This window comes from Mycobacterium sp. 4D054 (assembly GCF_052245755.1).
Classification (GTDB): Bacteria; Actinomycetota; Actinomycetes; order Mycobacteriales; family Mycobacteriaceae; genus Mycobacterium.
The window spans coordinates 1-57671 of record NZ_JBQQCF010000013.1 but is presented as its reverse complement, the minus strand read 5'-3'; the positions used below and the strand labels follow the sequence as shown (position 1 = coordinate 57671).

Sequence of the window (57671 nt, the reverse complement as noted above, 5' to 3'; positions counted from 1 at the left end):
CGAGAGCGCACGGCACACACCGCGCCAGCCGAGGCCGTGGCAGGCTGACCCCATGGTCTCCTCGACAATCTGGTCCGCCGGACGCTACGACGCGGTGGGTGACCGCATAGCCTCGATCGCCGAGCAGGTCGTCGACGCAGCGCACCGACGCCGTTCCCTGCGCGACTGCGCGGTGGTCGACCTCGCCTGCGGCACCGGCAGTGCCGCGCTGGCTGCGGCCGCCCGCGGTGCACAGGTCACCGGTGTCGACTACACCCCGGAACTGCTGACCATCGCCGGGCGACGCGACGGCGCCGAATCGGTCACCTGGCGCACCGGCGACGCGTCCGACACGGGGCTGCCGGCCGGGGCGTTCGACGCGGCGGTGTCGAACATGGGCATCATCTTCGTCGACCCCGCCGCGCAGGTCACCGAGATCATCCGCCTTCTCAAACCCAGGGGCGTTCTTGCCTTTTCGGCGTGGGTGCGCGCCACCAGCAATCCGTTCTTCGACCCCGTCGTCGCGGTGCTGGGCCCGCCGGCGTCGTCCGGCTTCTCCCCCGATCAATGGGGCGACACCGACCTGTTGACCGCCCGACTGGCGCCGCATTTCGATGACATCGACATTCTGCGCGGCCGGCACCGGTGGGAGTTCGAGTCGCTGGACGCGGCAATGCACTTCCTGCGCGCGGAGTCTCCGGTGCACGTGGAGACCTTCCGCCGCGCCGACCCCGCCCAGCAGGACAGGCTGGCGACGGAGTTCGAGAACACCTTGCAGCGGCACGTCGAGGCGTCCGGCGCGGTGGCCTTCGAAGCCCCCTATGTGGTGGTCACCGCGACGGTGCGTGCGTGAGTTCTCACTGCGCCTGATAGAGGATGCCGCGTCCGATCGCCTCGCGGACCACCGGCAGTGCCGCTGTGGCCAGCGCGTCGGCGTCCACGCCGTGAAAACGGGCCAGCAGATCGATCAGCGTGCCCAGCGGGACCTCGCCGCGGCAGCCGGCGAACAGCGCGCGCGAAACCTCGTCGACGCCGATCACCGCGCCCGGACCGCCCGGGCGGCGTACCGCGGCGCCGACCACCTGCCAGCCGTCGGGCCCGGGCAGGGACTGCTCTTCAAGGAACACCGGCGCGGTGGACAGCCGGGCGGCGAGCAGTTGCTCGTCACCGGTGTCGTGCAGGTACTCGCGGCGGGCCAGGAACGCCTCGACCTCGGGGCCCGTCAGCGCCTCGTCGGCGCCGGTGATCTCTTCGAAAACCTGGTCGGGACTTCGGGTTTCGCCGACGCGGGGAGCGCGGAGGGTGATCATGCCCATGCCGACCCCGGCGACGCCCTCGGCGTCGAACCAGTCCAGCCACTGCCCGCCCCGGCGCGCCGCGTCCTCGGGCGGCTCACCGGCATCCGACGTCCACAGCGAGACGTAGCTGATGGGATCCGCGAACTCGCGCTGCACCACCCAGGCGTGCAACCCGGTCCCGGCCAGCCAGGAACCCACGCGGTCGCGCCAGGCTCCCTCCTCCTGGCCGCGGCGCACGATCCAGTTCGCCATGATCTGGGCGGTGCCGCCAGGCTCCAGAACCTCAGCGACCTGCTCGATGAGGTTCTGGCACAGCGCATCTCCGGCCATCCCCGAGTCGCGGTAGATGTAGTCGAGCGTTCCGGCGCCGACCACGAACGGCGGGTTGGACACGATCAGGTCGAAACGTTCACCGGCCACCGGCTCGAACATGCTGCCGCACCGCAGATCCCAGGACATGCCGTTGAGGCGTGCGGTGGCCGCCGCGAGCGCCAGCGCCCGCGGGTTGGTGTCGGTGGCGACGATGTCTTCGCAGTGCGCGTCGAGGTGCAGCGCCTGGATCCCGCATCCGGTGCCCAGATCCAGCGCGCGACGTACCGGAGAGCGCACGACGGCGTGGGCCAGCGACACCGACGCCCCGCCGATGCCCAGGACGTGGTCGTGACGGACAGGACCCGACCGCAGCGCGGAATCCTGGTCGGAGACCACCAGGAAGTCGCGCGCGCCGTCGCTGTGCGGCCGGATGTCGAGCACGGCGCGCACCGTGTCCGGGCCGGCGGGTTCGACGACGCCGTTGTCGATGAGCGCGTCGACGCCCGCGCCGGGCAGCGCCTGCCCGACCCGGTCCCTGGACTCGGCGGTGCCCAGCAGGAACAGCCGGACCAACGTGGCCAGCGGACGGTCGCCCGGTTCGGCGCGGTCGGTCGCGCGCAGCGCCGACCACCACAGTCCGCGGCTGAACGCCGCCGAGGCGTCGGCTCCGAGCAGTTCGGCCACCCCGTCGGTGGTGTACTCGGCGGCCCGCAGATCGGCGGCCAGCGTGTCGACCACGCCGGAGGCGTGCAGCGGGTGGCTCAAAGCAGCGTGCCCTGCTCGGCCTGCGGCTCGACCGGCGCGATGAGTTCCGGGCCGTTGTTGCGCACGCTGTTCACCAGCTTCGACACCTCACGGATCTCGATACGGTCGAGGTCGCCGTGGCCGCGCAGCAGGCCCTCGTCTATCGGGGCGTCCGGGTCCAGCCAGCGGTCCCAATCGCGCTCGCTGACGGTCAGCGGCATCCGGTCATGGATGTCGGCCAGCGGCCCGGCGGCGTCGGTGGTGATGATCGTGCAGCTCAGCAAAGGTTTGGTGTCCTTGCCGGCGTCCTTGGGGCGCCACGTCGACCACAACCCCGCCATGAACAGCGGTTCACCGTCGCCGGCGTACATGAAAAACGGTGTCTTGGCGCCCTTGTCGCCGCGCCATTCGTACCAGCCGTCCATCGGCACCAGGCACCGCTTGGCCTTGGCCGAGCTGCGGAACGCCGGCGAGGAGGTCACCTTGTCGGAGCGGGCGTTGATCAGCAGGGGTCCGCTCTTGGTGTCCGGGCCGCCGTCGTCGGTGGCCTTCGCCCACGGCGGCACCAGGCCCCAGCGCATCAGCCGCACCCGCCGGGTCGCCTCGTCGTCGGGGTCGGTGTGGCGTTTGACGACGGTCGCGACCGTGGTCGTCGGCGCCACGTTGTAGTTGGGGCCCGGCGCGTCCTTGCGCTCTGCCGTCGCCTCGTCGATGGCCTTGATCTTCTCGGCCAGCAGCGCCGGATCGGTCGTCACCGCGAATCGTCCGCACATGGTCTCCATGGTTCCAGACCCGGAGAATCCGGCGCGACGGGCGACGTCCAGGGTGCTTTCACGCCCCGGGTCCGCGACAGGGAACAATGAACCCGTGACTACCTGGCCGGCACCGTCGACAGCTACGCCCATCCATGCGACCGTCACCGTGCCGGGCTCGAAATCACAGACCAACCGGGCGCTGGTGCTGGCCGCGCTGGCGGTGCCCCAGGGGGTGTCGACGGTCAGCGGAGCGCTACGCAGCCGGGACACCGACCTGATGATCGCGGCCCTGCAGGGGCTCGGGGTGTCCGTTGAGTCCGACGACAGCGACGCCACCGAGCTGACCCTCGGCGGGGCGTTGGCTCCCGAGGCCGAGGCACGCATCGACTGCGGTCTGGCCGGGACGGTGCTGCGGTTCGTCCCGCCGGTCGCGGCGCTGACCACCGAGGACGTCACGTTCGACGGCGACGAGCAGGCCCGCTCGCGCCCGATCGCCCCGTTGCTGGACGGGTTGCGCGGGCTGGGGGTGTCCGTCGACGGTGACGGTCTGCCGTTCACGGTGCGCGGCCAGGGATCGGTACGCGGCGGCACAGTCGAGATCGACGCGTCGGGATCGTCGCAGTTCGTGTCGGGGCTGCTGTTGTCCGGCGCCGCGTTCACCGAGGGTCTGACCGTCGTGCACACCGGCGGCGCGGTGCCGTCCGCTCCGCACATCGCGATGACGGTGGCGATGCTGCGCGACGCCGGCGTCGAGGTCGACGACAGCGCCACCAACCGCTGGCAGGTGGCGCCGGGCCCGATCGCGGCCCGGCACTGGGTCGTCGAACCCGACCTGTCCAACGCGGTCCCCTTCCTGGCTGCCGCCGTGATCAGCGGGGGCACAGTGCGGATCATGGGCTGGCCGACGGCCAGCACACAGCCCGCCGATACCATCCTGTCGCTGCTTACCGGCCTGGGAGCCCATGTGCGGCAAGGTGATTCCTACCTGGAGGTGCAGGGCGCGACGGCTTATGACGGCATCGACGTCGACCTGCGCGACGTCGGTGAGCTCGCCCCGTCGGTTGCGGCGATGGCGGCGCTGGCCACCCCCGGCTCGGTGTCACGGCTGCGCGGCATCGCGCATCTGCGCGGGCACGAAACCGACCGATTGGCAGCGCTGAGCGCCGAGCTGAACCGCGTCGGCGGGCAATGTGAGGAGACCGAGGACGGCCTCGTGATCACCGCCCGGCAGATGCACGGCGGCGTGTGGCGGTCCTATGCCGACCATCGGATGGCGACCGCCGGAGCGATCGTGGGCCTGCGGGTGCCGGGCATCGAGGTCGAGGACATCGGCACCACCGCCAAGACGCTGCCGGACTTTCCGCAGCTGTGGGCCGACATGCTGGCCGGTCAGACCGACCTTCAGACCGGCGCCGCGCACGCGCGGAGGAAATAAAAGCCTTTGAGCAAGCGCGAATACGACGAGTCCGATGTCCGGATCCGACCCGGACGCGGCACTCGCCCGCGCACCAAGACCCGCCCCGAACACGCCGACGCCGAGCGGGCCATGGTGGTGACCGTCGACCGGGGCCGCTGGGGCTGCGTCCTCGACGGCGACCCTGCGCGCCGGGTGACGGCGATGCGGGCCCGCGAGCTGGGCCGCACACCGATCGTGGTCGGCGACGATGTCGACGTGGTGGGCGACCTGTCAGGCCGCGCCGACACCCTGGCCCGCATCGTGCGTCGCGGTGAACGCCGAACAGTGTTGCGGCGCACCGCAGATGACACCGATCCGACCGAGCGGGTGGTGGTCGCCAACGCCGATCAGCTGCTGATCGTGGTGGCGCTGGCCGATCCGCCGCCCCGCACGGGTCTGGTCGAACGCACGCTGATCGCCGCGTACGCCGGCGGACTGACGCCGATCCTGTGTCTGACCAAGACCGACCTCGCACCGGCAGCGCCGTTCGCCGAACAGTTCCGCGACCTCGATCTGACCATCACCACCGCCGGGCGCGACGACCCTTTGGATGCGGTCGGCGCCCTGCTGGCCGGCAAGGTCACCGCGCTGCTGGGCCATTCCGGGGTCGGTAAGTCGACGCTGGTGAATCGCCTTGTGCCCGAAGCGGAACGGGCGATCGGCACGGTCACCGACGTGGGCAAGGGCCGGCACACCTCGACGCAGTCGGTGGCGTTGCCGCTGAAGGCGGGCGGATGGGTGATCGACACCCCGGGCATCCGGTCGTTCGGTTTGGCCCACATCGCGCCCGACGACGTCGTGCTGGCGTTCTCCGATCTGGCCGACGCGATCGACGACTGTCCGCGGGGCTGCGGGCACATGGGGCCGCCCGCAGACCCTGAGTGCGCGCTGGACGGGCTGACCGGCGCGGCCGAGGCCCGGGTGCACGCAGCCCGCCGGCTGCTGGCTGCGCTGCGGGAAGGGTGAAGGCGGCCGGGATGTTGGTTCCCGTGGATGGTTTGCAGGGCCTGCCCGCCGGGCACGCTTTCGGCGAATGAGGAGGAGTGACTTTGAGCAACGTACCTACGATTGAATTGAACGACGGTGCCACGATTCCGCAGCTCGGCTTCGGCGTCTACCAGGTGCCGCCGGACGAGACGGCCGCCGCGGTGCGGTCGGCCCTCGAGGTCGGTTACCGCCATATCGACACCGCCGAGATGTATCAGAACGAGCAGGGCGTCGGCCAGGGCATCCGTGACGCCGGCATCGACCGCTCCGAGGTGTTCGTCACCAGCAAGCTGAACAACGGCTTCCACAGGCCCGACGACGCCCGCCGCGCGTTCGACGGCACGCTGGAGGCACTCGGCTCCGACTATGTCGACCTGTTCCTGATCCACTGGCCGCTGCCCACCCTGTACGACGGTGACTACGTGTCGACGTGGAAGACACTGGAGGAGTTCAAGAATGACGGCCGGGCGCGCAGTATCGGCGTGTCGAACTTCCAGGTCGCGCACCTGCAGCGGCTCGCCGACGAGACCGGCACCGTGCCGGCGGTGAACCAGATCGAGGTGCACCCGTACTTCGCCAACGACGAGGTGCGCGCCTACGGCCGGCAACACGGCATCGCGACCGAGGCATGGTCCCCGATCGCGCAGGGCAAGGTGCTCGACGATCCCGTCGTCACCCGCATCGCCGACGCGACAGGCAAGACGCCGGCCCAGGTGGTGCTGCGTTGGCACATCCAGCGCGGCGATATCGTGTTTCCGAAATCGGTCAAGCTACAACGCATCAAGGACAACTTCGCGCTGTTCGACTTCGAACTCGGCGACGACGACGTCGCCGCGATCTCCGCACTCGACCGGGGCGAGTCCGGCCGCATCGGACCGAACCCGGACACGTTCGACTACGTCCCCGACTGACAGCGTGGCACGACACAGAATCGCCCGCTGTCGGCTGACAGCGGGCGATTCTGTGTCTGCAAGCAGACTCAGGCAGCCAGGTCCCGCGGCTTGACCGCGGCCTTCACGGCGGCCTTCTCGCGCCGGCGCCGGCGCACCGCGGCGATCGCCGACTTCAGCCCCCGCCGCTCGGACGGATCCAGGTCGGCGAACATCCGCTCGCTGCGCGTCTCGGGGGCGTCGTCGGCGGTGTCGCGCAGGAACCGGTCCGGCAGCGACAGTTTCGCGATCGTGCGCCACGACTTGCCGTACTGCACCAGGAAAGAGCCGGTGGTGTAGGGCAGGTCGTACTTCTCGCAGAGCTCGCGCACCCGCAGCGAGATCTCGTGGAGCCGGTTGCTGGGCAGATCCGGGCACAGGTGATGCTCGATCTGGTAGCACAGGTTGCCGCTCATGAACCGCAGCACGGGGCCGTTGTCGAAGTTGGCGCTGCCGAGCATCTGCCGCAGGTACCACTGGCCGCGGCTCTCACCGATCATGTCGGTCTTGGTGAATTTCTCTGCGCCGTCGGGGAAATGGCCGCAGAAGATCACCGCGTTGGACCAGATGTTGCGGATCACGTTGGCGACCGCGTTGGCCGTCAGCGTCGACTTGAACGTCGCGCCGGGTGACAGCGACGTCACCGCGGGGAACGCCACGTAGTCCTTGAACACCTGCTGGCCGGCCTTGACCCCGAACTCACGGACCCGCACCAGCGTGGCCCGGCGATCGTCGCGGCCCTTGGAGATCTTGCCGAGCTCCAGGTGCTGCAGACCCACGCCCCACTCGAACCCGACGGCGAGCAGGGTGTTGAAGAACAGGTTGAGCATGTTCATCGGCCGCCACCGCTGATCGCGGGTCACGCGGATGACGCCGTAGCCCACGTCGTCGTCCATGCCGAGGATGTTCGTGTACTTGTGGTGCATGAAGTTGTGGGTGAAGCGCCAGTGCTTGGAGGCGCCGCTCATGTCCCATTCCCATGAGGAGGAATGGATCTCGGGATCGTTCATCCAATCCCACTGACCGTGCATGACGTTGTGGCCGATCTCCATGTTCTCGATGATCTTGGCCACGCCCAAGGTCGCGGTGCCGGCCCACCAGAACCGGCGCTTGGAGCTGCCCGCCAGCATCAGCCGGCCGGCCACCTCCAGCGCACGCTGGGCGGCGATGGTGCGGCGGATGTAACGCGCATCCCGCTCGCCTCGGGAGTCCTCGATGTCCTGGCGGATGGCGTCCAGTTCGCGTCCGAGATTCTCGATGTCGGTCTCGGTCAGGTGCGTGAACTCTGGTACGTCGGTGATGGCCATTATCAGCCCTCCTCTCGTCTACCTACGCTACCGTAACCTACGTCGTCGTAGGTTACTAGTCAGTAAATGTCAGACGTCGAGCACACAATCACCCGATGCGGCCGACACGCACGTCTGCACCCGGGTTCCCGGCTCGTGCTCCACCCCGGTGCGCAGGTCGCGCACATGGCCGTCCAGCAGACCCACCACGCACGACTGGCAGATGCCCATGCGGCAGCCGAACGGCATCTGGATCCCGGCGGCCTCACCCGCGTCCATCAGTGAGGTTGCACCGTCGACGGTGGCGGTCTTGCCCGACCGGGAGAATTCGACGGTGCCGCCGCTGCCGTGCGCGGCCCGGGTGACGGCGAAGCGCTCCAGGTGCAGACGGTCGGCGATCCCGGCCGCCCCCCAGGTCCGCTCGGCGGCTTCGAGCATGGCCTCGGGTCCGCACGCCCACGTCTGGCGTTCCCGCCAATCGGGCACCACCTCGTCCAGGCGGGCCAGGTCCAGCCGACCCACGGTGCGGGTGGGCCGCAGTTGCAGCCGGTAACCGTCGTGCCGGGCGGCCAGCGCGGACAGTTCGGCGCCGAACATCACGTCGTCCTCGGTGGGCGCCGAGTGCACGTGTGCCACGTCGGTGATCTGCTCACGCCGCGCGAGCGTGCGCAGCATCGACATCACCGGGGTGATGCCCGACCCTGCGGTCAGGAACAGCACCGAGTCGGGCGCCGGATTCGGCATGACGAAGTTGCCTTGCGGCGCAGCCAGTCTGACGATCGTTCCGGGCGCGACGCCGCCGACCAGGTGTGTCGACAGAAAGCCCTCGGGCATCGCCTTGACCGTGATGGTGATGGTGCGCGAGCCCTTGCTGGTGATGGGACTGCTGGTCAGAGAGTAGGACCGCCAGCGCCAACGGCCGTCGACCAGCAGTCCGATACCGATGTATTGACCCGCCTCGTAGTCGAACGAGAACCCCCATCCCGGCTTGATGACCAGGGTGGCCGAGTCGACGGTTTCGCGGCGCACCTCGAGCACGCGTCCGCGCAGTTCCCTGGCCGACCACAGCGGGTTGGCCAGTTGCAGGTAGTCGTCGGGCAGCAACGGTGTGGTGATCCGGCCTGCGATGGTGCGCAGCAGATGCCAGCCGGGCCGTTCCTTGGCGCCGGCGATCGTCGGCCGCACCGTGTCGGCGACCTTCGCGGTGTTCTTGATGGTGTTCTTGGCCATGGGCTCCTACCCGGCTTGCTGTGGCTGTCGATGGCGTACCCACCGGAGCGACGCGTGAACCTACGGTACCGTAACTTACGGCACCGTATCCAGCCTCAGAGCAGCTCGAGCAGGAACGGAAACTCCTGGGGCGCGTACCACGCCAGGTCGTGGTCCTGGGCGTCGCCGACGGTCAGCTCGGCGTCCTCGTCCCCGAGATCGGCGGCGTCGATGACCTCCGTCGCGGCCAGCACGGCGGCCTCGGCCGCCGCTGTGTCGACGTAGCCGGCGATCACCCGGTCGAGCGGGACGGCCCCGGAGATGCGGACCACGGCGTCGTCGAGGTCGGGCCGCGCGGTGACGGCGTCGTCGTCGAGGTCGGCTTCGACCACCACCCGCCGCGGCGGCAGACCACCGGTGCCCGCGTCGTCGAGGATGCGCAGCGACGCCAGCGCCGCCTCACGCAAGGCGACATCGGCCAGTTCGTCCTCGTCCCCCTCGGCATAGGCCTCCCGCAACGCCGGCGTCACCGCGAACGCGGTCCCGTTGACGGGCCGCAGGGATTCGTCGGCGACCAGGCGTTGCAGCATGGCCAGTGTTGCCGGGACGTAGACGCGCACGACCTGAAGGGTAGCCGCCCGGTCGCGCTCACCTGCTCAGCGCGACGCGCTCGGCTCGTCGTCGTCGGTGTCGGCGTGCGGGTCCTTCTGCACGGCGAGCACGAAGTCGTCGCCGTGCGCGGTGACCCCGGCGATCACCGCGCTGTTCACGGCCTCGACGGCGTATTCGCGCCGCACGATCATCGGGTCGCGACGCAGATCCTTGAGCAGCGACACCGCCAGCCCGACCATCACCAGCACAAACGGCAGCGCCGCGATGATCGTGATGGTCTGCAGGCCGGTCAGTGCGTCCTCGCCGCCGACGAGCAGCATCACCGCGGCGACGGCGCCGGTGGCCACACCCCAGAACACGACGGTGCCGCGGCTGGGTCTGATGGTGCCCTTCTGCGACAGCGAGCCCATCACGATCGACGCGGCGTCGGCGCCGGAGACGAAGAAGATCGCCACCAGGATCATGACCACCACGCTGGCGACCGTCGCGATCGGATACTGGTCGAGCAGTGTGAACAACTGCTCCTCCACGCCGCCCTCGCCGGCCAGATCGGTGCCGCTCTGTTGCACGTTGATCGCCGAACCGCCGAACACCACGAACCAGACCAGTGACACCAGGCTCGGCACCACCAGTACGCCGGCGACGAACTGACGGATGGTGCGGCCCCGCGAGATGCGGGCGATGAACATGCCGACGAACGGTGTCCACGACACCCACCACGCCCAGTAGAAGATCGTCCACGACTGCAGCCAGGCGTTGACGTCGGGACCCTCGGCGCCGGTGCGCGCCGACATCATGCTCAGGTCGGCGAAGTAGCTACCCAGCGTGGTCGGCAACAGGTTGAGAATGAAAACCGTAGGGCCGACCACGAACACGAAGAAGGCCAGCGCGATCGCCATCACCATGTTGATGTTGGACAGCCACTGGATGCCGCGCGCCACCCCGGAGACCGCCGACAGCACGAAACACAGTGTCAGCACCGTGATGATGACGACCAGGATCGTGTTTCCGGTCTCTCCGATGCCGCCGACGATCTGCAGACCGCTACGAATCTGCAGGGCACCCAAGCCCAGCGAGGCCGCCGAACCGAACAGCGTGGCGAAGATCGCCAGCATGTCGATGACCTTGCCCCACGCGCCGTTGGCCCGGGGGCCGAGCAGCGGTTCGAACGCGGCACTGATCAGCTGCAGACGCCCCTTGCGGTACACGCCGTAGGCAATCGCCAGACCCACCACGGCGTAGATCGCCCACGGGTGCAGACTCCAGTGGAACAGCGTGGTGGCCATCGCGTTCTGCACGGCCTCGGGGTTGCCTGCCGGACCGGTACCGGGCGGCGGGGTCGTGAAATGCGACAACGGTTCGGCGACCCCGAAGAACATCAACCCGATGCCCATGCCCGCGCTGAACATCATCGCGACCCACGAGATCCCCTTGAACTCCGGCGGTTCGTCGTCGCGGCCCAGCGGGATCGTGCCGTACCGGCCGAGCGCCAGGTACAGCACGAACACCACGAAGCCGGTGCTGGTGAGCACGAACAGCCAGCCGGTGTTGTTCATCACCCAGGTCAGCGCCGCGCTCGAGACGCCGGCCAGCGTCTCGGTGCTCAGGAAACCCCACGTCAGGAAGCTGAGCGCGATGACGGCGGTGACACCGAACACCACCCAGTCGATGCCGCGACTGCGGGTGATCCGCTCCTCCTCGACCGGGATGTCGAGCACCGGGTGACGGCCGGAGTCGGCGTCCCCCTCGGAAGAAGGAACAACGGTCGCCTGGTGCTCGGAAAAGTCAGCCATCGCCGACCATTCGACCCTTGTGGCGCTGCCCAGTCAATCCCGGGCCCGCTACGACATGGTCACCGCGCGGCTTCCACCAGCTCGTCGAGGCTCTCGCGGAGCAGGCTGGGCAGCATGTCGACGTCGCTCATCGCGTCGCGGTCGGCGTTGATGCCGAAGTACAGCATCCCGTTGTAGGACGTGACGCCGATCGCCAGTGTCTGGTTGTGCAGCAACGGCGGAACAGCGTAGGACTCCAGCAGTTTCGTGCCGGCGATGTACATCTGGTTCTGGGCGCCGGGAGCATTCGTGATGAGTAGATTGAACAGCCGCGCCGAGAAGCTCGTCGCGACACGAATGCCCATGGCGTGCAACGTCGGTGGCGCGAAGCCCGACAGCGTGATGATGGTGCGGGCGTCGACGAGGGCCGGCGCGGTCGGATGCGTTTCGGTGGCGTGCGCGATCTGGGACAGCCTGACCACCGGATTCCCTTCTCCCACAGGAAGATCCACCAGAAACGGCGCTACCTCGCCGATCGCCTGGCCGGGACCGGCGGAGTCGATCTCGGCGTCGGGGTACACCGGCATCGGCGCCATCGCGCGCACCGTGGTCGACGCGCGCACCGGTTCCCCGCGCGACAGCAGCCAGTTGCGCAGCGCGCCGGCGACCATCGCGAGCACCACGTCGTTGACGTCGCAGTCGTAGCGGGCCCTCACGGCGCGGAACTCGTCGAGGCTGCCCGAGGCCACTGAGAAGCGCCGGTTGCGGGACACGGTGGTGTTCAGCGGGCTGCTCGGCGCGGCGCCGCGGGCGACGGTGCGCGCCACGTCCGCGGCGCGACGCCCGAGGTCGACGAGATGGCTGGTGTTGGTGACGGCCTCGGTCATCATCGAGCGGACGGCGGCGGCCTGCGCAGTGGGTCGCATGATCCACTCACCGAGCGCGCCCATCAGCAGCTGCCGGTCACCGGGTTCGCGGCCGGGGATCCAGATGTCCTCACCGAACTCCGGCGGCTTCTGGGTGCGGTCGGCGATCACGTGCCCGATCTCCAGCGCGGTCATGCCGTTGACGAGCGCCTGATGCGACTTCGTGTAGATGGCCAGCCGGTTCTTGGCCAGGCCCTCGACCAGGTACATCTCCCACAGTGGCCGGGTCTTGTCCAGCGGGCGGGACCCGAGCCGGGCCACCAGTTCGTGCAGCTGGGCGTCGCTGCCCGGCGACGGCAGCGCCGAGCGCCGGACGTGGTAGGTGATGTCGAAGTCACGGTCGTCGATCCACACCGGCCGGGCCAGTCCGAGGGTTACCTCGCGCACCTTCTGCCGGTAGCGAGGGATCTGCGGTAGCCGCTGCTCGACGGTGGCCAGCAGTGTCTCGTAGCTCAGCCCGTTGCGGGGCCTGCGCAGGATCTGCAGCGACCCGACGTACATCGGCGTCGCCGAGTTCTCCAGGCGGAAGAAGGACGCGTCCGACGCCGACAACCTCGTCACCATGTGCGGCGCTGCCTCCCCATTCGCCTCGTCGCTGTACGGACCCTGCCACGGTATCGGCATTCCCCCGGGCAGCCCACCACATGTGCACATCAGGTGCTCGATGGGGTCCGGCAGCCGTGCGAACATGGAGCGGTCTGCAACTCTCCGGCAGATCGACCACCGCGATCACTGGAGAGCCCGCATGTCCGCACCCCGCAACCTGTCCGAACTCGCGCAGCCGCCGTCGGCGTGGAGAACCTCGCCGGTCGTCGATTACGAACCCCGCCCACGGCCGTTGGCCCGCCCGGCGCCGCCGTGCCCGGTCCCGTCCGGGGCAGCCCTGCACCGGGCGCCGCAACGACCGGTGCGCACCCGCCGTCCGCCGCCACTTTCCCACGAGCCGCCGCCGCCGCGGTCGGCCGTGCTGTTCGCCGAGACCGCGTTGCGCCGGGTCATCGAGGTCATCGACCGGCGCCGGCCCGTGGCGCAGCTGCGTCCGCTGATGCCGCCGGTGCTCGTCGACTGCGTCATCGCCCGCGCCGCGGCGCCGCGGACGGGCAGCGCGACGCTGCGACGGGTGCGGGTCCGCTCCGTCGGCAGCGACGGGGAGGTCACCGCCGCGGAGGTGTTCGCGTCGTTCACCCGCAGCGGCCGCGTACACGCCGTCGCGGGACGGATCATCCGCCACGACAACCGCTGGCGCCTGGTGGCGCTGCAGATCGGATGAGTCAGCGGCGCTTGGCGTGCCGGCCGCTCTTCTGCTGCTGGCGGGCGGCCTCGCGCCGTTCCTTGCGGCTGCCGCCGGTCGACGGAGCGCCGCCTGAGCGCTTGACCTCGACGCCGCCGTCCTCGGACGGACCCGAGTAGGTCAGCGGCTGGGCCTTCTCGTCGAGCCCCTTGGCGCGTAGGCCGGCCGCGGGGGCGGGCCGCTCCTTGGTGGCCACGCCGCCCTGCTGGGCCGCGGCGGCGGCGAACTCGGCGAGGCCGGACGGGGTGGGCTGGGCGGCCACCGCCGGCGCGGCTGGGGCCCGCTCGACCTGCACGTTGAACAGGAAGCCGACCGACTCCTCCTTCATGCCGTCGAGCATCGCGACGAACATGTCGTAGCCCTCACGGGCGTATTCGACCTCAGGCCGCTGCTGGGCCAGCCCGCGCAGGCCGATGCCCTCGCGCAGGTAGTCCATCTCGTAGAGATGCTCGCGCCATTTGCGGTCTAGCACGTTGAGCAGCACGTTGCGCTCCAGCTGACGCATCGCGCCTTCGCCGGCGATCTCCTCGATCTCACGCTCACGCTCGGCGTAGGCCCGCTCGGCGTCGGCGATCAGCGCGTCGAGAAGCTCCTCGCGGGTCAGCTCGCCGGGCTCGCCGACGGCGTCGGAGTCGATCAGGTCGTGGTGGTCGATGCTCACCGGGTAGAGCTGCTTGAGCCCTTCCCACAGCTTCTCCAGGTCCCAGTCCTCGGAGTAACCCTCGGCGGTGGCGCCGTCGACGTAGGCGGTGATCACGTCGACCAGGATCTTGTGGGCCTGCTCGGCGAGGTTCTCGCCTTCCAGGATGCGGCGGCGCTCGGCGTAGATCACCTTGCGCTGCTGGTTCATCACCTCGTCGTACTTCAGCACTTCCTTGCGGATGTCGAAGTTCTGCTGCTCGACCTGGGTCTGGGCGCTCTTGATCGCGCGCGAGACCATCTTGGCCTCGATCGGCACGTCGTCGGGCAGGTTCAGCCGGGTTAGCAACGTCTCCAGGGTGGCGCCATTGAAGCGGCGCATCAGCTCGTCGGCCAGCGACAGGTAGAAGCGGGACTCACCGGGGTCGCCCTGGCGGCCGGAGCGACCGCGCAGCTGGTTGTCGATGCGGCGCGACTCGTGCCGTTCGGTGCCGAGCACGTAGAGCCCGCCGACGGCGATGACGTCCTTGGCTTCTTCGGCCACCTCCTCCTTGACCGCGGGCAGCTCCTCGTGCCAGGCCTGCTCGTACTCGTCGGGCGTCTCGACCGGATCGAGGCCGCGCTGACGCAGCCGCCGGTCGAGCAGGTAGTCGACGTTGCCGCCGAGCACGATGTCGGTGCCGCGGCCGGCCATGTTGGTGGCGACCGTGATCGCGCCGAGCCGGCCGGCCTCGGCGATGATGCCGGCCTCCTGCTCGTGGTACTTCGCGTTGAGCACGTTGTGCGGGATGCGCCGCTTCTCGAACTGCCGGGACAGGAACTCGGAGCGTTCCACGCTGGTGGTGCCGATCAGGACCGGCTGGCCCTTCTCGTAGCGCTCGGTCACGTCGTCGACGACGGCGATGAACTTGGCTTCCTCGGTCTTGTAGATGAGGTCGGACTGGTCGGAGCGGATCATCGGCCGGTTGGTCGGGATCGGCACCACGCCGAGCTTGTAGATCTCGTGCAGCTCGGCGGCCTCGGTCTCGGCGGTGCCGGTCATGCCGGCCAGCTTGTCGTAGAGGCGGAAGTAGTTCTGCAGCGTGATGGTCGCGACGGTCTGGTTCTCGGCCTTGATCTCGACGTGTTCCTTGGCCTCGATCGCCTGGTGCAGGCCCTCGTTGTAGCGCCGGCCGATCAGCACGCGGCCGGTGAAGTCGTCGACGATGAGAACCTCGCCGTTGCGGACGATGTAGTGCTTGTCGCGCTCGAACAGCTCCTTGGCCTTGATGGCGTTGTTGAGGTAGCTGATCAGGGGCGAGTTGGCGGCCTCGTAGAGGTTCTCGATGCCCAGCTGGTCCTCAACGAACTCGACGCCGAGCTCGTTGATGCCGACCACCCGCTTCTTGATGTCCACCTCGTAGTGGACGTCCTTCTCCATCAGCGGGGCCAGCCGGGCGAACTCGGTGTACCAGTTCGAGCCGCCGTCGGCGGGGCCGGAGATGATCAGCGGGGTGCGGGCCTCGTCGATCAGGATGGAGTCGACCTCGTCGACGATCGCGAAGTTGTGGCCGCGCTGGACGCAGTCCTCGAGCCGCAGCGCCATGTTGTCGCGCAGGTAGTCGAAGCCGAACTCGTTGTTTGTGCCGTAGGTGATGTCGGCGTTGTAGGCCGCCCGGCGCTGATCCGGGGTCATCTGGGACAGGATCACGCCGACCTCGAGGCCGAGGAAGCGGTGCACGCGGCCCATCTGCTCGGCGTCGCGCTTGGCGAGGTAGTCGTTGACCGTGACGATGTGCATGCCCTTGCCGGACAGCGCGTTCAGATAGGCCGGCAGCACCGCGGTCAGCGTCTTGCCTTCACCGGTCTTCATCTCGGCGACGTTGCCGAAGTGCAGCGCGGCGCCGCCCATCACCTGGACGTCGAAGTGCCGCTGGTTGAGCACCCGCCAGGCCGCCTCGCGGGCCACGGCGAACGCCTCGGGCAGCAGGTCGTCGAGGTCCTCCTTGCCGTCGGCCAGCCGCCGGCGAAACTCGTCGGTCTTGGCCCGCAGCTCGGCGTCGGAGAGCTTCTCGATGTCGTCGGACAGGGTGTTGACATAGTCAGCCACCCCCTTGAGGCGCTTGACCATGCGGCCTTCGCCGATACGGAGCAACTTCGACAGCACGCTGAATACCTTTTTCCTCGCCGGATGCGTTACGCGAATAGACGGACACCATCGTAGGTGACGCGCCGAAAATGCTGGTCGCGCGTCTCCGCCGCGACGTGCCGGATCCTCGTGGCCGCCTCACAGCCGCGGTGGGGCGCACACGGAAATCCCCCGGGATCCGACACATCGGGCCCCGGGGGATTCCGGTTGCTCAGGAGGGTACGGCGAGCTTGATCAAGCCGTAGTCGAACGCGTGGCGCCGGTAGACCACGCAGGGCCGGTCGCTCTCCTTGTCATGGAAGAGGAAGAAGTCGTGGCCCACGAGTTCCATCTCGTAGAGCGCGTCGTCGACGGTCATCGGGGTGGCCGGATGTTCCTTGACACGCACGATCCGCCCGGGTTCGTGGTCGTCGGCGGTGTCGGCGAGTCCGGCATCGGGGGTCGCGCCATCTTGGGTGGGCGGCGCGAACACCTGCTCGAGGTGGTCAGGTGAACAGGCCTCGTGCAGCGACCGCGGGGTTTTGTCCCCGTAGTGGATCTTGCGACGGTCCTTGCTCTTGCGCAGCCTGCTCTCAAGTTTGCTCACCGCCGCTTCCAGGGCGGCGTAGAAGCTGTCTGCGCACGCTTCACCGCGCACCACCGGGCCGCGCCCCCGCGCGGTGATCTCCACGTGCTGACAGTTCTTGCGCTGCCGGCGGTTCTTCTCGTGATAAAGCTCGACTCCGAAGAGGTAAATGGTGCGGTCGAATCTCTCAAGACGGGCCAGTTTTTCGGCGACATAGGCGCGGAAATGATCGGGCACTTCGACGTTGCGCCCAGTCACCACCACCTCGGCGTTCGGAGTCGCGTCAGACGACCCCGCCGCGTCGTCGGGGTCCATCAAAATCGTGCTGTCGGCGTCCACGGAAATTCTTGACATACTTGGCAACTCGATTTCCTCTCGCGATCGCACGCCCCGTGCGTGCCCAACTGAACAGACGTGGCACCGACGGGGCTTTCTGGTCTCGCCACTCGCCGGTGCAAGGTGTCGACTACTCACCTCCTACCGCTGGCGCGATACCGGCGTCTCGCTACTGAGCGCCGCCGTGAAATGTTCACGGATGGTTGGTGCCGACGGTAGTCGCTGTTCACCGGACGTGCCACTAATTCGTCCTTCTGTTCTCAGTTCTTCACGCCGGATTGATCCTCGGGTAATCAGGCGCGGGAGGTCACGCGTTCGCCAGCGCGAGCACAGCAACGACATCGGCCCCGATGGTTTGCAGGACGCGGACCGATTCGGCGGCGGTGGCGCCCGTGGTGATCACGTCGTCGACCACCACCACGGGGTCGGCGACGGGCCCGCGCACACGCACCCGCCCGGCGACGTTGCGCTGCCGCGCCGCCGGCGACAGCCCGACGGAGTCGCGGGTGAACGCCCTGAAGCGCAGGACCGGAGCGACCGTCACCCCGGGCAGGCCCGCCGCGGCGTCGCGGGCGATGCGGGTCACGGGGTCACCGCCGCGGCGCCGGGCCGCCGTGCGGCGCGTGGGCGCCGGCACCAGGGTCAGCGGCACGTCGAGCAGCCCCCAAACCAGCAAATGCGCGAGCGCGTCGGACAGTGCCGCGGCGAGCGGGTGCCGCAGGTCGGCGCGGCCGCGCTCCTTGAGCGCGACGATGGCCTTGCGCCGCGGGCCGGCGTAGCGGCCCAGCGACAGCACCGGCACGCCGGGGTCGATCCGCGGGGTGACCAGGTGCGGTTCGTCGGACCGCACCGCGAGGTCGTCGGCGCAGTTTCGGCACCACGCGGTGCCATCGGTGTCGCATCCGCCGCACTGGAGCGGAAGCACCAGATCGAGCACGGGCCCAGTGTCGGCCCGACGTCCGACAACTCCAACCCCGTTTGTCGCGGAATAGCATTCCTGGCTGCGAAAAAGGCAGCTTTCACAACCACCACTTCTCACTCGCGCCGGGCCGGCCTCGCTCGCGGCGGGCCGGCCTTGCTACTCAGCGATGATCGAGTCTCCCTGCACCCGCAGGGCGACTGGCTGCAGCGGCTTCGCGGCCGGGCCGTTGACCACCGCGCCGTCCAGACCGAATTTGCTGCCGTGGCAGGGGCAGTTGATCGTCCCGTCAGCCACCTCGTCGACCAGGCATCCGTTGTGGGTGCACACCGCCGAGAACGCCTTGTACTCGCCGGCGGCCGGCTGGGTCACCACGATCTCACCGACGATCACGCCGGCGCCCACCGGCACATCGGCGGTCGAGGTCAGCCTCTTGCCCCCCGGTGCCGACGGCGACGCCCCCGACGCCGGGGCCGTCTCCGATACCGACTCCGGTGCGGATCCCGATTCCGATTTCGATCCACCCGAACACGCGGCCACTGCAGCCGCCGCCAAGCCGATCCCCGCACCGGCGAGCACTGTCTTGCGCGGAACTTCCATCGCCATACCGAACCTCTCCGTAGAGCTGGCCGCCGGAGGGCTGTTCCGGCAGCACGTTCAGTGTCAGCCCGGCAGCACCGGCACCGCACCCGCTGACATCAGCGGCCGCACCTCGTTCCATGCCGGGTCCTCGGCGGCCGAGCCCGACAGCAGCAGCACGCCGCGCCCGTCGGCGACATACACCGCCGACGGGCCGGCGGCGACCGTGCGGACCGGCATCAGCAGGTTGCGGCTCGGACCGTCGGAGTTGACCCCGTCGAGGTTGACGTAGGACACCGGGTTCTGCGGGACGGTGCGGGTGACGACGATGTCGTCACCGGTGCGCCAGGACAGCGACACCGCGGTCTCCCCCAGCCCGTAGCCGAGCCGTCGTGGGTAGGTCAGCGCGTAGTTCCCGCCGGCGGTCTGCTCGACCCCGGCCAGGACGATCTTGCCCTCGATCACCATGGCCGCGCGGGTGCCGTCGCGGGAGAGCTGCAGTTCGGCGATGGCGCCCGGGAACCGGGTGACGACAGCGCTGACGTCGACCGGGATCCGGGCGGGCTGTCCGGAGGCGTCCTGGATGACGCGGACGACGTTGTTGCCGTCCACGACGACCCAGACCGCGTCGTCGAGCGACCAGCTGGGCCGGCTCAGGCTGCGGCCGTCCATGGCCTGGGTGGCGTTGCCGCCCAGCGGGCCCACCCACAACGACGACGCCATGTCGGGTGCGCCGGGGCGCAGCGTGACGATGGAGGCGACCTCTTGGCCGGAGCGCGACAGCGCCGCGGCCGTCTGCCCCGGCATCTGTCCGAACGGACCGGGGACGCGCGGAGCACGCTGACCGTCGATCCGCACCAGCGACCCTCCGACGAGCCCGTGCAGGCCTGCCGCCGCGCCGTCGGCGGCGCCGGGGTCGGTCGCCGCGACGTCGGCGGTGTCCCAGCCTTCGGCGAAGCGGTCGTCGAGGGCGGCACCGTCGGCGTTGATCACGTACGGGCCGTTGATGCCCGACCGGGCCAGCGTCCAGATCAGTTGCGCGGCAAGCAGTTGCCTGCTGTGCGGGTCGGTGGTCGACAGGTTCTCCAGATCGATGCGGGCCCCGCCGTAGCCTCGGCCGATGCCGGTCTTGCCACCGTCGGCGCGGGTCACCGGCCCGCGCAACCGCATCGGCGGGCCGAGCAGGTTGCGCACCGTCTTGTCCATCTCGGGGCGCGGGCCGGTGACGAGCTTGCTCACCAGTTCGGTGGCCAGCTGGTCGGGTTCGGACACCGCGACATAGCGAGGGTCGGGCACGACGGTCTTGCCGGTGGGGTCGGCGAAGTACAGGGTGTGCCGCTTGTAGGTGGCCTGGAACTGCTGCCAGTCCAGGAACACTCCGTTGGGCAGCTTGTCGATTCGCCACCCGCCCGAGGTCTTGACCAGTTCGATCGGGCCGGGGTCGGGCAGCGCGCCGGCGCCGGTCTCGAAGACGCCCATGTCCGACAGCGAGCCGAGGATGTCGGCGCGCATCGTGACCTGGACCCGGTCCGGCGAGCGAGTCTCGACGAACACGACGTTGTCGATCAGCAGCGCGCTGCCGGCGTCGTCCCAAGTGGCCGACGCGGATTCGGTGAGGAACTGCCGGGCGGCCAGGTGCCGGTTGGCGGGATCGGCGGTGGCCTTGAGGAATTCGCGCAGCAGCACGTCCGGGTCCATGCCGGGGGTGGGTTTGGGCAGGCTGGGCGGCGCCGGCCGGTCGACGGTCCCGATTGCCTGCGGCGACGACGAGCTCGGCACCCCGGCACAGCCGGTCAACATCACCATGAACGCGCAAAGCCACAGCGCGGCAACGCGTCTCACACGCTCTCCCCTGCCGTCTCGCGCACCCGGCGGCTGGATCCGCCGGACACTTCGATCGGCTTGACCGGCAGCGGGCTGCTGGTCACCTTGTGGCCGCGCACCAGCGGCAGCGTCAGTCGGAAGCAGGCGCCCTTGCCCGGTTCACCCCAGGCTTCCAGCCTGCCCTGGTGTAGCCGGGCGTCCTCGATGCTGATGGCCAGCCCCAGGCCGGTGCCGCCGGAGCGGCGCACGCGGGACGGGTCGGCGCGCCAGAACCTGCTGAACACCAGCTTCTCCTCACCGGGGCGCAGCCCGACGCCGAAGTCGCGGACGGTGACCGCGACCGTGTCCACGTCGGCGGCCATCCGGATCTGGACCGGTTTGTGCTCGGCATGGTCGATGGCGTTGGCGATCAGGTTGCGCAGGATCCGCTCGACCCGGCGCGGGTCGACTTCGGCGATCACCTCGTCGGTGGGAAGGTCGACGTTCATCTCGACGTCGGCATGCTCGGCCAGGTGCCCGACGTTGTCCAGGGCGTTCTGCACGATGGAGCGCAGGTCGACGGCCTCGACGGCCAGTTCGGCGACGCCGGCGTCGTGGCGCGAGATCTCCAGCAGGTCGTTGAGCAGTGACTCGAACCGATCCAGCTCGTTGACCATCAGCTCGGTGGAGCGGCGCAGGGCTGGGTCGAGGTCTTCGGCGTGGTCGTGGATCAAGTCGGCGGCCATGCGCACGGTGGTCAGCGGTGTCCGCAGCTCGTGGCTGACGTCGGAGGTGAAGCGGCGCTGCAGGTTCCCGAACTCTTCGAGCTGGGTGATCTGGCGGTGCAGGCTCTCGGCCATGTCGTTGAACGACACCGCCAGCCGGGCCATGTCGTCCTCGCCGCGCACCGGCATGCGTTCGGTCAGATGTCCCTCGGCGAAGCGTTCGGCGATCCGCGACGCCGACCGCACCGGCAGCACGATCTGGCGGGCGACCAGCAGGGCGATCGCGGCGAGCAGACCGAGCAGCACGATGCCGCCGGTGGCCATGGTGCCGCGCACCAGAGCGATCGTGGAGTCCTCGTTGTTGAGCGGGAAGATCAGGTACAGCTCGAGGTTGGTCACCGGTGACGAGGTGGGGCTGCCGATGATCAATGCGGGCCCGGAGAAGCCGTCGATGTGCACGGTGGCGTACTGGTAGCTGACCTGTCCGGCTTTGACGAAGTCGCGCAGGGTGTCGGGGATCTGGTTGACCGGGCCTGCGGCGGTGGCTGCGCGGGGACCGTCGCCCGGCACGACGAGCACCGCGTCGAACGTCCCGGCAAGGCCGGCGCCCGCGTCGGCTTTGCGGTCGATCAGCGTGTTGCGCGCCAACTGCAGGCTGCTGTCCAACGACCGGGTCTCCTCACCACCGACGATGCCGCTGACGGTGGTGCGGGCGCGTTCGATCTCCTCGGTGGCGGCGCCGACCTTGACTTCGAGAATCCGGTCGGTGATCTGGCTGGTCAGGACGAAGCCGAGGACCAGGATGACGGCCAGCGACAACCCGAGGGTCAGCGTGACCACGCGAAGTTGTAGAGACCGCCGCCACACCGTGCTCAGCGCGCGGCCCAGCACACCCAGTCCGCGGATCAGCGGGGCCGACCGACGGTGGATGCGCCGCCGGGACCCGAAGATCACGGCGACCGCCGGGCGGGCCGTCTGATCACGCCGACGGCGGGCCGTCTGATCACGGAGGTCCGGCCTTGTATCCCACTCCTCGAACGGTCAGCACCACCTGCGGGTTCTCCGGGTCCTTCTCGACCTTGGCCCGCAGCCGCTGGACATGCACGTTCACCAAACGGGTGTCGGCGGGGTGGCGGTAACCCCACACCTGTTCGAGCAGCACATCACGAGTAAACACCTGGCGTGGTTTCCGTGCCAGCGCCACCAGCAGGTCGAACTCCAGCGGCGTCAGTGAGATCTGTTCGCCCTGCCGGGTCACCTTGTGGGCGGGCACGTCGATGTCGATGTCGGCGATCGAGAGCATCTCGGCCGGCTCGTCCTCGTTGCGGCGCAGCCGCGCGCGCACGCGGGCCACCAGCTCCTTGGGCTTGAACGGCTTCATCACATAGTCGTCGGCGCCGGACTCCAGGCCGAGCACCACGTCGACGGTGTCGGTCTTGGCGGTCAGCATGACGATCGGCACGCCGGAATCCGCGCGCAGCACACGGCACACGTCGATGCCGTTCATGCCGGGCAGCATGAGATCCAGCAGCACCAGATCGGGACGCAGTTCGCGCACCGCGGTCAGCGCCTGGGTGCCGTCGCCGATGACGGCGGTGTCGAATCCCTCCCCCCGCAGCACGATGGTGAGCATCTCGGCGAGCGAAGGGTCGTCGTCGACTACCAGGATCCTTTGCCTCATGGTGTCCATGGTGTCACCAGATGGCGATAAAGCGCCGCTACCACGCGGGGTGTTTTGCGAGTTGAGCGCGGTTCGCGGCGTGAGCCTCAGTCGACCGCTTCGAGCACGTCGCGCTGCTCGGCGACGGACTGCAACACCTCGTAGCCGATCTGGCGGACACTGGCGACGACCGGGCTGGTGCAGAGCCGGGCCGAGGTCGTCCCACCGGCCACCCAGCCCAGCGTCGCGCTGCGGGACAGCGCGCGCCGCGCGGCCCGGCCTTCCCGGTCCTCCGTCGGGGCCATCGCCAGCACGAGCTGCTTGCGCGAGTACTGCGCGCCGGCGGCGTCCTGGATGACGGGATTGGTCCACCAGTGCTCGAACGGAATCCGGGAACCGCTGAAGATCTGGTCACCGCTGCGGGTGCGGATCGGCGCCGGCGGGTACATCGCGAGCTTCGGGACGTACTCCTCGGCGCCGTGGTGGCGGCTGCGGATCCGCATCAGGGTGAGCCCGGCGAGCGCGCAGGTCGTCTTCTGGTTGGGCACACCGGCGGTGTCCACCCAGGTCAGCGTGTCACGCAATCCGTAGAGCGCATCCGATCCGTCGGTGCGATACAGCAGCGCCCGCAGGTGACCGGCCAACGGTTTCACCTCGGTGTGCCGGCCCTGATCGAAGCGCTGATTCGCCGACCTGACGCAGGCGAGCAGCTGATCCAGTGTTTGCAGCGATACGGTCTGGACACGCGATTGAACGAGCAACGATTCCCCCTGAGCACAACTGTCACCGTGGCGACTTCCCCGGAACTGGAGCCTATCCGCTCAGGCACGAGTTCGCTCCGTTACCGCAACCCTCAGCGCGACGACAGCCGCGCGGCGAGTGCTGCGGCGTCGACCTCCGGCGGCACCACCACCCACGGCCCACCCCAGTCCGCGGCGGCGAGTTCGGCATAGACCGCGCCGGTGCGCCGCTGCAGCCCGTCGTCACGCTCGTAGGCGTCGCGCGCCCGGTCGGCTTCCTCGGCGGCCCGGTTCACCGCCCGCTGCGCCGCGAGCTCGGTCGGAACATCAAGCAGCACTTGCCAATCGGGTTTCGGCAGACCCAGCCGCCCGTATTCGAGGTCGCGCACCCAGGCGACCACCTCGCCGTCGGCGCCCTGATGCAGGCGGGCCGCGCTGTAGGCCGCGTTGGACGCCACGTAGCGGTCCAGGATCACCACGTCGTAGGTGGTCCGGAGCTGTTCGATCTCGTCGCGTGCGCCCGCACGGTCCATGGCGAACAGCACGGCCATCGCGTACACCGAGTCGGCGAGGTCCCCGTGCCGGCCGTGCAGCGCCTCGGCCGCGACGTCGGCATGCACTGAGACGCCGTACCGCGGGAACGCCAGGCTCGTCACGGACAGCCCGCCGGATTGGAACGCCGCGCGCAGACCGTTGGTCAGGGTGCGTTTGCCGGCGCCGTCGACTCCCTCGATCACGATGAGCACCCGGCGAGCCTAATCGAGCTTTTCGGACATGTGGCGGGCAAACATTGACGGCGATCGGATCCCCGCCCATAGTTCTACAAGTGCGGGGTGGTCAGGGAGGCGGCAAAGGCGCGGGTTTGGCTGTCGCAGCGGGGGTCGGCGCGGCGGTGTTCTTCGGAGTGGGCTGCGGGGTGGCCGCGGCCGACGACTCCGCGGGCACCGATTCGTCGGAGCAACGCGAGACCGGTCCGACCCGGGAAGACTCCGCATCCGGGGTCGGCGACGAGTCCACCGACGTCGGTTCCGAGTCGCCGGCCGCCGACGCCGAGGACGACGCCGCCGACGAGGACGTTCCCGAAGAGGTCACCGATGAAGAAGTCGCCGGGGAAGCGCCCTCCGGCGAGCTGACCGACGATGGCGAGGCGGCTGAGGACGACGCGGCTGAGGACGAGGCGGCTGAAGACGACGCGCCCGAAGTCGTCGACGATGGCAACACCGCGGTGGACATCGACGACGTGGCGGTCGACATCGACGACGAGCCTGCGCCGTCGCCGGCCCCCGTCGCCGCCACGCAGCTGTTCGGCGCGACGGCCGCATCGCGCCGCGAATTCGACGCGGGACCGTCCGAGTCGGGGCCGTCGGTCGCGACGACGGCGGTCAGGGCGACCGCCGTCGATGCGGCGGCGCAGAACGAGATCGTCTACACCGATGAGCCGACGTTCTTCGACCGGATCGTGGTCGCGAGCCTTTACGTCCTGCGCGGGATCTCCAGCTTCATCGGCGTCGACTTCTACGGGCTGATCGGCAAGGCACTGGAGAGCCGGAATCCGCCGTGGTTCGTCAAGGGCGGCCTCAACGTCCGTCGCACCGAGTTCGAGGTGGCCGACGACCCGGAGGATGCGGTGTGGGATGTGTGGGAGTTCCACCCGCCGAACCCGACCGGCAAGACGGTGGTCGCCGTGCACGGCGGAGGGTTCATCGTGGAGCCGCTTGTCACCCACTGGCTCGCATACGCCAACATGGCGCGCGAGACCGGCGCGACGGTGGTCGTGCCGATGTACCCGCTCGGGACGACCAAAGCCGGGACCGCGCTCAAGGTCGTTCCGGCCATGGCGCAGTTCCTCTCCGGCCAGATCGACACCTACGGCGCGGAAAACGTCAGCATCTACGCCGGTCCGTCGCTGGCGATGGCGGCGGTGCGCGAACTCATCCTCGACGGGAGGCCGGTGCCGGCCAGCATGGTGCTGCTGTCCTTCACCCCCGACGGTTCACTCTCCAATCCCGACATCTACGAGGTCGACGACCCGATCATCGACGTGCGGAACCTCGACTTCTACACCCGCGAGAACCACTGGGGTGATGGTCTCGATCCACGGGACCCGCTGCTCAGCCCGTTGTTCTTCGAAGACGAAGTGCTCGCTGCGCTTCCCCCATCGACGATCTATGTGGGCGAACTGGAATACGCCCTGCCTGACACACTGCTGCTGCACGAGAAGTGGTCAGCCGCAGGCGGTGTGGTGTCGACCGTCATCGGCACGGGGCAGTTCCACGACTGGGCGCTCGGCGGGCTTTCCTTCAACTCGGCGGGGCCCAAGGTACGCCCCGACATCTTCCGTCAACTCGGCCTCAATGATGTTGCGCCAGGTCCGAAGACGATCACCACCGCACCACCGTCGTTTGGCGACAAGTTCGTCGTCGGACTGCTGCGGACCCTGCGATGGATCAACGAGGAGACCGGCATCAAGATCCTCAGCGGTGTGGCCGGCGCCTCCACCGGCACCACTCCCCCATGGCTGTTGACGCTCGGACTCAAGGTGACCGAACGTCAGTACAACGGGTGGACGGTGTGGGAGTTGGCTTCCCCCAAGCCGTCCGGCGAGTTCGTGGTGGCGTTGCACGGCGGCGGTTTCGAAGCCGAGGCCACGATCCTGCACTGGTCGGACTATGCGCAGATGGCCCGCGAGACCGGGGCGACGGTACTGGTGCCGATCTATCCGATGGCGCCGCCGAAGAGCACCGGCACCGCCGAGACGCTGGTGCCGCCGATGGCCGACTACCTGAAGATGCTGATCGACGCCCACGGCGTGGACAACGTCAGCCTCTACGGCGACTCCTCGGGCGGTTCGTATGCGGTGCTTGCGGTGCAGGAGATGTTGCGCCGCTGCCGAATCGAGGTGACGTGCGTGCCCGCCGAGGCGCAGCCGTCGCGGATGGTGCTGGTCTCCCCGGCGCTGCACCTGACGTTGCGTGGGCCGGAGATCGACGCGATCGACGACCCGATCCTGCCGCGCCGCGAGCCCGGCGAGGGGCCGCGCTGGAACGGCGACTGGGATCTGGACGATCCCCGCGTCAACCCGATCTCGGGAGCGGATCTGACCGGTCTGCCGCCGACCACGGTGTACATCGGGACGATCGAGAAGCTGTTGCCGGGCGTTCTGGCGTTCCGCGACAAGGTGCTGTCGCAGGATCCCGACGCCGACCTGACGGTGATCATCGGCGACGGGCAGATGCACGGATGGGCGCTCGGCGGCATCGTGGTCAACTCGCAGGCTCCCGTGTGGCGGGCCAACGTCTACCGGCAGCTGGGGCTGCTGCCCACAGATTCGGCGCGCTACGTGACGCTGCAGGTCGCCTAGTCGTCGAAGGCGCTGAGCACCAACTGGTTTCGTGACCGGTCGAGGTTCGCGTCTTGCGACGGTGTGCATCCGACCGCGACCGATGCACCGGCCAGAGTGAGCCCCACGCCTGCATCGCTCACTTGGCGGAGCCGGCCACACTCGACTGCAGCACCACGGTGTTCACTTGCGGGTCGAGGAACACTCGGGTGCTCCTGCGCGGACCGCCGAAGAAGATGTTCAATTCCACGCCGGTGAGGAACGGTCCGGGCGGCAGCGCGGGTTCGAGGACCTTCTGCACGGCCGGCCGGTTGCCGACGTCCTCGGCGTCGTACTTACCGACCAACCCCGTCATGGTTTCGGGCGTGACCTGCACGACGGCGTCGATCCACGTCAGTGACAGGCGGGTCGGCTCGGTGGCGCCGCTGTTGTCCCATTGGATCCACGACGCCGACACCGGCGCGCCGAGGGCTGGGAACGTCGTGGCCAGTTCCTCGGTGTCGTGCCGCACCTGCGGGGCGGGCCGGGTCGAGGTGGCCTCGGGCTCGGCGGTCTCCTCGGCGGGCTGGCCCTGACATGCCGTCAGGGCCAGCGCAACGCCGAGGGTCACCGCGCTCAGCAGTCGTGCCACGTCAGTAGCGGTAGTGCTCCGGCTTGTACGGGCCCTCGACGTCGACACCGATGTACTCGGCCTGCTCCTTGGTGAGCTTGGTCAGCGTGCCGCCGAGTGCCTCGACGTGGATGCGCGCGACCTTCTCGTCGAGGTGCTTGGCCAGGCGGTAGACCTCGTTGTCGTACTCGTCGTTCTTGGTCCACAGCTCGATCTGGGCGATCACCTGGTTCGAGAAGCTGTTGCTCATCACGAACGACGGGTGGCCGGTGGCGTTGCCCAGGTTGAGCAGCCGGCCCTCGGACAGCACGATGATCGAGTTGCCGTTGTCGAAGACCCACTGGTCGACCTGCGGCTTGATGTTGATCCGGGTGGCGCCCGAACGCTCCAGCGCGGCCATGTCGATTTCGTTGTCGAAGTGGCCGATGTTGCCGAGGATGGCCTGGTTCTTCATCGCCTTCATGTGGTCGAGGGTGATGATGTCCTTGTTGCCGGTGGAGGTGATGACGATGTCGGCCTCGCTGATGCCTTGCTCGACGGTGACGACGTCGAAGCCGTCCATCAGGGCCTGCAGCGCGTTGATCGGGTCGATCTCGGTGACCGCGACGCGGGCACCCTGGCCGGCCAGCGACTCGGCGCAGCCCTTGCCCACGTCGCCGTAGCCGCAGATCAGGACCTTCTTACCGCCGATGAGCACGTCGGTGCCGCGGTTGATGCCGTCGATCAGCGAGTGCCGGGTGCCGTACTTGTTGTCGAACTTGCTCTTGGTGACCGAGTCGTTGACGTTGATCGCCGGGAAGGCCAGTTCGCCGGCGGCGGCGAACTGGTACAGGCGCAGCACGCCGGTGGTGGTCTCCTCGGTGACGCCCTTGACCGACTCGGCGATCTTGGTCCACTTGTCCTTGTCGGTCTCGAACCGCTCGCGCAGCAGGTTCAGGAAGACCTTGTACTCGGCGGAGGCTTCAATGTCATCGTCCTCAAGGGTTGGCACGACGCCGGCCTTCTCGAACTGGGCGCCGCGCAGCACCAGCATGGTGGCGTCGCCGCCGTCGTCGAGAATCATGTTCGCCGGCTCGCCCTCCCAGGTGAGCATCTGCTCGGCGGCCCACCAGTACTCCTCGAGCGTCTCGCCCTTCCAGGCGAAGACCGGGGTGCCCTTGGGTTCCTCGGGGGTGCCGTGCGGGCCGACGACGACGGCCGCGGCGGCGTGGTCCTGGGTGGAGAAGATGTTGCAGCTCGCCCATCGCACTTCAGCGCCGAGCGAGGTCAGCGTCTCGATCAGCACGGCGGTCTGCACGGTCATGTGCAGCGAGCCGGAGATCCGTGCCCCCTTGAGCGGCTGGACCTCGGCGTACTCCTGGCGAAGCGCCATCAGGCCGGGCATCTCGTGCTCGGCGAGGCGGATCTCTTTGCGCCCGAAATCTGCCAGCGACAGGTCGGCGACCTTGTAGTCGATCCCGTTGCGGACATCGGCGGTCAGAGCAGTCATGTAGAGCCCCTTTTGTGTTTCGTCAATTGCCTGTGAGCGCACGGGCGCGCGCGGCGGCGGCACCCATGCGAACAACCCCGGCCTGCGGGCTCGCGGGACAGGCGCTTCGGCGCTCTGCCGGCCAGGGGCGTCTATGACACCGTAGCGCCTCGGGTCCGTTGCCTGGTCATGACCGTCCGTGACGACGCACTCTCCGGGCCCGACGACCCACATCCCGCTCCGCAGGTTGCCGGGTCACGACCACGCATTTTAGGGCTCGACGACCCCGTATCGCTCGGCGAACGGCGTCATCAGCCGGGCCAGGTCGCGGGCGACGTCGTGGTCGGATTCCGGGGGCATCGAGATGTAGCTCATCGCCAGCCGGACGATGGCCCTGGCCAGCACCCCGGCGTCTTCGGAGCTGCTGCGCACCCAGCTGGTCATGAACGATTCCGCCAGCCGCGACGAGCAGTGGTTGATGATCGGCGCGCTGTCGGTGGTGATCAGTTGCAGCAGGTCGGGCTTCGAAGTCCCGGTGAGCAGCGAGATCACCAGCGGGTCGGCGGCCGACTCGGCGAAGAAGTCGCGGAAGCCCTGCAGGAACGCGGCGTAGACGTCCCCGACGTTGTTGCCGATGGCGCCGTGGATCTGGTCGACGAGTCGGTCGGCCAGCCGCATCGCGTACCCCTGGGCCAGGCCCTGCCGCGAGCCGAACTCGTTGTAGATGGTTTGCCGGCTGATGCCGGCGGCCTTGGCGACGTCGGAGAGCGTGATGTGGGACCAGTCGCGGGTGAGCAGCAGCTCGCGCATTCCGTCGAGGATCGAGTCTCGCAGCAGCACCCGCGAGGCCTCGGCATAGGTGACGCGCTTGTCGGCGGGGCTGCTCACACGCGCGACAATAACGGTTCCCGCCGTCATGCTCTGCCGCCCTCTCCGCGAGCGTGCGTGTCTGCGGCGCTGCGCACGGCGCGGCGCTGACGAATCCGCACGCTCGCGGAGGATGACGGCGCGTTCACGGCCGGGCGACCTCGACCATGTCGAAATCCGACTTCGCCGCGCCGCAGTCCGGGCAGCTCCAGTCGTCGGGGATGTCGTCCCAGCGGGTGCCCGGGGCGATGCCGTCCTCGGGCCAACCCTTGGCCTCGTCGTACTCGAATCCGCATTGCACGCACACGAACAGCTTGTAGTCCATGGCTCTTCCTCTCGCTATCGCTTTCTCGATGTTGTTCACACCGGTTCGAAATCAACCTTCTCGCGCACCGCGCAGTCGGGGCAGCACCATTCGTCGGGCACTTCGTCCCAGCGGGTGCCCGCCGGAAACCCCTCGCGCGGTTCACCTTTGGCCTCGTCGTAGACGTAGTCGCAGCCGGGGCAGCGGTAGACGCTCACGCCTGGTACCGCTGCTCGTCGCCGGCGCCGTACCGGGCCAGCACCTTGTCCCGCACCCGTGGATGGATGTTCACCCGGGTGATGTCGCCGTCGTAGTGGGCGAGCACACGGTGGTCCATCACTCTGCGCCACAACGGCGGGAAGTACGTCAGACCGATCATCGACGCGTACCCGCTGGGCAGGTTCGGGGCGCCGTCCATGCTGCGCAGCGTCTGGTAGCGACGGGTCGGGTTGGCGTGATGGTCGCTGTGCCGCTGCAGGTGGTACAGGAACAGGTTGGTGACGATGTGGTCGGAGTTCCAGCTGTGCGACGGCACGCAGCGCTCGTAACGGCCGCTCGCGGTCTTCTGCCGGAGCAGTCCGTAGTGCTCCAGGTAGTTCACGGTCTCCAGCAGCGTGAACCCGAACACCGCCGAGATCAGGATGTAGGGAATTAGCGCCCAGCCGAACACCGCGATCAGCACGCCGTAGAACACCAGCGACATCGCCCACGCATTGAGCACGTCGTTGGACCAGTGCCACGTGCTCTTGCCGGTGCGTTCCAGGCGCTTGGCCTCCAGCTCCCACGACGACTTCAGGCTGCCGAACACGCTGCGCGGCAAGAACTCCCAGAACGTCTCACCGAACCGAGCCGACGCGGGGTCCTCGGGGGTGGCGACGCGGACGTGATGGCCGCGGTTGTGCTCGATGTAGAAGTGGCCGTAGAACGTCTGCGCGAGCGTGATCTTGGCCAGCCAACGCTCCAAAGAGTCCTTCTTGTGGCCCATTTCGTGCGCGGTGTTGATACCGACACCACCCAGCAGACCGACCGACAGCGCCAGACCGATCTTGGCGAACCAGCTCAGCCCGCCGTCGAAGCCCAGCCAGCTCAGGTCCGACGCGGTGAACAGATACGCGCCGAAGATCACGCTGGCGTACTGGAACGGGATGTAGATGTAGGTGCAGTAGCGGTAGTACTTGTCGTTCTCCAGCCGCTCCATCACCTCGTCGGGCGGGTTCTGGCCGTCCGGCCCGAAGAAGCGGTCGAGTACCGGCAGCAGCATGTAGAGCAGGATCGGGCCGATCCACAGGGGCACCTGCGCGGCGGTGTGCCAGCCCATCTGGTTCAGCGCCCAGATCAGCGGGACCATCACGAACAACGCCGTCGGGGCGATCAGCCCCATCAGCCACAGGTAGCGCTTTTTGTCGCGCCACTGCTCCACATCGACTTCAGACACCTCTGGTGCGGTCACCCGTTGCCTCCTTGCTGTGAGTGCGGTCACCCTTCGAGGTTGACTATAGAGCCACTTTTGTCGTCTGTCTAGACACAGACCCACACTTTGTAAAGCAGTCCCTCCAGGCGCGAGCGTGCGAGTCTGCAGCGCGACACGCCGTTCCGAGGCGAACGAAGCGCACGCTCGTGGGTGGGCGGGGACTGCAGTCGTGCCGCAAAGCGGGTGCCAATCGCACACACATCGATGCCAGAGCTGCACGGCGCGGCCTGGCGTTCTCTGCCGCCGCGACGCCGCGAGCGTGCGCCGACTAGCGCGACACGCCGGTCAGCACCCCGCAGACACGCACCGTCGCGATGACGGTGCCAACAGTGATGCGAATGCCGAGACCTCGGTCAGTTCGTCAGGTTGCGCTTCCCGAGCAGCGAATGCCTGCGCCCGTAGAGGAAGTACACGACCACGCCAATGGCCATCCAGATCAGGAAGCGGATCCACGTCAGCCCGGTCAGGTTCAGCATCAACCAGACGCACGCGATGATCGACAGGATCGGCAGCAGCGGCACCCACGGCGTGCGGAACCCGCGCTTGAGGTCCGGCCGCGAGCGCCGCAACACGATCACGCCGGCCGACACCAGCACGAACGCGAACAGCGTGCCGATGTTGACCATCTCCTCCAGCTTGCCGATCGGGAAGACGGTCGCCGTCACCGCGACGACCGCGCCGACGATGAGCGTGATCCGCACCGGCGTGCCGTGCTCGCCGGTCTTGGCCAGCTGACGCGGCAGCAGCCCGTCACGCGACATGGCGAACAGCACCCGGGTCTGCCCGAGCACCAGCACGATGACCACGGTCGTCAATCCGGCCAGCGCACCGATCGAGATCACCTTGGCGGCCCAGTCCACGCCGTTCAGCGAGAACGCGGTGGCCAGGTTCTGGGTTTCGGCCTCACGCAGATCGCGGTAGCTGACCATTCCCGTCAACACCACCGCCACCGCGACGTAGAGCACGGTGACGATCGCCAGGGAGGCGAGGATGCCGCGCGGGACGTCACGCTGGGGCATCTTGGTCTCTTCGGCGGTGGTGGCGACGATGTCGAAGCCGATGAACGCGAAGAACACGATCGACGCGCCGGCCAGAACGCCGTACCAGCCGTAGTGGCTTCCCTCGGCGCCGGTCAGCAGCGAGAACAGCGACTGCTCGGTCCCCGAACCGCCCTCGCCGCCGGCTTCGGGTGACGGCACGAACGGGCTGAAGTTCTCCGCCTTGATGTAGAACGCGCCGACGATCACCACCAGCAGCACCACCGACACCTTGACCGCGGTGATGGCCAGGCTGACGCCGGCCGACAGTTTGGTGCCCATCGCCAGGATCATCGTGACGAGCGCGATGATGACCAGCGCTCCCCAATCCAGTTCGAAACCAGCCACTTCCGTGGTTCCGCCGGAGAAGTTGAAGACCGTGCCCAGATAGCTGGACCATCCCTTGGCGACGACGGCGGCCGCGACGGCGAACTCCAGGATCAAGTCCCAGCCGATGATCCACGCGACGAACTCCCCGAACGTCGCATAGGAGAAGGTGTAGGCGCTGCCCGCGACCGGCACCGTGGACGCGAACTCGGCGTAGCACAGCGCGGCGAGCCCGCACGCGATCGCGGCGAAGATGAACGACAGCGAGATCGCCGGGCCGGTGATGTTGGCCGCCGTGGACGCGGTGATGGTGAAGATGCCGGCGCCGATCACCACCGACACCCCGAAGACGGTCAGATCCCACCAGGTCAGCTCCTTGCGAAGCTTGGTGTCCGGTTCGTCGGTGTCGGCGATCGACTGCTCCACCGACTTGGTCCGCCGTCTGCTGACCGTCTGCGAGTCCGACTCCTGCACCATCGATCGTCCTTCTTTCGTCATCGCTTCAGCGGAATCTACCCATTACCGTGAATTTCAATGACTCAGACCGCCAAACACGCGATCGTGATCGGGGCAAGCCTCGGCGGACTGTGTGCGGCGCGGGTGCTCTCCGAAGCCTTCGACCGTGTCACCGTGTACGAACGCGACTCGCTGCCGGATGTACCGGCGCACCGGCAGGCGGTGCCGCAGAGCCGTCACGTGCATCTGTTGATGGCCCGCGGCGCGCAGGAGTTCGAGTCGCTGTTCCCGGGGTTGCTCGCCGACATGGTCGCTGCCGGGGTGCCGATCTTGGAGAACCGGCCTGATTGCATCCACTTCGGCGCGGCCGGCCACGTGCTCGGCACCCAGCACCGCCTGCAGGACGAGTTCACCGCCTATGTGCCGAGCCGGGCACACCTGGAGTGGCAGATCCGGCGGCGCACCGCCGCGATCGCCAACGTGACCGTCTGCAACGGCGGTGTCGACGAACCGGTGTTCGACGGATGCCGGGTCACCGGGGTGCGACTGGCCGGCGGCGAGACGGTCGACGCCGATCTCGTCACCGACGCCACCGGCCGCGGTACGCGCCTTCCGGTCTGGTTGCAGCAGTGGGGTTTCGACCGCCCGCATGAGGACACGGTGGACGTCGGGATCAGCTACGCCACGCATCAGTTGCGTATCCCCGACGGCCTGATCGCCGAGAAGGTGGTGGTGGCCGGCGCGTCCCGCGATCAGCCGCGTGGCCTGGGCATGCTGTTCTACGAGGACGGGACCTGGGGTCTGACCACGTTCGGAGTCGCGAAGGTGCAGCCGCCCAACGACTTCGACGGGATGTGCGCTCTGGCCGACGAGGTGCTGCCCGCGCATCTCAGTGATGCGGTGCGCCGCGGCGAACCGCTGGGCGAGGTGGCGGTGCACAAGTATCCGACCAGCCGGTGGCGCCGCTACGACAAGCTGGACCGGTTCCCCGCGGGCATCCTGCCGTTCGGTGACGCGGTGGCGAGCTTCAATCCGACGTTCGGCCAGGGGATGACGATGACGTCGTTGCAGGCCGGTCACCTACGCTGCGCGCTGCCGGCGCCGGACCCGCGGCGCGCCTTTTTCACCGCGACGGCCAAGACCACCTATCCGGTGTGGACGATGAACGCCATCGGGGATCTGACCATGCACGGCGCGCACGGGCCGATGCCGTGGTGGTATCGTCCCGTGGGCGGTCTCTTCGATCAGTTCCTCGGTGCAGCCGAGACGGATCCCGTTCTGGCCGAATGGTTTCTGCGTCGATTCAGCCTGCTCGACAGCCTCTACATGGTGCCGTCGCCGCGGCTGATCGGGCGCACCATCGCGCACAACATGCGGTTGTGGACGGCCCAGCAGCGGGCTAGATCCCGACGGTCGTCCGGAACAGCCAGGTGGGCTCGTGGGCGCACAACCTGATCGGCCCGTCGTCGGCTGACACCCACGCTGCCGCGCCCTTCTTCAGCACCACGGCGTTCGACTTGGCGTGTACCGTGACCGCCCCTTCGGTGCACAGCAGGATCTGCGGTCCTTCGTGGCGGTTGGGCGCGTCGACCTCGTGCCCCAACTCGTCGTCCAGGCGCAGCACCGACACCGAGAACTCGGGCGCCGGTGTCGGGTAGACGATCTCGGCTCCGTCGCGGTGGGTCTCGCGCTCGACGAGCACGTCCTCGGCCGGGGTGAAGTCCAGCACCCGTAACAGCTCGGGCACGTCGACGTGTTTGGGGGTCAGGCCTCCGCGAAGCACGTTGTCGGAGTTGGCCATCACCTCGACACCGATGCCGTGCAGGTAGGCGTGCAGGTTGCCGGCGGGCAGGTACAGCGCCTCCCCCGGCGCCAGTGACAGCCGGTTCAGCAGCATCGACGCCAGCACCCCCGCGTCCCCGGGGTAGCGCTCCCCGAGCTCCAGAACGGTTCTGGCTTCACGCGCGAACTCCGTTGCCCCGGAACGCACATAGCTGATCGCTCCGTCGATCACCGCGGGCACCAGCACGTCCAGGTCGGGCTGCGGGAAGGTGATCCAGGTGGTGAACAGCGCCCGCAGGCCGTCCTCGTCGCGCTGACCGTGCAGCAGGCTGACGAACGGGTCGAGGTCGGCCCCCCCGAGCGCCTGCATGAGCTTCACCGATTGCGCGGCGGGGCGGAAGCCGGCCAGCGCCTCGAATTGGCTGAGCGCGACGATGATCTCGGGTTTGTGGCTGCGGTCGCGGTAGTTGCGGTTGGGCGCCGAGATCGGGATGCCCAGCCGCTCCTCCCGGGCGAACCCCTCGACGGCCTGCTCGGTGCTGGGATGCGCCTGCAGCGACAGCGGCTCGTCCGCGGCGAGCACCTTCACCAGGAATGGCAACGTGTCCCCGAACCGGCCGCGCACCGCGGCGCCGAGCTCCCCTTCGGGATCGGCGCGCAGCGCGTCGAGCAGAGACCGGTCTCCGTCGTCGGTCTGCAGGTAGGCGGGGTCTCCCGGGTGCGCGCCGAACCACAGTTCGGCCTCGGGATGCGCCGTCGGACTGGGCGCGCCGACGAATTCGGCGATTGCGGTTCGCGAACCCCATGCGTAGGTCCGCACCGCGCCTTTGAGCAGATGCACTCGTCTCAACCTCGAACCAGCCGCTGGTAGACCGCCGCCATCTCGAAGCGGACCGCCAACAGCGCCAATTGTTGTTCGGGACTCGTGGATCCGGGCATCGTGGCTGAGCCCGGCTCGCTGTTCCCCCCTGTCGCCGCGACGTCGGGCACGTCATCGGCGTTGACGACGTGAACGTCGTCGAACCCCCTCAGCCGCGCTGACAGCGCCGGACGTTCAGCGTCGGTGGTCAGCACGAATGTACAGGTACGTTGCGAGGCCGGTCCGTCGATCTCCTCGTCGTGGAAGATCGACACCTCCCGACCGCCGGTCCGGCCCCACCCGGATCCGATGGCGGCCAACGCACCGCTCAACTCCACTGCGGCCACGCTCTGATGCCCGACGCTCAGCATCACCGCGGAGGCGTGGCGGGCCAGCGCCACCGTCGCCGCGGAGTCACCGGCGAACACGACCTCGCGGTCGACCATCCGGGAGGTCAGGCTCTTGGCCGGATTGGTGAAAACCTCACGGCCGGCGCTGTTTCGGAACGCTTCGGCGTCGAGCTCGTCGGCGAGTGCGCCGAGGTCGATCGAGAAGCCCGGGATGGTCACCTGCAGCGCGGCCAGCCCGGCGGCCAGATACCGGGAGAAGGTGAAGTCGTCGGGAATCGGGAGCCGGGGCGGCAGCGCCACCGAACGTCCCGCGGTCGCGTTTCGCAGCGGTCCCTCATAAGGCGCCACCACGATCACCCGGGTGCCACGCCGCACCGCGGTCGCGGCCGCCGACGCCAGCACCGGGTCGCCGGGATCGTCGCCGGCGACGATCAGCACGTCGAGGGCGCCGATCCAGGGCGGCGCCTCAGAGGCGATGACCAGCGGTGCGCCGACCGACCCACCGAGCAGCGCGGCGAGCAGTGAGCCCGCGATCTCGGCGTTGCCGCGGCCGGCGACCCACACGATCGTGCGCGGCGGCGAGTCGGAGCGCACCGCCTCGAGGTCGCCCTCCTCGAGCGCGGCGGCGGTGGCGCGCACCTGCGCACCGGCCATCGACGCCGCCCGCAGCAAGCCCACCCGATCCGCGGCCAGCAGAGCCTCGGCGTCGTCGAGATCGACGCCGGCAGCCGAGAGCGGGCTCGCGTTCACGTGGAATCCTCGGCGCCCGAGGTGATGTAGCTGGCGATCTCGTCGACGAGCTCGGTGACCTCCTCGGTGCTGCGGGCTTCGACGTTGAGCCGCAGCAACGGCTCCGTGTTCGACATCCGCAGGTTGAACCAGCGGCCGTCGCCGAGATCGACGGTGACTCCGTCGAGGTGATCGAGAGCGTGAACGCGGTTGCCGAATGCCTCCAGCACCGCGTCGACGACCGCGGGTGCGTCGGCAACGGTGTAGTTGATCTCGCCGGATGCCTCGTAACGCTGGTAGTCGGCCATCATCTCCGACAGCGGGCGGTCCTGTTCCCCGAGCGCGGCGAGCACGTGCAGCGCGGCCAGCATGCCGGAGTCGGCGCCCCAGAAGTCGCGGAAGTAGTAGTGCGCGGAGTGTTCGCCACCGAAGATCGCGCCTGTCTCGGCCATCAGGCCCTTGATGTAGGAGTGGCCGACCCGCGACCGCACCGGGGTGCCGCCGCGCTCGGCCACCAGCTCGGGCACGGCGCGGGAGGTGATCAGGTTGTGGATGATCGTCGCGCCGATCTCGCGCTGCAGCTCGCGGGCGGCCACCAGCGCGGTGACCGCCGACGGCGACACGGCCCGGCCGGTCTCGTCGACGACGAAGCACCGGTCGGCGTCGCCGTCGAACGCCAGCCCGATATCGGCTCCGGTGTCGCGCACGTACTGCTGCAGATCGACCAGGTTGGCCGGGTCCAGCGGGTTGGCCTCGTGATTGGGGAAAGTGCCGTCGAGGTCGAAGTACAGCGGCGAGACCTTCACCGACGAAATCGGGCCCAGCACCGCCGGAGTGGTGTGGCCGGCCATCCCGTTGCCGGCGTCGACGGCCACGTGCAGCGGGCGCGCCGCGGCGATGTCGACGAGCGACCGCAGGAACTCGCCGTAGTCGGCGAGCACGTCACGATCGGACACGGCGCCCCGGGGACCGTCATGTGCTGGCACCCCGGCGATCACCTCGTCGCTGATCGCGGTCAGACCGGTGTCCTTGCCGACGGGCTTGGCGCCGGCGCGGCACAGCTTGATGCCGTTGTAGGCGGCGGGGTTATGGCTGGCGGTGAACATCGCGCCCGGGCAGTCCAGCAGACCCGACGCGAAGTACAACTGGTCGGTCGAGGCCAGGCCGATGCGCACGACATCGAGGCCCTGCGCGGTGACGCCGTCGGCGAAGGCCTCGGCCAGCGCCGGGGAGCTGTCCCGCATGTCGTGACCGATGACGATCTGTGTCGCCGGTCGGGTGTCGCCGTCACGGACCAGCCGCGCGAACGCCGCCCCCACGTCGCGCACGAAACTCTCGTCGATTTCCTCGCCCACGAGTCCACGCACGTCATAGGCCTTGATGACGCGTTGCACCGCCGCGGCGGGACGAGACATGGAGCTCCTTGGGACGAAGAGACTGGTAGTGATCAGCCTAGCCGTCGCGGGCGTTCCTCACGGCGACTCACCCACGGATGAATCGCCCTCGCGGTAGGGCCTAGTCCGTTGGATCCGGCAGTACGCGCAGGTGGCCGCGCCGGCGTCCGTTGGTCTCGGGGCGCCGGGCAGGCGGGGCCATCAGCGCGCCCCCGTGCACACCGCTGACCGGGTCGCTGAACCCGTGGGTGAAGCCCGCGGCGGGCGCGGTCGCCTCACGGCCTTCTCGGACCGCGTCTGCCAACGCCACCAGATCGTCGTCGTCGGGATGCGACGGCAGCGGCCCGGCATGACGGACCAGCTCCCAGCCACGGGGCGCGGTGATCCGGCCGGCATGCAGGACGCACAGATCCCACGAGTGCGGTTCGGACACGGTGGCCAGCGGGCCGACGACAGCAGTCGAGTCCGAATAGACGAAGGTGAGCGTCGCGACCGCATAGTGCGGGCACCCAGGCCGGCAGCAGCGACGGGGAACATTCACAGCGGAAGGTTATCCTGCGACGTCGTCCGGGTTGCGGCGGACACGCGCAGCCGCCGGGCGGCCGAAGCCCAACCGTTACGATCTTTTTCGTGACGAGGCGCCTTCATCGCGGGTCGCGGCGGGGCCGGGAGATGCGCGGGCCGTTGCTACCCCCGACCGTTCCGGGGTGGCGCAGCCGCGCCGAACGCTTCGACATGGCGGTACTGGAGGCCTACGAGCCGATCGAGCGGCGCTGGCATGACCGGGTGTCGACGCTCGACGTGGCGGTCGACGAAATCCCGCGCATCGCGCCCAAAGACCCTGACAGTGCGCAGTGGCCACCGGAGGTGGTCGCCGACGGCCCGATCGCGCTGGCCCGGCTGATCCCTGCGGGGGTGGACGTCCGAGGTAACTCCACTCGCGCCCGAATTGTGTTGTTCCGCAAGCCGATCGAGCGTCGGGCTAAAGACACCGACGAGCTGACCGAGCTGCTGCATGAATTGCTGGTGGCGCAGGTCGCCACCTACCTGGGGGTGGAACCGTCCGTCATCGACCCGACCCTGGACGACGGCTGACGGCGGGTGAACGCGCGGGGCGCGCTCGAAGATCAGATGATGCCGCGCTTGAGGCGCCGGCGCTCACGCTCGGACAGACCGCCCCAGATACCGAAGCGCTCGTCGTTGGCCAGTGCGTACTCCAGGCACGCGTCCTTGACCTCGCAGCCCTGGCAGATGCGCTTGGCTTCGCGGGTGGAGCCGCCCTTCTCCGGGAAGAACGCCTCGGGATCGGTCTGGGCGCACAGGGCGCGCTCCTGCCACTGATCCTCTTCAGGCAGCTCGGAGTCTTCGCTGAAGAAATCCGAATGATCGGGCACCAGACTCAGCTGCGGCCGCCCGTTGGCTCCGCTCGGTGTCGGTCCGGTCTGGATGTGCGGCGCACTTCCCACCGAGCCGAGGAGCCTGTTGTCGAACCGAATCAAATCACCGAAATCGGCCTGTTCAAATGCCATGTTCCCCTCCTCCACAGGTCTCGTAGATCCGTATATGCCGGCCCCACTGCCGAACGTGCGGCCATCCCAATTCGAACAAGTGATCGAATCTCGGTCTGCGACACCGGAACCGGCCGGAGAACCGCGAAATGACACTGGTGTGATTACACACGCGTTAGCTGCCCCGGTCAAGCGCTAGAACAGGAATTCATACCATTCCGTGACTTGTTTACGGCGCGTCGCGCTGTGGCGTGTCTATCACGTTCCGCCCGAGGCGCAGTTCGCGGCTCTGACGGCCTAGTCTCGATCGTTGTGAAGGTCACGGTTCTGGTCGGTGGCGTCGGTGGTGCACGGTTCTTGCTCGGCGTCCAGCATCTATTCGGGTTGGGGCAGTTCGGCACTCACGATACCAATGAGCATGAAGTGACTGCTGTGGTGAATGTCGGCGACGACGCGTGGATGTTCGGCGTGCGCATCTGCCCGGATCTCGACACGTGCATGTACACCCTCGGCGGCGGCATCGACCCCGAGCGCGGCTGGGGCCACAAGAACGAAACCTGGAATGCCAAGGAAGAACTCGCCGCCTACGGCGTGCAGCCGGATTGGTTCGGCCTCGGCGACCGCGACCTGGCCACCCACCTGGTGCGCAGCCAGATGCTGCGGGCCGGCTACCCGCTCTCCGACGTCACCCGGGCCCTGTGCCGGCGGTGGTCGCCGGGTGCGCTGTTGTTGCCCGCCAGCGACGACCGCAGCGAAACCCATGTGGTGGTCACCGATCCCGGGCCCGGCGATTCGGCCGGCGAGAAGCGCGCCATCCACTTTCAGGAGTGGTGGGTGCGCTACCGCGCCCAGATCCCCACCGAGAGCTTCGCATTCGTCGGTTCCGACAAGGCCACGGCCGCGCCCGGTGTCACCGAGGCGATCGAGAACGCCGACATCGTGCTGATCGCGCCGTCGAACCCGGTGGTCAGCGTCGGCGCCATCCTGGCGATCGGCGGCATCCGCGGCGCGCTGCGCTCGACCAAGGCGCCGGTGATCGGCTACTCCCCCATCATCGCCGGGAAGCCGTTGCGCGGCATGGCCGACGCGTGCCTGAACGTGATCGGGGTGCCCAGCACCTCTGAGGCCGTCGGCAATCACTTCGGTGCCCGTTCCTCGACGGGCATCCTGGACGGCTGGCTGGTGCACACCGGCGACCCCGCGTCGGTCGACGGCGTGCAGGTGCGGTCGGTTCCGCTGCTGATGACCGATCCGGCCGCAACCGCCGAGATGGTCCGCGCCGGAATCGAACTGGCCGGGGTGTCCTGGTGAACGACCACGGCACGTCGGCACGGGTGGAGCTGCTGCCGGTACCGGGGCTTCCGGAGTTCCGGCCCGGGGACGATCTGGCTGGGGCCATCGCCGGGGCCGCGCCGTGGCTGCAGGACGACGACGTGCTCGTCGTCACCAGCAAGGTGCTGTCCAAGACCGAAGGCCGGATGGTCGCCGCCCCGTCGGACCCTCAGGAGCGGGATGCGCTGCGCCGCAAACTGATCGACGACGAGGCGGTGCGGGTTCTGGCCCGCAAGGGGCGCACGCTGATCACCGAGAACGCCCTCGGTCTGGTGCAGGCCGCCGCCGGTGTGGACGGCTCCAACGTCGACTCCAACGAATTGGCCCTGCTGCCCGTCGATCCCGACGGCAGCGCTGCGGCGTTGGTGGCGGCGCTGCACGAGCGGCTCGGAGTGCGGGTCGGCGTCGTCGTCACCGACACCATGGGGCGGGCGTGGCGCACCGGACAGACCGACGTCGCGATCGGCGCCGCGGGGCTGGAGGTGTTGCACGCCTATGCCGGGGAACACGATCAGCACGGCAACGAGCTGATCGTCACCGAGATCGCGGTCGCCGACGAGATCGCCGCCGCCGCGGATCTGGTCAAGGGCAAGCTGACCGGTGTGCCGGTCGCGGTCGTGCGGGGGCTGACGCTGCGCGACGACGGGTCCTCGGCGCGCAAGCTGGTGCGTGCCGGCGAGGAGGACCTGTTCTGGCTGGGCACCGAGGAGGCGCTGGCGCTGGGTCGCTCGCAGGCGCAGTTGCTGCGCCGCTCGGTGCGATCGTTCAGCGATCAGCCGGTGCCCGGGGAACTGATCGAGGCCTCCGTCGCGGAGGCGCTGACGGCACCGGCGCCTCATCACACACGGCCGGTGCGCTTTGTGTGGGTGCGCGACGCCACGGCGCGGGAGCGGCTGCTCGACAGCATGAAGGAGCGCTGGCGCGCCGATCTGCTCGGCGACGGCCGTGACCCGGACGCTGTCGAGCGTCGGGTCGGTCGCGGGCAGATCCTCTACGACGCGCCGGAGTTGGTGATTCCGTTCATGGTTCCCGACGGCGCGCACACCTACCCCGATGCGCGGCGCACCGCGGCCGAACACACGATGTTCACCGTCGCGGCCGGTGCGGCGGTGCAGGGCCTGCTGGTCGCGCTGGCTGCGCGGTCGGTGGGCAGCTGCTGGATCGGGTCGACGATCTTCACCCCCGACCTGGTGCGCGCCGATCTGGACCTGCCCGACGATTGGGAACCGTTGGGCGCCATCGCCATCGGTTACCCCGTCGAGCCGTTGACGCCACGCCCGCCGGTGTCCACCGACACGCTGCTGGTGCGCCGGTGAGTCTGCACGCGTCGACCGTCGATGTGCTGACCGCGTGGAATCCGCCTGACCACGCTCAGGACTCGCTGCGGCATGCGGTGCTGGCGTTCTTGGCGGCGCGGGCCGACGGTTGCCTGCGGGAGTGCGTGCCGGGGCACGTGACGGGCTCGGCGCTGGTGATCGACCACAGCGGCCGGCACGCGCTGCTGACGCTGCACCCGCGGATCGGGCGGTGGTTGCAGCTCGGCGGTCACTGCGAGCCCGACGACCAGACGATCGTCGCGGCGGCGCTGCGCGAGGCGACCGAGGAGTCCGGTATCGACGGGTTGACCATCGCGCCGGAACCCGCTGCGCTGCATGTGCATCCGGTGACATGCTCGCTGGGCGTGCCGACGCGTCACCTAGACGTGCAGTTCGTGGTGCGCGCACCCGCGGGGGCGCAGCCGGTGCGCAGCGACGAGTCGCTGGACCTGAGGTGGTGGCCGCTGGACGCGCTGCCGCAAGACTGCGACTTCGGCCTCACCCAGCTCGCCGCCGCCGCGGCAGCAGCAGCCTCGCCCCCCGCCCCCTAGCATCTCGCGAAACCGCCTCCACGGTAGTCACGACGCCCGCGTCGCTACCGTGGAGGCGGTTTCGCGAAGGGCCCACGCCCGGCGAACGCGTGCCATGATCTCCGCAGGCTTGTCCTCTTTGATGACCTTGATGTAGAGCCAGCCTTGAGCGTGGATCAATCGAAGACGTTTCTCATCCCGGACGTATTGCACCCTGTCCTCTTGATGATGGGCACCGTCGTACTCGACGGCGATTTTCTCGACCTCCCAGCCCATATCGAGGCGAATGGTAGGCACTCCCCACTCGTCCACCAGCGGAATCTGTGTCTCAGGTCGCGGGAACTCCTGCATCAACAGCAACCGCAGCCATGTCTCTTTCGGAGATTCCGCGCCGCCGTCCATCAGCTCGAGGGCTTTGCGCAACGTTTTCATCCCCCGCGCGCCGCTGTAGCGATCGACCAAAGGCTTGACCATTTCCGGCGTCAAACCTGTCGCGTTGGCGAGAGCATCCAGGTGCGCGACGGCCCTGTTCAGCGGCAGATGCCTACCGAGATCGAATGCCGTGCGCGCAACGGTGGCGAGGTTGAGGTCACCGGATTCATCGATTTCGTCCCAGTCGATTCGTTCGTTGCGCGCGATGATTCCGGCCGGCCGGCGTCTGCAGTCGTAGACCAGTTCGACCGGCGCGTCGTTACTCACCCACCGTGCTCCGTGAAGTGCCGCCGCTGCCCTGCCGGTGACGATGCCGCGTCGTCCCGACCACAGCCACGCACCCATGGCGTCGTCTGTCAGGCTTTTCGCCTGCGCCCGCTGCACATACACGTCGGGATAGAGCCGACGATATCCGTATCTGAGCTGACCCGGTGTGACCAGACCGGCCGCAATTGCTTCGGTGCCGAGGATGACATTGCCCATGGGCCGAACTTGCGCGACGCCACCGACAATTGGCGCCCGCGCGACTGAGTTATCCACAGGCGCGTCGCGAAACCGCCACCACGGTAGCGTGCGCGGCCCGCGAGCTACCGTGGTGGCGCTTTCGCGAAAACCCGAGCGCGCGGCACACAGCGCGGCGGCCAACTTCAGATGTCAGTGGAGAAGCGGATGCCGCCGTCGGGAATCGAGATGCCCGGCCACACCCGCGCGCCGCGCAGCAGCTCGCAGCGTGCGCCGATGTCCGCGCCGTCACCGATCACGCCGTCGCGGATCAACGCCCGCGGCCCGATGTGCGCACCGAAGCCGATGATCGACCGCTCGATCACCGCTCCCGCACCGACTTTCACGCCGTCGAAGATCACCGCCCCGTCGAGCCGGGCACCGCCGGCGACCTCCGCGCCGCGCCCGACCACCGTGCCGCCGATCAACAGCGCTCCCGGGGCCACCGAAGCACCGTCGTGCACAAGGCTTTCCCCGCGATGGCCCTTCAGCGCGGGTGACGGCGCGATCCCGCGCACCAGGTCCGCCGAGCCGCGCACAAAATCCTCCGGCGTGCCCATGTCACGCCAGTAGCTGGCGTCGACGTAGCCGCACACCCGCAGCCCGTCCGACAGCAGCTGCGGGAAGGTCTCCCGTTCCACCGACAGCGCACGGCCTTTCGGGATCGCCTCGATCACCGGCCGCTTGAACACGTAGCAGCCCGCGTTGATCTGGTCGGTCGGCGGATCCTGGGTCTTCTCCAGAAAGGCCGTCACCACGCCGTCGGAATCGGTTGGCACACAACCGAACGCGCGCGGGTCACCGACGCGCACCAGGTGCAGCGTGACGTCCGCGTCGCGGGAGGCGTGCGAATCCAGCAGCGCGCCGAGGTCGCACCCCGACAGCACGTCGCCGTTGAACACCACCGCGGTGTCGTAACGCAGCTTCGACGCGACGTTGGCGATGCCGCCACCAGTTCCCAGCGGTTCGTCCTCGACCACGTAGTCGATCTGCAGACCGAGCTTGGACCCGTCGCCGAACTCCGATTCGAACACGCCTGCCTTGTACGACGTGCCCATCACCACGTGCTCGATGCCGGCGTCGGCGATCCGCGACAGCAGGTGGGTCAGGAATGGCAGCCCCGCGGTGGGCAGCATCGGCTTGGGCGCCGACAACGTCAGCGGGCGCAGGCGTGTGCCCATGCCACCGACCAGCACGACCGCATCAACCTCGGCAGGATTGACCATCAGCGACGCCCTTTCTCGTATCCCCGTTCACGACCCACGAGACTTCCGGCGAGAATTGCGCACGACCAGGCTCGCCCGCGCCCCCAACGCCCCCCGAAAAGCCCAGCGTAGCGGCGCTTGCCACCACTTCGGGTACCGATCGGCGAGAAAAGTGTAGGTGCTGACGTGATGGGCGGCCAGGTTGCGGGCGGGATCACGGCCGGTGGCGTGCCCCTTGGCGTGCAGCACCTCCGCCGACGGCACGTACACGTTCTGCCAGCCCGCCCGGCCCAGCCGGTCTCCGAGGTCGACGTCTTCCATGTACATGAAGTAGCGCTCGTCGAAGCCGTTGATCTCCGCGAACGCCGAAGTGCGCAGCAGCAGACACGATCCCGACAGCCAGCCGACGGCCCGTTCACTGGGCTCTGCGTGGTCCTGACGGTAGGCCGCGGTCCACGGATTGGACGGCCACACCGGTCCGACGACGGCGTGCATGCCGCCTCGGATCACCGACGGCAGGTGCCGCGCCGACGGATACACCGCGCCGTCGGGGTCGCGGATCAGCGGGCCCAGACTCCCGGCCCGCGGCCGGCGCGCGGCGGCCTCCAGCAGCGCGTCGATGCTGTGCGGTCCCCACTGCACGTCGGGGTTGGCGACGATGAAGAGATCCGAGCACGAGGTCAGCCCGTACTCGGCGACGGCGCGGTTGACCGCGCTGCCGTACCCGAGGTTGGCGCCGGTCCTGTACAGCTTGACGTTCGGGTAGCGCTCGACGGCCTCTTCGGGGGTGCCGTCGGTCGAGCCGTTGTCGGCCATGATCACCGTCACCGGCCGGTCGGTGGCATGGGTCAGCGTGGCCAGGAACCGGTCCAGGTGCGGGCCGGGCGAGTACGTCACCGTCACGACAAAGAGTTCGTCGCTCACGCACGCACCACCGGTTCCACGGCGTAGAGAGTAACTACCGGGCCAGCGCCGCGGCCAACGCGTCGTGCCAGGGCCGCAGCGGAGTCAGTCCGGCCGCGGCCGACTTCACCGCGGACAGCGCCGAGTAGGCCGGGCGCGGAGCAGGGCGGGGATGCTGGTCACTGCTGACCGGCCGCACCCGCGACGGGTCCGCACCGAGCTCGGCGAAGACGGCCTGGGCCTGCTCGAAGCGGCTGGCCGCGCCGGCGTTGGCGGCGTGCAGCACCGGCGCCCGGATCGCGCCGTCGGCGATCTGCAGCAGCGCCTCGCACAGGTCCCCCACGTAGGTCGGGGACCCGATCTGGTCGGCGACGACGTCGACGGTGCCGTCGCCCAGGGCCGCCCGGCGCATCACCGCCGCGAAATCCGAGCCGTCGGCGCCTTCGTAGATCCAGGCGGTGCGGACCACGTGCGCGTCGGGAAGCGCGGCCAGTACCTGCTGTTCACCGGCGAGCTTGGTGCGTCCGTACACCGACAGCGGGCCGGTCGCGTCGTCGACGTCGTAGGGGCGGGGTGCTGAGCCACCGAAATCGCCGCTGAACACGTAGTCGGTGGACAGGTGGATCAGTGACGCCCCGACCTGGGCACAGGCCCGCGCGACGTTCCCGGCGCCGACGGCGTTGACGGCGTGGGCGCGCTCGGGTTCGGCCTCGGCGGCGTCGACGTTGGTGAACGCCGCGCAGTTGACGACGACGTCGCCGGTCGCGATGACACGCTCGGCGGCGGCTGCGTCGGTGATGTCCCATTCGGCGGATGTGAGCGCCGCCACCTCGCGGCCGGCCCGGCGCGCCTGACCTGCCAACACGCGCCCGACCAGGCCGCCGGCTCCGGAGATCACGATTCGGGCGCTCACGTCACGAGTTTGGCACGCCGGTTTCAGCTGCGCGGAATGCGGCCCGCTCGCCAGTAGCCTGGACAAATGCCTGCTGCTCACCTCATCCGTGCCATATCCGTGGCCGTGGCAGTCATCGTCGTCATCGGCACCGGCGTCGCGTGGGGCAAGATCCGCTCGTTCGAGTCGGGCATCAACCACATCAATCCCGTCGCGCTCGGCGACGGCGGCGAGGACGGGGCGATCGACATCCTGCTCGTCGGCTCCGACAGCCGCACCGACGCGCACGGCAACCCGTTGAGCGACGAGGAACGCGCCATGCTGCGCGCCGGCGACGAGGTATCCACCAACACCGACACGATCATCCTGATCCGCATTCCGAACAACGGGAAGTCCGCGACGGCGATCTCGATCCCGCGCGACTCCTACGTCGAGTCACCCGGCATCGGGAAGATGAAGATCAACGGCGTGTACGGCTCGGTGCACCTGGAGCAGATGAAGGAGCTCGTCGAGGAGCAGGGCGTGGATCCGAGCGTCGCCGAGCCGGAGGCCACCGCGGCCGGGCGTGAGCAGCTGATCAAGACGGTCGCGAACCTGACCGGCGTCACCGTCGACCACTACGCCGAGATCGGGCTGCTGGGCTTCGCGTTGATCACCGATGCGCTCGGCGGGGTCAACGTCTGCCTCAACGCGCCTGTCTGGGAACCACTTTCGGGTGCTGACTTCCCCGCCGGTTGGCAGAAGCTCAACGGTGCGCAGGCCCTGAGCTTCGTGCGTCAGCGCCATGACCTGCCGCGCGGCGACCTGGATCGGGTGGCCCGACAGCAAGCGGTGATGGCGTCGATGGCACACGAGGTGATCTCGTCGAAGACGCTGTCGAGCCCGACCACGCTGAACAACCTGCAGGATGCGGTGCAGCGCTCGGTGGTGCTCTCCGACGGTTGGGACATCATGGATTTCGTCGAGCAGCTGCAGAAGCTGGCCGGCGGCAACGTCGCGTTCGCGACCATCCCGATCATCGAAGAGGCGGGCTGGAGCGACGACGGCATGCAAAGCGTGGTCCGCGTCGACCCGTCCGCGGTCAAGGAATTCGTGACGAGCCTGCTGCACGACCAGGACGAGGGCAAGACCGAGGAGCTGACCTACAGCAACGACAAGACCACCGTCGAGGTCCTCAACGACACCGACATCAACGGTCTGGCGGCGGCGGTGGCACATGTGTTGTCCGGCAAGGGTTTCCAAGAGGGGCAGGTCGGCAACAACGAGGGCGCGCGGGTGTCCCGGACCGAGGTGCAGGCCGCCGAGATCGACGACCTCGGCGCGCAGGCCGTCGCGAAGGATCTGGGCGGGTTGCCGGTGGCGCAGAACGCCGACGTGCCGCCGGGCACGGTGCGGGTGGTGCTGTCGGACGACTACACCGGTCCCGGCGCCGGCCTGGACGGCAGCGACGTGACGCTGATGAGCGGCGACCCGTCGGCTTCGGGGATGCTGACCGGCGCGGGCGAGGCGGTGCCGGCGCCGTCGCCGATCCTGACGGCCGGTTCCAGCGACCCGGCGTGCGTCAACTGACATGACGAATCTCGGCTCGGCGATTCTGGATCCGCTGATGGCCGCCAACCCGGCCGGTCCGCGGATCACCTGTTACGACGACGCGACCGGCGAACGCATCGAACTCTCCACCGCGACGCTGGCCAATTGGGCGGCCAAGACCGGAAACCTGCTGCGCGACGAGCTCGGTGCGGCGCCGGGCAGTCGGGTTGCAGTGCTGCTGCCCGCGCACTGGCAGACCACGGCGGTGCTGTTCGGCATCTGGTGGGTCGGCGCCGAAGTGGTGTTGAGCGGAGACGCCGACCTCGCGCTGTGCACCGCCGACCGGATCGACGACGCGGACGCCTGCGTCGGCATGGGCGAGGTGGCGGTGTTGTCGCTGGACCCGTTCGGCAAGCCGGTGCCGGATTTGCCGGTCGGCCTGACCGACTATGCGACGGCGGTGCGGGTGCACGGCGATCAGATCGTGCCGGAACGCAGCCCCGGCGCCGCCCTGGAGGGACGGTCGGCGGATGACGTGCTGGCCGCGGCGCGTGCGTCGGCGCAGGCGCAGGGGCTCACCGGGGACGACCGGGTGCTGTCGGCGGCCCAGTGGCAGACCGCCGACGACATCGTCGAGCGGTTACTTGCGTTGTACGTCGTCGGCGCGTCGCTGGTGTTGGTGGCAAACCCGGATGCCACGCAGATGGAGCGCAGGCGTGAGACCGAGAAGGTGACCCGCATCAGTCTGTGACCATATCGTTTCCGTAGCCTCACGCCGTTCACATAATGCGCCCGCATACTTTTTGATGCCGGACGAGCACCGTTTTGGCTAAGTCGGGCCCTTTCAGCCAGCAGAGGAGCCTTAGCGCGAGGAGGCTGCCGATGTTGTCGACCACCGCTGCGATCGCAGTCATCGTCGTGCTGGGCGCCTGGCATCTGTACAACCGGCGGCACGCGGGCTGGCAGGCCAGCGCCGACGGCCGCTTCTTCGTCCGCTGCGGCTACCCCCTGGTCGCCGTCGCCGCCTACTGGCTCACCATCGCGCCCACCGCCACCGCGTGGGAATGGGCGATGGGCAACGCGTAGGCCCTCGCGGCCGCGATGTCGTTCGTCACAGGGTTCAACGCGCTCAACCGCGCCACCGCGGAGCACGCGCGGATGGCGGTGGCGATGGAGACCATTGAGCCCGCCACCGGCCGTCTTAGCTTCTGAAAATACAACAGCCGCCACATCAGCCTCTCTGATCGAAATCTGACGCAGAGGTGCCGTTATAGCGAACCATTCGGGCTGTCACTGAGGCGCTCGCGTTTATTACCGGTTGTTGACGAGCACGTAACCCTGACCTTATCGTTTGTAGTCACCAGGCTGTTCTCGACTTCGCGTGCCTTGTCAATGTGCGCCGGCCGCCTTCAGATCTGGCAAATTCGGTCAGCAGGAGGCCACCCATGGAGTCGACCATCACCGCAGTGGCGATTGTCGTGGCGTTGTCGGCGTGGCATCTGCACAACCGGCGCCACCCCGGATGGCTGGCCAGCTCGACGGGCCGGTGCTATGTCATCAGCGGCTATCTGCTGGTCACCATCGCCGCATATTGGCTGGTCAGTGCGCCGACTGCCACCGCATGGGAGTGGGCGTTCGGGAACCTGTGGGCCTTGGGCGCCATGGTCGCGTTCGTGGCGGGCTTCGATGCGCTGAACCGGGCGACGGCCGAGCACGCCGCGCGGTCGCAAACGCTGGAGGCGGTCGACCCGGCCGAAACCGCACTTCCGCGGTAACGGCTCGCCCCGTTTCGCGGCGCTTCTGCCCTGCGCGTATTCGCTATCCGGGTAGAGAGAGAGTAGCTAACCCGATTACCAATTGGCAGCGCTTCCGGACTCTTTGCCGGAGCGCACTAGGCGGCTCACGCGCTACCGGAATTTATCCACCAGAGCCGGGGTTCTCTGTAGGGATTTTCTTGTCTAATGCGTAACTCAAAGGATGATTCGCGAACTCCTACGTTCACGTCAGTTATTCAGCTCGTCTCGTGGTCTACTTCGCGCATGAATTTCAGTAGCTGGGCGGCCACGGTCGTCGCGTCCCCCGCAATCGCCGCAGGAATCCTGATGGTCGCCCCCGCTGTCGCGCAGGCGGCACCCGACGAGACGGGATCAAGCAGCAGCGAAAGCACGTCCGCTTCCGGCACGCAGGAGACGTCGCCGCGTTCCACGCACGGCACGGACGACGACCGCGCAAATCGCTCTGCCGATGGCGACGACGGTGCCGGCGCTGACGCGGACGCAGGAGTCGACGACGCCGATCTGGACACCGGGGACTCGGATACCAAGGATCCAGACGCCGAAGCCAGCGAGGATGCCGGATCCGCCGAGGACTCCGCGGCTGTCGAGGAGTCCGCGGCTGGCGAGGATTCCGCGAAGACCAACGATGCCGATGACGAGCCGCTGCCCGGTCCGCACTACGTGCCCTCCAGTGTTCGGCAGTTCAACTCCGAGGCGCTGGTCTCGGTCACCGCCCTCGACGATGAGGACGACGCCGACGATCCTCAAGACGCCGAGGATCCCGACGACGACGATGATGACGACACCGTTGCCCTTGCCATCGATCAACTCGCGCAGGCGCGCGAAGAGCTGCGCTCGGCGACGTGGGGCGACGGCAACATCTTCGCCGGTCTGGCCGCGATGCTGCCGCAGATGCTGATGGGCGGCGCCCAGACCAATCTGGAGCGCTGGGTGGAGAATCACTCTCGCCTGCAGGCGCAATTCGTCGCCACGTTGAACAACCCGTTCGCGAACGCGATCATCCGGATGCGGCTGGAGAACAGCATGTATCGGCCGATCCGCGCGCAGGACCAGATGGAGCTCGCCGAGAAGCTGATGCCGATCGTCGGCTGGTTCGGGCCTCGCGAGGCGGTCCTCAACGTCAACGATCTGGTGCACGATGCCCGCGACAACGGACTGGTCTACCAGATCCTGGATCTCACAATGCAATACAACGGCCAGAAGGTCCGCACCGAGCCGGTCATCTACATCTCGGTCAACGGTGGAGAGCGGGTCCCGGTCCTTCTCGACAGCGGCTCGAACGGCCTGGTGATCGACCCACGCAACGTCGGCTATGAGGGCATCGGTGAGCCCTCCGGCCCGCAAGGTTACGCCAGCTACGGCGACGGCAGCGTCAAGTCCTATTACCACCCGTACCAGACGACTATTCAGGTCGGCGACGACATCGATTCGGCCGAGACCGAGGTGCTCATCATCGATCTGGAGTCCGTGTATGACTTCACGGAGTACAACGGCGACTACGTGGGCGTGCTCGGCATCGGGCCCAAGGCCGGCCCGGGATCGGTCAACGTCCTGGCCGCGCTTCCCGGCCTGCTCGGCCGGGGCGTGCTAATCGACGAGCGTCGACGCCGAGTCATCCTGGGACCCAACCCTTACGTAGCGCGCGTGTCCCTGGAGGGCACACCGAACACCCCGGTCAAACTCCAGGTCGGCGACAATGACGCGGCCGATGTCGACGGGTGGATCGATTCGGGCGGGATCCTCGGCAACATCCCCAGCCGCGCAGTGGGTGGAGCGTCGAATATCCCGGTAGGAACGCTGATCTCGGTGTACACCGAGGACGGCGAGACACTGCTGTACTCCTACCGGACCACCAGGGCGAACACCCCCGGGATCGTCGAGGACGACGATGAAGTGGAGTTCAACACCGGCTACGTCCCGTTCAGCTTGACCTCCATCTACTTCGACTTCAGCGGCGACGGCACGACGGTGTTCAACTACCGGTGATCCCGCGGTGCGGGCACGGGGCTACCCTCGACGCCGTGCCCGCAGCTGACCGTTCCGCACTCGATGTCGACCGACTCCGTGCCGCCGTTTCGGATACCGCGTGGCGGCGCGTCGATGTGGTCGAGGAGACCGGCTCCACCAACGCCGATCTGATTGCCCGCGCGGCGGCCGGCGAGGACATCGCCGGGGTGGCGCTCTTCGCTGAGTTGCAGACCGCCGGACGGGGACGTCACGGCCGCAGCTGGTCGGCGCCGGCGCGCTCGCAGATCTCCGTGTCCGTCGGCGTGGACACCACGGGCATCGCACCCGACCGGTGGGGTTGGCTGCCCCTGCTGACCGGACTGGCGGTCGCCCGTGCAGTGCGGGCCGGGTTCGGTGTTGACGCAGGGGTGAAGTGGCCCAACGACATTCTGGTCGGAGACGGAAAGCTGGCGGGGATCCTGGCCGAGGTGTCCACGCCGGTGGTCGTGATCGGTCTCGGGTTGAACGTGAGTCTGGTCGCCGACGAGCTGCCCGATCCGAAGGCGGTGTCGCTGACGATGCTGGGCTACGACGTCGACCGGACCGCGCTCGCGGTAGCGGTGCTCCAGGAGCTTGACACGCAGTTGCGGCGCTGGCGCAGCGCCGATGCCACGTTGGCGGCGGACTACCGCGACGTCAGCACGACCATCGGCACCCGGGTCCGGGCAGTGCTGCCGGGCAACTCCGAAATCCTTGGTGTGGCAACGGGTATCGACGAGGCGGGCCGGCTGCTGATCGACGACGCCGGCACGACGGTGACGGTATCGGCCGCAGACATCACGCACCTGCGCCCAGCGGAGTGAGCGGCGCGGAGTGAGCCCGGCGGAGCGCGAAGCCGCGATCAACGTGCTCACGCAGGTCGACGTCGAATAGCCGTGACCCTTAGCCGCTACAAACAGTTCGCGAGACCGCCTTCACGGTAGCTCCGACGTGCGGAGCACTACCGTGAAGGCGCTCTCGCGAGGCGGCACCTCAGATACCAACGCTGGCGCTACCCCCGCGAAATAGCGTTCCTGGCTGCGATCGCTCAGAAGTCGCGACCAGGAACGCTATTCCGCGGCAAGCTCACTTGAGCAGGGCGCGGCTCATCACCACGCGTTGAATCTGGTTGGTGCCCTCGTAGATCTGGGTGATCTTGGCGTCGCGCATCATCCGCTCGACCGGGAAGTCCACCGTGTAGCCGGCGCCGCCGAACAGCTGCACCGCATCGGTGGTCACCTCCATCGCGACATCCGACGCCAGGCACTTCGACGCCGCGGAGATGAAGCCGAGGTTGCCCTCGCCGCGTTCGGCACGCGCCGCGGCCGAGTACACCATCAGCCGGGCGGCTTCGACCTTCATCGCCATGTCGGCGAGCATGAACTGCACCGCCTGGAATTCGCTGACCGACTTGCCGAACTGCTTGCGGTCCTTCACATAGTCGAGCGCCGCGTCGAGCGCACCCTGCGCGATGCCGACGGCCTGCGCACCGATGGTCGGGCGGGTGTGGTCCAGCGTCGCCAGCGCGGTCTTGAAGCCGGTGCCGGGTTCACCGATGATCCGGTCGCCGGGGATGCGGCAGTTCTCGAAGTACAGTTCGGTGGTCGGCGACCCCTTGATGCCGAGCTTTCGCTCCTTGGGTCCGATCGTGAATCCCTCGTCGTCGATGTGGACCATGAACGCCGAGATGCCGTTGGCACCCTTGTCGGGGTCGGTCACCGCCATCACGGTGTACCAGGACGACTCGCCACCATTGGTGATCCACGCCTTGGCGCCGTTGAGGATCCAGTCGTCGCCGTCGGCCTTGGCGCGGGTGCGCATTCCGGCGGCGTCGCTGCCGGCCTCACGCTCGGACAGCGCGTAGGACGCCATCGCCTCGCCCGAGGCGATCGACGGCAGCACCTTCTTCTTCAGCTCGTCGGAACCGCGCAGGATCAATCCCATGGTGCCGAGCTTGTTGACCGCCGGGATCAGCGACGCCGACGCGTCCACCCGGGCGACCTCCTCGATGACGATGCACGCCGCCACCGAGTCAGCGCCCTGCCCGCCGAACTCCTCGGGGACGTGCACCGCGTTGAATCCCGATGCGACGAGCGCGTCGAGCGCCTCCTGCGGAAAGCGCGCGTTCTCGTCGACGTCGGCGGCGTGCGGAGCGATCTCCTTCTCCGCCAGCGCCCGGATCGCCGAGCGCAGCTCTTGGTGTTCCTCCGGCAACTGGAACAGATCGAACGACGGGTCTCCGGCCCAACTAGCCATCATCATCTCCTTGCTACTCGCCAGTAACTTTAGCGTGCTCGCGCGTCGGGGCGAAGTCGCCTCTCAGGTAAAGCTCAGCCCGGGGATTGGTTCGCTCTCAGTGTCGGTGGGTACTTTCGTCGACATGCAGGTGTACATCGAGGGCCCCGCCTTCCGCCGTACCGCGCATTGTGAGTGTGGTTGGAACGCTACTCCGCGCTGGCTGCGTGCTTCCGCCGTCGTCGACGCGGGCATGCACGCGGCGCAGACGGGCCATGTTCACGCCGGCTCGCCGGTCCAGGTGGCCGAGCCGGCTGTGGTGCTGCGGGCGTCGTAAAACGACCCCCGAACATCGCTCTGTGAGCGATGTCACGCCCTTCGCCCAGACTGCGGGTAGCGCGCCTTTTTGCGCCCAATTCCCGCGTGGAATGCGATTTCGGCGGACGTTCCCCGAGCTGACCCGTTGCTTCGAATCACCTCACAAGCTGCTGTGTCGCCCCGATTTCCGAACTAACCGGGAGAGCGGACGGCGTTCAGACCCGCATGACCGATACCTCATTTCTCGCCCCGACCGAACCGATCCGCTCCCGATTCCCGGGTGCCCCGCACATCGCGGGGACGGCGACGGCGTTCACCGCGCGCCGCTACGCCCAGGACGAGGTGGTCGAAGCGCTCAGCGAGTTCACCGACCCGAAGTTCACCCGCTTCGCCCGCACCAGCGGTGTCGAGCACCGCAACCTGGCCCTGCCGCTGCACCGCTACCCCACCCTGACCGGGTTCACCGAGGCCAACACCGCCTACCTGGAGGTGGCCGCCGAGCTCGGTGAGCAGGCCGTCGCCCGAGCGCTGGCCGACGCCCACCTCGACCCGACCGAGGTCGACGCGATCGTCACCGTCTCGAGCACTGGGATCGCCGTCCCCACCGTCGACGCACGCATCGCCGCCCGGCTGGGCCTGCGGCCCGACGTCAAACGAATTCCGATCTTCGGGCTGGGCTGCGTCGCCGGCGCCGCGGGCCTGGCCCGGGCGCACGACTATCTGCGCGGCTACCCCGACCACGTGGCGGTGCTGCTGTCGGTCGAGCTGTGCTCACTGACGTTGCAGCGCAACGACACCTCCATCCCGGCACTGATCGGGCTCTGCCTGTTCGGCGACGGCGCCGCCGCCGTGGTTTCCGCTGGCGCACAACGCAGTCCGTCGACGCCGGAGCCGGGTCCACGGATCGTGGCCACCCGCAGCCGGTTGTTACCCGACACCGTCGACGTGATGGGCTGGAACGTCGGCTCGACCGGCTTCCAGCTGGTGATGTCGCGCGAGGTTCCGGCGATGGCGCAGAACCACCTCGCCGGTGAGGTGGACGAGTTCCTCGCCGAGCACGGCCTGACCGCGGCCGACATCGCCACGTGGGTGTGCCATCACGGCGGACCGAAGGTCCTCGACGCGATCGACGACGCGGTCCGGCCGCCGCAGAACGCGTTGCGGCACAGCTGGAACTCCATGCGCGAGCACGGCAACATCTCCTCGGCGTCGGTGCTCGACGTGCTGGCCCGCACCCTGCAGACGCCGCCGCCGCGCGGCTCGTTCGGCGTGATGCTGGCGATGGGACCGGGCTTCAGTTTCGAACTTCTGCTGCTGAGCTGGTAGCCGACGATGATCTACACCCTGTTCATCCTGCTGATCGGCGCCGAACGGCTCATCGAGCTGGTCGTCGCACGGCGCAACGCGCGCTGGTCCTTTGCCCAGGGCGGCAAGGAGTTCGGCCGTGGCCACTATCCCGCCATGGTGAGCATGCATGCGCTGCTTCTGGTTTCGTGCCTCGTCGAGGTCGCCACCCAGCACCTCCCGTTCCTTCCGTGGCTGGGTTGGCCGATGGTGGCGGTGGTGGCGGCGAGCACGGCGACGCGGTGGTGGTGCGTCGCGACACTGGGCAGGCACTGGAATCCACGGCTGATCGTGATTCCCGGCGCCCCGCTGGTGCACCGGGGCCCGTACCGGTTTCTGCACCACCCGAACTACACCGCGGTGGCGGTGGAAGTCGCCGCGCTGCTGCTGGCGCACTCGGCGTGGTGGACGGCCGTGGTGTTCACCCTCGCCAACGCCGCGATCCTGAGGGTGCGCATCACCTCCGAGAACCACGCCCTCGGCTACGCCTGACCCCCACCCCGCCGAAATCGCATTCCACGCGGCCAAAACTCAACTTGACGCGCGTGGAATGCGATTTCGGCGGAGGAGAACCTCAGTCCCCCAGCAGCTTCTGCCGCAGTGCCTCGTCCTTCTGCAACACCATCTGCTCCAGCGACGTCTGAAACGCGGCCATGCGTTCGCGCAGCCCGACATCCGAGGCCCCGAGGATCCGCACCGCCAACAGCCCGGCATTGCGTGCCCCGCCGATCGACACCGTCGCCACCGGCACCCCGGCCGGCATCTGAACGATCGACAGCAGCGAGTCCATCCCGTCCAGGCGTGCCAAGGGCACCGGCACCCCGATCACCGGCAGCGGCGTCGCCGAGGCGACCATGCCCGGCAGGTGCGCCGCACCGCCGGCGCCGGCGATGATCACCTCAAGGCCCCGCCCCGCCGCGTCGGCCGCATAGGTCAGCATGCGGCCCGGCGTGCGGTGCGCCGAGATCACACCGACCTCGAACGGCACCTCGAATTCGGCCAGCGCCGTAGCTGCTTCGGACATCACGGGCCAGTCGCTGTCGCTGCCCATGATCAAGCCCACCCGTGGAGAGCTCACTGGTGCACCATCCTTGTGTCGGTGATCTTGGATGGATTGCCGATGCACCCGAGGTGCCGCTGATCTATCGCCCTGCTCGCTCGACACATTCGATGTCCAGCATGAGTTCTGCGGAGGCCAG

General features: G+C 68.5%; 53 protein-coding genes and 2 pseudogenes. 20 read left to right on the top strand and 35 right to left on the bottom strand.

What is annotated here, in order from left to right:
• Window positions 1–52: 52 nt before the first annotated feature.
• Complete coding sequence (locus ACTWP6_RS12010; RefSeq protein WP_260757737.1) at window positions 53–832, top strand: class I SAM-dependent methyltransferase; 780 nt, start codon at window positions 53–55, stop codon at window positions 830–832.
• 4 nt (window positions 833–836) lie between these two features.
• Here the strand turns inward: ACTWP6_RS12010 and ACTWP6_RS12005 are convergent, their stop codons facing one another.
• A complete protein-coding gene (locus tag ACTWP6_RS12005; protein ID WP_443187788.1) occupies window positions 837–2354 on the bottom strand; it encodes a DUF7782 domain-containing protein in 1518 nt (505 codons plus the stop codon).
• A complete protein-coding gene (locus tag ACTWP6_RS12000) occupies window positions 2351–3106 on the bottom strand; it encodes an SOS response-associated peptidase (protein WP_443187787.1) in 756 nt (251 codons plus the stop codon). The genes ACTWP6_RS12005 and ACTWP6_RS12000 overlap by 4 nt, the downstream gene beginning before the upstream one ends.
• Before the next feature lie 94 nt (window positions 3107–3200).
• Between ACTWP6_RS12000 and aroA the strand changes: the two genes are divergently transcribed.
• The 3 genes from aroA to ACTWP6_RS11985 all read left to right on the top strand — a co-directional run bounded on the left by aroA (window position 3201) and on the right by ACTWP6_RS11985 (window position 6442).
• Entirely contained in the window at window positions 3201–4523 is a 1323-nt protein-coding gene (aroA, locus tag ACTWP6_RS11995; RefSeq protein ID WP_443187786.1) for a 3-phosphoshikimate 1-carboxyvinyltransferase, read from the top strand.
• Window positions 4524–4529: 6 nt separating this feature from the next.
• A complete protein-coding gene (gene rsgA, locus ACTWP6_RS11990) occupies window positions 4530–5510 on the top strand; it encodes a ribosome small subunit-dependent GTPase A (protein ID WP_260757733.1) in 981 nt (326 codons plus the stop codon).
• An 83-nt stretch (window positions 5511–5593) separates the two neighbouring features.
• Window positions 5594–6442 carry an aldo/keto reductase gene (locus ACTWP6_RS11985; protein ID WP_443187785.1) on the top strand — a complete coding sequence of 283 codons (849 nt, stop codon included), beginning with the start codon at window positions 5594–5596 and terminating at the stop codon, window positions 6440–6442.
• Between the two features lie 68 nt (window positions 6443–6510).
• Here ACTWP6_RS11985 and ACTWP6_RS11980 read toward each other — a convergent pair whose 3' ends face one another.
• From ACTWP6_RS11980 to ACTWP6_RS11960, 5 genes are all read right to left on the bottom strand, one after another.
• Complete coding sequence (locus tag ACTWP6_RS11980) at window positions 6511–7767, bottom strand: fatty acid desaturase family protein (RefSeq protein WP_443187784.1); 1257 nt, start codon at window positions 7765–7767, stop codon at window positions 6511–6513.
• A gap of 69 nt (window positions 7768–7836) precedes the next feature.
• Window positions 7837–8976, bottom strand: coding sequence for a ferredoxin reductase (locus ACTWP6_RS11975; protein WP_260757730.1), 1140 nt, complete (start codon window positions 8974–8976; stop codon window positions 7837–7839).
• A gap of 95 nt (window positions 8977–9071) precedes the next feature.
• Window positions 9072–9575 (bottom strand): DUF6912 family protein, encoded by a 504-nt coding sequence (locus ACTWP6_RS11970; protein ID WP_396885296.1) that lies wholly within the window; start codon window positions 9573–9575, stop codon window positions 9072–9074.
• 36 nt (window positions 9576–9611) lie between these two features.
• Entirely contained in the window at window positions 9612–11360 is a 1749-nt protein-coding gene (locus ACTWP6_RS11965; RefSeq protein WP_260757729.1) for a BCCT family transporter, read from the bottom strand.
• A 59-nt stretch (window positions 11361–11419) separates the two neighbouring features.
• Window positions 11420–12829 (bottom strand): WS/DGAT/MGAT family O-acyltransferase, encoded by a 1410-nt coding sequence (locus ACTWP6_RS11960; RefSeq protein WP_260757993.1) that lies wholly within the window; start codon window positions 12827–12829, stop codon window positions 11420–11422.
• A 181-nt stretch (window positions 12830–13010) separates the two neighbouring features.
• On the opposite strand from ACTWP6_RS11960, the gene ACTWP6_RS11955 reads away from it, so the two are divergent.
• The gene (locus tag ACTWP6_RS11955; protein WP_443187783.1) at window positions 13011–13535 is read left to right on the top strand and encodes an Rv3235 family protein; all 525 of its coding nucleotides are present in this window, start codon (window positions 13011–13013) and stop codon (window positions 13533–13535) included.
• A gap of 1 nt (window position 13536) precedes the next feature.
• Here the strand turns inward: ACTWP6_RS11955 and secA are convergent, their stop codons facing one another.
• The 9 genes from secA to ACTWP6_RS11910 form a co-directional block, all read right to left on the bottom strand.
• On the bottom strand, window positions 13537–16341 hold the full coding sequence (gene secA / locus ACTWP6_RS11950) for a preprotein translocase subunit SecA (protein ID WP_260757727.1): 2805 nt from the start codon (window positions 16339–16341) through the stop codon (window positions 13537–13539).
• 193 nt (window positions 16342–16534) lie between these two features.
• Window positions 16535–17203, bottom strand: coding sequence for a ribosome hibernation-promoting factor, HPF/YfiA family (gene hpf / locus ACTWP6_RS11945; protein WP_396885430.1), 669 nt, complete (start codon window positions 17201–17203; stop codon window positions 16535–16537).
• 328 nt (window positions 17204–17531) lie between these two features.
• Complete coding sequence (locus tag ACTWP6_RS11940) at window positions 17532–18161, bottom strand: ComF family protein (protein ID WP_443187782.1); 630 nt, start codon at window positions 18159–18161, stop codon at window positions 17532–17534.
• Window positions 18162–18302: 141 nt separating this feature from the next.
• Window positions 18303–18749 carry a ubiquinol-cytochrome c reductase iron-sulfur subunit gene (locus ACTWP6_RS11935; RefSeq protein WP_443187781.1) on the bottom strand — a complete coding sequence of 149 codons (447 nt, stop codon included), beginning with the start codon at window positions 18747–18749 and terminating at the stop codon, window positions 18303–18305.
• A 57-nt stretch (window positions 18750–18806) separates the two neighbouring features.
• Window positions 18807–20546 carry an MtrAB system accessory lipoprotein LpqB gene (gene lpqB / locus ACTWP6_RS11930; protein ID WP_443187830.1) on the bottom strand — a complete coding sequence of 580 codons (1740 nt, stop codon included), beginning with the start codon at window positions 20544–20546 and terminating at the stop codon, window positions 18807–18809.
• A gap of 14 nt (window positions 20547–20560) precedes the next feature.
• Window positions 20561–22204, bottom strand: a complete 1644-nt coding sequence (mtrB, locus tag ACTWP6_RS11925; protein ID WP_443187780.1) for an MtrAB system histidine kinase MtrB — start codon at window positions 22202–22204, stop codon at window positions 20561–20563.
• A 49-nt stretch (window positions 22205–22253) separates the two neighbouring features.
• The gene (mtrA, locus tag ACTWP6_RS11920; RefSeq protein ID WP_011778995.1) at window positions 22254–22940 is read right to left on the bottom strand and encodes a two-component system response regulator MtrA; all 687 of its coding nucleotides are present in this window, start codon (window positions 22938–22940) and stop codon (window positions 22254–22256) included.
• A gap of 77 nt (window positions 22941–23017) precedes the next feature.
• Window positions 23018–23671 (bottom strand): hypothetical protein, encoded by a 654-nt coding sequence (locus ACTWP6_RS11915; protein WP_443187779.1) that lies wholly within the window; start codon window positions 23669–23671, stop codon window positions 23018–23020.
• Between the two features lie 92 nt (window positions 23672–23763).
• Window positions 23764–24396, bottom strand: coding sequence for a dTMP kinase (locus tag ACTWP6_RS11910; protein WP_443187778.1), 633 nt, complete (start codon window positions 24394–24396; stop codon window positions 23764–23766).
• A gap of 116 nt (window positions 24397–24512) precedes the next feature.
• Between ACTWP6_RS11910 and ACTWP6_RS11905 the strand changes: the two genes are divergently transcribed.
• Complete coding sequence (locus tag ACTWP6_RS11905; protein ID WP_443187777.1) at window positions 24513–27011, top strand: alpha/beta hydrolase fold domain-containing protein; 2499 nt, start codon at window positions 24513–24515, stop codon at window positions 27009–27011.
• A 118-nt stretch (window positions 27012–27129) separates the two neighbouring features.
• On the opposite strand, the gene ACTWP6_RS11900 is transcribed toward ACTWP6_RS11905, so the two are convergent.
• From ACTWP6_RS11900 to ACTWP6_RS11870, 7 genes are all read right to left on the bottom strand, one after another.
• Window positions 27130–27621, bottom strand: a complete 492-nt coding sequence (locus ACTWP6_RS11900; RefSeq protein WP_443187776.1) for a hypothetical protein — start codon at window positions 27619–27621, stop codon at window positions 27130–27132.
• A gap of 1 nt (window position 27622) precedes the next feature.
• Window positions 27623–29089 (bottom strand): adenosylhomocysteinase, encoded by a 1467-nt coding sequence (gene ahcY, locus ACTWP6_RS11895; RefSeq protein ID WP_260757718.1) that lies wholly within the window; start codon window positions 29087–29089, stop codon window positions 27623–27625.
• 249 nt (window positions 29090–29338) lie between these two features.
• Complete coding sequence (gene alkX, locus ACTWP6_RS11890) at window positions 29339–29986, bottom strand: TetR family transcriptional regulator AlkX (protein WP_260757717.1); 648 nt, start codon at window positions 29984–29986, stop codon at window positions 29339–29341.
• A 94-nt stretch (window positions 29987–30080) separates the two neighbouring features.
• On the bottom strand, window positions 30081–30260 hold the full coding sequence (locus tag ACTWP6_RS11885) for a rubredoxin (RefSeq protein WP_003929438.1): 180 nt from the start codon (window positions 30258–30260) through the stop codon (window positions 30081–30083).
• 35 nt (window positions 30261–30295) lie between these two features.
• Window positions 30296–30457, bottom strand: a complete 162-nt coding sequence (locus tag ACTWP6_RS11880) for a rubredoxin (protein ID WP_260757716.1) — start codon at window positions 30455–30457, stop codon at window positions 30296–30298.
• On the bottom strand, window positions 30454–31620 hold the full coding sequence (locus tag ACTWP6_RS11875) for an alkane 1-monooxygenase (protein WP_260757991.1): 1167 nt from the start codon (window positions 31618–31620) through the stop codon (window positions 30454–30456). The genes ACTWP6_RS11880 and ACTWP6_RS11875 overlap by 4 nt, the downstream gene beginning before the upstream one ends.
• Window positions 31621–32063: 443 nt before the next feature.
• On the bottom strand, window positions 32064–33551 hold the full coding sequence (locus ACTWP6_RS11870) for an APC family permease (protein ID WP_443187775.1): 1488 nt from the start codon (window positions 33549–33551) through the stop codon (window positions 32064–32066).
• Between the two features lie 57 nt (window positions 33552–33608).
• On the opposite strand from ACTWP6_RS11870, the gene ACTWP6_RS11865 reads away from it, so the two are divergent.
• Window positions 33609–34985: an FAD-dependent oxidoreductase gene (locus ACTWP6_RS11865; protein WP_443187774.1), complete on the top strand. Its 1377-nt coding sequence runs from the start codon at window positions 33609–33611 to the stop codon at window positions 34983–34985.
• On the opposite strand, the gene manA is transcribed toward ACTWP6_RS11865, so the two are convergent.
• From manA to ACTWP6_RS11845, 4 genes are all read right to left on the bottom strand, one after another.
• A complete protein-coding gene (gene manA, locus ACTWP6_RS11860) occupies window positions 34930–36153 on the bottom strand; it encodes a mannose-6-phosphate isomerase, class I (protein ID WP_443187773.1) in 1224 nt (407 codons plus the stop codon). The genes ACTWP6_RS11865 and manA overlap by 56 nt on opposite strands.
• Before the next feature lie 5 nt (window positions 36154–36158).
• Complete coding sequence (locus ACTWP6_RS11855) at window positions 36159–37271, bottom strand: TobH protein (protein WP_443187772.1); 1113 nt, start codon at window positions 37269–37271, stop codon at window positions 36159–36161.
• Window positions 37268–38665: a phosphomannomutase/phosphoglucomutase gene (locus ACTWP6_RS11850; protein WP_443187771.1), complete on the bottom strand. Its 1398-nt coding sequence runs from the start codon at window positions 38663–38665 to the stop codon at window positions 37268–37270. Before ACTWP6_RS11850 ends, ACTWP6_RS11855 begins: the two co-directional genes overlap by 4 nt.
• Before the next feature lie 100 nt (window positions 38666–38765).
• Window positions 38766–39185, bottom strand: a complete 420-nt coding sequence (locus tag ACTWP6_RS11845) for a DUF3499 domain-containing protein (protein ID WP_260757711.1) — start codon at window positions 39183–39185, stop codon at window positions 38766–38768.
• A gap of 131 nt (window positions 39186–39316) precedes the next feature.
• Here ACTWP6_RS11845 and ACTWP6_RS11840 point away from each other — a divergent pair, with 131 nt between their 5' ends.
• Window positions 39317–39739 (top strand): metallopeptidase family protein, encoded by a 423-nt coding sequence (locus tag ACTWP6_RS11840; protein WP_443187829.1) that lies wholly within the window; start codon window positions 39317–39319, stop codon window positions 39737–39739.
• Window positions 39740–39771: 32 nt separating this feature from the next.
• On the opposite strand, the gene ACTWP6_RS11835 is transcribed toward ACTWP6_RS11840, so the two are convergent.
• Entirely contained in the window at window positions 39772–40041 is a 270-nt protein-coding gene (locus ACTWP6_RS11835; protein WP_260757989.1) for a WhiB family transcriptional regulator, read from the bottom strand.
• A gap of 423 nt (window positions 40042–40464) precedes the next feature.
• On the opposite strand from ACTWP6_RS11835, the gene cofD reads away from it, so the two are divergent.
• From cofD to ACTWP6_RS11820, 3 genes are read left to right on the top strand one after another with little or no spacing between them, the layout of a single operon-like run.
• Window positions 40465–41463 carry a 2-phospho-L-lactate transferase gene (cofD, locus tag ACTWP6_RS11830; protein ID WP_443187770.1) on the top strand — a complete coding sequence of 333 codons (999 nt, stop codon included), beginning with the start codon at window positions 40465–40467 and terminating at the stop codon, window positions 41461–41463.
• Entirely contained in the window at window positions 41460–42800 is a 1341-nt protein-coding gene (locus tag ACTWP6_RS11825; protein WP_443187769.1) for a coenzyme F420-0:L-glutamate ligase, read from the top strand. Before cofD ends, ACTWP6_RS11825 begins: the two co-directional genes overlap by 4 nt.
• The gene (locus ACTWP6_RS11820) at window positions 42797–43351 is read left to right on the top strand and encodes an NUDIX hydrolase (protein ID WP_443187768.1); all 555 of its coding nucleotides are present in this window, start codon (window positions 42797–42799) and stop codon (window positions 43349–43351) included. The genes ACTWP6_RS11825 and ACTWP6_RS11820 overlap by 4 nt, the downstream gene beginning before the upstream one ends.
• 27 nt (window positions 43352–43378) lie before the next feature.
• Here ACTWP6_RS11820 and ACTWP6_RS11815 read toward each other — a convergent pair whose 3' ends face one another.
• The 4 genes from ACTWP6_RS11815 to rfbD form a co-directional block, all read right to left on the bottom strand.
• Window positions 43379–44245 carry a hypothetical protein gene (locus ACTWP6_RS11815; protein WP_443187828.1) on the bottom strand — a complete coding sequence of 289 codons (867 nt, stop codon included), beginning with the start codon at window positions 44243–44245 and terminating at the stop codon, window positions 43379–43381.
• A 164-nt stretch (window positions 44246–44409) separates the two neighbouring features.
• Window positions 44410–45489 carry an NDP-sugar synthase gene (locus ACTWP6_RS11810; protein WP_260757707.1) on the bottom strand — a complete coding sequence of 360 codons (1080 nt, stop codon included), beginning with the start codon at window positions 45487–45489 and terminating at the stop codon, window positions 44410–44412.
• A gap of 27 nt (window positions 45490–45516) precedes the next feature.
• Window positions 45517–46392 carry a glycosyltransferase family 2 protein gene (locus ACTWP6_RS11805; protein ID WP_443187767.1) on the bottom strand — a complete coding sequence of 292 codons (876 nt, stop codon included), beginning with the start codon at window positions 46390–46392 and terminating at the stop codon, window positions 45517–45519.
• Window positions 46393–46426: 34 nt separating this feature from the next.
• Entirely contained in the window at window positions 46427–47284 is an 858-nt protein-coding gene (rfbD, locus tag ACTWP6_RS11800) for a dTDP-4-dehydrorhamnose reductase (RefSeq protein ID WP_443187766.1), read from the bottom strand.
• 66 nt (window positions 47285–47350) lie between these two features.
• Between rfbD and ACTWP6_RS11795 the strand changes: the two genes are divergently transcribed.
• The 6 genes and pseudogenes from ACTWP6_RS11795 (at window position 47351) to ACTWP6_RS11770 (ending at window position 53399) form a co-directional block, all read left to right on the top strand.
• Window positions 47351–48832: an LCP family protein gene (locus ACTWP6_RS11795; protein WP_260757704.1), complete on the top strand. Its 1482-nt coding sequence runs from the start codon at window positions 47351–47353 to the stop codon at window positions 48830–48832.
• 1 nt (window position 48833) lies between these two features.
• Window positions 48834–49544, top strand: a complete 711-nt coding sequence (locus ACTWP6_RS11790) for a TIGR03089 family protein (RefSeq protein ID WP_443187765.1) — start codon at window positions 48834–48836, stop codon at window positions 49542–49544.
• Between the two features lie 131 nt (window positions 49545–49675).
• Window positions 49676–50005, top strand: a pseudogene (locus ACTWP6_RS11785) (hypothetical protein).
• Window positions 50006–50238: 233 nt separating this feature from the next.
• The gene (locus ACTWP6_RS11780) at window positions 50239–50568 is read left to right on the top strand and encodes a hypothetical protein (protein WP_260757701.1); all 330 of its coding nucleotides are present in this window, start codon (window positions 50239–50241) and stop codon (window positions 50566–50568) included.
• 264 nt (window positions 50569–50832) lie between these two features.
• A complete protein-coding gene (locus ACTWP6_RS11775) occupies window positions 50833–52575 on the top strand; it encodes a PecA family PE domain-processing aspartic protease (RefSeq protein WP_443187764.1) in 1743 nt (580 codons plus the stop codon).
• Between the two features lie 35 nt (window positions 52576–52610).
• Window positions 52611–53399 (top strand): biotin--[acetyl-CoA-carboxylase] ligase, encoded by a 789-nt coding sequence (locus ACTWP6_RS11770; protein WP_260757699.1) that lies wholly within the window; start codon window positions 52611–52613, stop codon window positions 53397–53399.
• Between the two features lie 262 nt (window positions 53400–53661).
• On the opposite strand, the gene ACTWP6_RS11765 is transcribed toward ACTWP6_RS11770, so the two are convergent.
• Window positions 53662–54831: an acyl-CoA dehydrogenase gene (locus ACTWP6_RS11765; protein ID WP_443187763.1), complete on the bottom strand. Its 1170-nt coding sequence runs from the start codon at window positions 54829–54831 to the stop codon at window positions 53662–53664.
• A 124-nt stretch (window positions 54832–54955) separates the two neighbouring features.
• On the opposite strand from ACTWP6_RS11765, the gene ACTWP6_RS11760 reads away from it, so the two are divergent.
• The 3 genes from ACTWP6_RS11760 (at window position 54956) to ACTWP6_RS11750 (ending at window position 56964) form a co-directional block, all read left to right on the top strand.
• Complete coding sequence (locus tag ACTWP6_RS11760) at window positions 54956–55147, top strand: hypothetical protein (protein ID WP_260757697.1); 192 nt, start codon at window positions 54956–54958, stop codon at window positions 55145–55147.
• Window positions 55148–55353: 206 nt separating this feature from the next.
• On the top strand, window positions 55354–56454 hold the full coding sequence (locus ACTWP6_RS11755; RefSeq protein WP_260757696.1) for a type III polyketide synthase: 1101 nt from the start codon (window positions 55354–55356) through the stop codon (window positions 56452–56454).
• Between the two features lie 9 nt (window positions 56455–56463).
• Window positions 56464–56964: an isoprenylcysteine carboxyl methyltransferase family protein gene (locus ACTWP6_RS11750; protein ID WP_443187827.1), complete on the top strand. Its 501-nt coding sequence runs from the start codon at window positions 56464–56466 to the stop codon at window positions 56962–56964.
• Between the two features lie 82 nt (window positions 56965–57046).
• Here ACTWP6_RS11750 and purE read toward each other — a convergent pair whose 3' ends face one another.
• Window positions 57047–57550, bottom strand: coding sequence for a 5-(carboxyamino)imidazole ribonucleotide mutase (gene purE, locus ACTWP6_RS11745; protein ID WP_443187762.1), 504 nt, complete (start codon window positions 57548–57550; stop codon window positions 57047–57049).
• Window positions 57547–57671: pseudogene (locus ACTWP6_RS11740) on the bottom strand (hypothetical protein); the annotation flags it as partial. The gene purE and the pseudogene ACTWP6_RS11740, both read right to left, overlap by 4 nt.

What these genes read in the sequence shown, in the direction of transcription:
- ACTWP6_RS12010 (WP_260757737.1), top strand. Translation starts at nt 53, where the DNA reads ATGGTCTCCTCGACAATCTGGTCCGCCGGACGCTACGACGCGGTGGGT.
- ACTWP6_RS12000 (WP_443187787.1), bottom strand. Translation starts at nt 3,106, where the DNA reads ATGTGCGGACGATTCGCGGTGACGACCGATCCGGCGCTGCTGGCCGAG.
- ACTWP6_RS11980 (WP_443187784.1), bottom strand. Translation starts at nt 7,767, where the DNA reads ATGGCCATCACCGACGTACCAGAGTTCACGCACCTGACCGAGACCGAC.
- ACTWP6_RS11975 (WP_260757730.1), bottom strand. Translation starts at nt 8,976, where the DNA reads ATGGCCAAGAACACCATCAAGAACACCGCGAAGGTCGCCGACACGGTG.
- ACTWP6_RS11965 (WP_260757729.1), bottom strand. Translation starts at nt 11,360, where the DNA reads ATGGCTGACTTTTCCGAGCACCAGGCGACCGTTGTTCCTTCTTCCGAG.
- ACTWP6_RS11960 (WP_260757993.1), bottom strand. Translation starts at nt 12,829, where the DNA reads ATGGTGACGAGGTTGTCGGCGTCGGACGCGTCCTTCTTCCGCCTGGAG.
- ACTWP6_RS11955 (WP_443187783.1), top strand. Translation starts at nt 13,011, where the DNA reads ATGTCCGCACCCCGCAACCTGTCCGAACTCGCGCAGCCGCCGTCGGCG.
- hpf (WP_396885430.1), bottom strand. Translation starts at nt 17,203, where the DNA reads ATGGACCCCGACGACGCGGCGGGGTCGTCTGACGCGACTCCGAACGCC.
- ACTWP6_RS11935 (WP_443187781.1), bottom strand. Translation starts at nt 18,749, where the DNA reads ATGGCGATGGAAGTTCCGCGCAAGACAGTGCTCGCCGGTGCGGGGATC.
- mtrA (WP_011778995.1), bottom strand. Translation starts at nt 22,940, where the DNA reads ATGGACACCATGAGGCAAAGGATCCTGGTAGTCGACGACGACCCTTCG.
- ahcY (WP_260757718.1), bottom strand. Translation starts at nt 29,089, where the DNA reads ATGACTGCTCTGACCGCCGATGTCCGCAACGGGATCGACTACAAGGTC.
- alkX (WP_260757717.1), bottom strand. Translation starts at nt 29,986, where the DNA reads ATGACGGCGGGAACCGTTATTGTCGCGCGTGTGAGCAGCCCCGCCGAC.
- ACTWP6_RS11885 (WP_003929438.1), bottom strand. Translation starts at nt 30,260, where the DNA reads ATGGACTACAAGCTGTTCGTGTGCGTGCAATGCGGATTCGAGTACGAC.
- ACTWP6_RS11875 (WP_260757991.1), bottom strand. Translation starts at nt 31,620, where the DNA reads ATGGGGCTGATCGCCCCGACGGCGTTGTTCGTGATGGTCCCGCTGATC.
- ACTWP6_RS11870 (WP_443187775.1), bottom strand. Translation starts at nt 33,551, where the DNA reads ATGGTGCAGGAGTCGGACTCGCAGACGGTCAGCAGACGGCGGACCAAG.
- ACTWP6_RS11865 (WP_443187774.1), top strand. Translation starts at nt 33,609, where the DNA reads ATGACTCAGACCGCCAAACACGCGATCGTGATCGGGGCAAGCCTCGGC.
- ACTWP6_RS11850 (WP_443187771.1), bottom strand. Translation starts at nt 38,665, where the DNA reads ATGTCTCGTCCCGCCGCGGCGGTGCAACGCGTCATCAAGGCCTATGAC.
- ACTWP6_RS11840 (WP_443187829.1), top strand. Translation starts at nt 39,317, where the DNA reads ATGCGCGGGCCGTTGCTACCCCCGACCGTTCCGGGGTGGCGCAGCCGC.
- ACTWP6_RS11815 (WP_443187828.1), bottom strand. Translation starts at nt 44,245, where the DNA reads ATGGGCAATGTCATCCTCGGCACCGAAGCAATTGCGGCCGGTCTGGTC.
- ACTWP6_RS11810 (WP_260757707.1), bottom strand. Translation starts at nt 45,489, where the DNA reads ATGGTCAATCCTGCCGAGGTTGATGCGGTCGTGCTGGTCGGTGGCATG.
- ACTWP6_RS11795 (WP_260757704.1), top strand. Translation starts at nt 47,351, where the DNA reads ATGCCTGCTGCTCACCTCATCCGTGCCATATCCGTGGCCGTGGCAGTC.
- ACTWP6_RS11790 (WP_443187765.1), top strand. Translation starts at nt 48,834, where the DNA reads ATGACGAATCTCGGCTCGGCGATTCTGGATCCGCTGATGGCCGCCAAC.
- ACTWP6_RS11780 (WP_260757701.1), top strand. Translation starts at nt 50,239, where the DNA reads ATGGAGTCGACCATCACCGCAGTGGCGATTGTCGTGGCGTTGTCGGCG.
- ACTWP6_RS11775 (WP_443187764.1), top strand. Translation starts at nt 50,833, where the DNA reads ATGAATTTCAGTAGCTGGGCGGCCACGGTCGTCGCGTCCCCCGCAATC.
- ACTWP6_RS11765 (WP_443187763.1), bottom strand. Translation starts at nt 54,831, where the DNA reads ATGGCTAGTTGGGCCGGAGACCCGTCGTTCGATCTGTTCCAGTTGCCG.
- ACTWP6_RS11760 (WP_260757697.1), top strand. Translation starts at nt 54,956, where the DNA reads ATGCAGGTGTACATCGAGGGCCCCGCCTTCCGCCGTACCGCGCATTGT.
- ACTWP6_RS11755 (WP_260757696.1), top strand. Translation starts at nt 55,354, where the DNA reads ATGACCGATACCTCATTTCTCGCCCCGACCGAACCGATCCGCTCCCGA.